51 protein-coding genes (2 of these 51 cut by a window edge) are annotated in these 56,642 nt (G+C 62.7%); 15 read left to right on the top strand and 36 right to left on the bottom strand.

The window, feature by feature from the left end; translation table 11 throughout:
* Positions 1-736 carry the 3' end of an ATP-binding protein gene (locus Q7C33_RS09405; RefSeq protein ID WP_407683273.1) on the top strand. Its footprint begins 1,577 nt before the window's first position, so only the last 736 of its 2,313 coding nucleotides appear in the window; its start codon lies off the left edge, out of view; its stop codon occupies positions 734-736.
* Positions 733-1,209 carry a response regulator gene (locus Q7C33_RS09400; protein ID WP_030140681.1) on the top strand — a complete coding sequence of 159 codons (477 nt, stop codon included), beginning with the start codon at positions 733-735 and terminating at the stop codon, positions 1,207-1,209. Before Q7C33_RS09405 ends, Q7C33_RS09400 begins: the two co-directional genes overlap by 4 nt.
* Here the strand turns inward: Q7C33_RS09400 and Q7C33_RS09395 are convergent.
* The 5 genes from Q7C33_RS09395 to Q7C33_RS09375 form a co-directional block, all read right to left on the bottom strand.
* Positions 1,202-2,026, bottom strand: a complete 825-nt coding sequence (locus Q7C33_RS09395) for an energy transducer TonB (protein WP_407683272.1) — start codon at positions 2,024-2,026, stop codon at positions 1,202-1,204. The genes Q7C33_RS09400 and Q7C33_RS09395 overlap by 8 nt on opposite strands.
* Entirely contained in the window at positions 2,023-2,469 is a 447-nt protein-coding gene (tolR, locus tag Q7C33_RS09390) for a protein TolR (RefSeq protein ID WP_030140679.1), read from the bottom strand. Before tolR ends, Q7C33_RS09395 begins: the two co-directional genes overlap by 4 nt.
* Before the next feature lie 13 nt (positions 2,470-2,482).
* Complete coding sequence (gene tolQ / locus Q7C33_RS09385) at positions 2,483-3,190, bottom strand: protein TolQ (RefSeq protein WP_030140678.1); 708 nt, start codon at positions 3,188-3,190, stop codon at positions 2,483-2,485.
* Positions 3,191-3,254: 64 nt separating this feature from the next.
* Entirely contained in the window at positions 3,255-5,183 is a 1,929-nt protein-coding gene (locus tag Q7C33_RS09380; protein WP_033864534.1) for a phytase, read from the bottom strand.
* 47 nt (positions 5,184-5,230) lie between these two features.
* Positions 5,231-7,753 (bottom strand): TonB-dependent receptor, encoded by a 2,523-nt coding sequence (locus Q7C33_RS09375; protein ID WP_407683271.1) that lies wholly within the window; start codon positions 7,751-7,753, stop codon positions 5,231-5,233.
* A gap of 500 nt (positions 7,754-8,253) precedes the next feature.
* Here Q7C33_RS09375 and Q7C33_RS09370 point away from each other — a divergent pair, with 500 nt between their 5' ends.
* Both Q7C33_RS09370 and Q7C33_RS09365 read left to right on the top strand, forming a co-directional pair.
* Positions 8,254-9,168: a GGDEF domain-containing protein gene (locus Q7C33_RS09370; protein ID WP_407683270.1), complete on the top strand. Its 915-nt coding sequence runs from the start codon at positions 8,254-8,256 to the stop codon at positions 9,166-9,168.
* Positions 9,169-9,177: 9 nt separating this feature from the next.
* On the top strand, positions 9,178-10,215 hold the full coding sequence (locus tag Q7C33_RS09365) for an AraC family transcriptional regulator ligand-binding domain-containing protein (RefSeq protein ID WP_407683269.1): 1,038 nt from the start codon (positions 9,178-9,180) through the stop codon (positions 10,213-10,215).
* A 12-nt stretch (positions 10,216-10,227) separates the two neighbouring features.
* On the opposite strand, the gene Q7C33_RS09360 is transcribed toward Q7C33_RS09365, so the two are convergent.
* The 3 genes from Q7C33_RS09360 to nirB form a co-directional block, all read right to left on the bottom strand.
* On the bottom strand, positions 10,228-10,668 hold the full coding sequence (locus Q7C33_RS09360) for a CBS domain-containing protein (protein WP_407683268.1): 441 nt from the start codon (positions 10,666-10,668) through the stop codon (positions 10,228-10,230).
* Between the two features lie 158 nt (positions 10,669-10,826).
* The gene (nirD, locus tag Q7C33_RS09355) at positions 10,827-11,198 is read right to left on the bottom strand and encodes a nitrite reductase small subunit NirD (RefSeq protein ID WP_030140672.1); all 372 of its coding nucleotides are present in this window, start codon (positions 11,196-11,198) and stop codon (positions 10,827-10,829) included.
* Complete coding sequence (nirB, locus tag Q7C33_RS09350) at positions 11,198-13,759, bottom strand: nitrite reductase large subunit NirB (RefSeq protein ID WP_407683267.1); 2,562 nt, start codon at positions 13,757-13,759, stop codon at positions 11,198-11,200. The genes nirD and nirB overlap by 1 nt, the downstream gene beginning before the upstream one ends.
* A 559-nt stretch (positions 13,760-14,318) precedes the next feature.
* Here nirB and Q7C33_RS09345 point away from each other — a divergent pair.
* Positions 14,319-14,732, top strand: a complete 414-nt coding sequence (locus Q7C33_RS09345; RefSeq protein WP_407683266.1) for a CBS domain-containing protein — start codon at positions 14,319-14,321, stop codon at positions 14,730-14,732.
* A 29-nt stretch (positions 14,733-14,761) separates the two neighbouring features.
* The gene (locus Q7C33_RS09340) at positions 14,762-15,745 is read left to right on the top strand and encodes an SDR family oxidoreductase (protein ID WP_334597706.1); all 984 of its coding nucleotides are present in this window, start codon (positions 14,762-14,764) and stop codon (positions 15,743-15,745) included.
* Here the strand turns inward: Q7C33_RS09340 and Q7C33_RS09335 are convergent.
* From Q7C33_RS09335 to Q7C33_RS09325, 3 genes are all read right to left on the bottom strand, one after another.
* Positions 15,734-17,341, bottom strand: a complete 1,608-nt coding sequence (locus Q7C33_RS09335; RefSeq protein WP_407683265.1) for an alpha-amylase family protein — start codon at positions 17,339-17,341, stop codon at positions 15,734-15,736. The genes Q7C33_RS09340 and Q7C33_RS09335 overlap by 12 nt on opposite strands.
* A 10-nt stretch (positions 17,342-17,351) precedes the next feature.
* Positions 17,352-18,878 carry an alpha-amylase family glycosyl hydrolase gene (locus Q7C33_RS09330; protein ID WP_407683264.1) on the bottom strand — a complete coding sequence of 509 codons (1,527 nt, stop codon included), beginning with the start codon at positions 18,876-18,878 and terminating at the stop codon, positions 17,352-17,354.
* A 256-nt stretch (positions 18,879-19,134) separates the two neighbouring features.
* Complete coding sequence (locus Q7C33_RS09325; RefSeq protein ID WP_407683263.1) at positions 19,135-19,764, bottom strand: TetR/AcrR family transcriptional regulator; 630 nt, start codon at positions 19,762-19,764, stop codon at positions 19,135-19,137.
* 86 nt (positions 19,765-19,850) lie between these two features.
* Here Q7C33_RS09325 and Q7C33_RS09320 point away from each other — a divergent pair, with 86 nt between their 5' ends.
* A complete protein-coding gene (locus tag Q7C33_RS09320; RefSeq protein WP_217859559.1) occupies positions 19,851-20,483 on the top strand; it encodes an NAD(P)H-dependent oxidoreductase in 633 nt (210 codons plus the stop codon).
* Here Q7C33_RS09320 and Q7C33_RS09315 read toward each other — a convergent pair whose 3' ends face one another.
* Positions 20,484-22,046: a L,D-transpeptidase family protein gene (locus Q7C33_RS09315; RefSeq protein WP_323155524.1), complete on the bottom strand. Its 1,563-nt coding sequence runs from the start codon at positions 22,044-22,046 to the stop codon at positions 20,484-20,486.
* A 162-nt stretch (positions 22,047-22,208) separates the two neighbouring features.
* Here Q7C33_RS09315 and Q7C33_RS09310 point away from each other — a divergent pair, with 162 nt between their 5' ends.
* The 3 genes from Q7C33_RS09310 (at position 22,209) to Q7C33_RS09300 (ending at position 25,540) form a co-directional block, all read left to right on the top strand.
* Positions 22,209-22,889, top strand: a complete 681-nt coding sequence (locus Q7C33_RS09310) for a murein L,D-transpeptidase catalytic domain family protein (RefSeq protein WP_030140664.1) — start codon at positions 22,209-22,211, stop codon at positions 22,887-22,889.
* Positions 22,890-22,992: 103 nt separating this feature from the next.
* Positions 22,993-23,946, top strand: coding sequence for a class I SAM-dependent methyltransferase (locus tag Q7C33_RS09305; RefSeq protein WP_407683262.1), 954 nt, complete (start codon positions 22,993-22,995; stop codon positions 23,944-23,946).
* Between the two features lie 142 nt (positions 23,947-24,088).
* Positions 24,089-25,540 (top strand): DHA2 family efflux MFS transporter permease subunit, encoded by a 1,452-nt coding sequence (locus Q7C33_RS09300; RefSeq protein ID WP_407683261.1) that lies wholly within the window; start codon positions 24,089-24,091, stop codon positions 25,538-25,540.
* Positions 25,541-25,604: 64 nt separating this feature from the next.
* Here the strand turns inward: Q7C33_RS09300 and Q7C33_RS09295 are convergent, their stop codons facing one another.
* The 9 genes from Q7C33_RS09295 to Q7C33_RS09255 all read right to left on the bottom strand — a co-directional run bounded on the left by Q7C33_RS09295 (position 25,605) and on the right by Q7C33_RS09255 (position 32,288).
* Positions 25,605-25,931 carry a four-helix bundle copper-binding protein gene (locus tag Q7C33_RS09295; protein WP_030140661.1) on the bottom strand — a complete coding sequence of 109 codons (327 nt, stop codon included), beginning with the start codon at positions 25,929-25,931 and terminating at the stop codon, positions 25,605-25,607.
* A 157-nt stretch (positions 25,932-26,088) separates the two neighbouring features.
* Positions 26,089-26,691 carry a LysE family translocator gene (locus Q7C33_RS09290; protein ID WP_198796401.1) on the bottom strand — a complete coding sequence of 201 codons (603 nt, stop codon included), beginning with the start codon at positions 26,689-26,691 and terminating at the stop codon, positions 26,089-26,091.
* Between the two features lie 54 nt (positions 26,692-26,745).
* On the bottom strand, positions 26,746-27,582 hold the full coding sequence (locus tag Q7C33_RS09285; protein ID WP_030140659.1) for an AraC family transcriptional regulator: 837 nt from the start codon (positions 27,580-27,582) through the stop codon (positions 26,746-26,748).
* Positions 27,583-27,714: 132 nt separating this feature from the next.
* A complete protein-coding gene (locus Q7C33_RS09280; protein ID WP_198796400.1) occupies positions 27,715-28,140 on the bottom strand; it encodes a GlcG/HbpS family heme-binding protein in 426 nt (141 codons plus the stop codon).
* 67 nt (positions 28,141-28,207) lie between these two features.
* Positions 28,208-28,984, bottom strand: a complete 777-nt coding sequence (locus Q7C33_RS09275) for an ABC transporter substrate-binding protein (RefSeq protein WP_407683300.1) — start codon at positions 28,982-28,984, stop codon at positions 28,208-28,210.
* 147 nt (positions 28,985-29,131) lie between these two features.
* The gene (locus tag Q7C33_RS09270; protein WP_407683260.1) at positions 29,132-29,482 is read right to left on the bottom strand and encodes a RidA family protein; all 351 of its coding nucleotides are present in this window, start codon (positions 29,480-29,482) and stop codon (positions 29,132-29,134) included.
* A complete protein-coding gene (locus Q7C33_RS09265) occupies positions 29,479-30,852 on the bottom strand; it encodes an FAD/NAD(P)-dependent oxidoreductase (protein WP_407683259.1) in 1,374 nt (457 codons plus the stop codon). Before Q7C33_RS09265 ends, Q7C33_RS09270 begins: the two co-directional genes overlap by 4 nt.
* Positions 30,845-31,174, bottom strand: coding sequence for a (2Fe-2S)-binding protein (locus Q7C33_RS09260; protein WP_198796396.1), 330 nt, complete (start codon positions 31,172-31,174; stop codon positions 30,845-30,847). Before Q7C33_RS09260 ends, Q7C33_RS09265 begins: the two co-directional genes overlap by 8 nt.
* Positions 31,164-32,288, bottom strand: a complete 1,125-nt coding sequence (locus Q7C33_RS09255) for an NAD(P)/FAD-dependent oxidoreductase (protein ID WP_407683258.1) — start codon at positions 32,286-32,288, stop codon at positions 31,164-31,166. The genes Q7C33_RS09260 and Q7C33_RS09255 overlap by 11 nt, the downstream gene beginning before the upstream one ends.
* Before the next feature lie 156 nt (positions 32,289-32,444).
* Here Q7C33_RS09255 and Q7C33_RS09250 point away from each other — a divergent pair, with 156 nt between their 5' ends.
* The 3 genes from Q7C33_RS09250 (at position 32,445) to Q7C33_RS09240 (ending at position 35,509) form a co-directional block, all read left to right on the top strand.
* Positions 32,445-33,350, top strand: a complete 906-nt coding sequence (locus tag Q7C33_RS09250; protein WP_198796394.1) for a LysR substrate-binding domain-containing protein — start codon at positions 32,445-32,447, stop codon at positions 33,348-33,350.
* 126 nt (positions 33,351-33,476) lie between these two features.
* Positions 33,477-34,562, top strand: a complete 1,086-nt coding sequence (locus Q7C33_RS09245; protein ID WP_258647269.1) for an aromatic ring-hydroxylating oxygenase subunit alpha — start codon at positions 33,477-33,479, stop codon at positions 34,560-34,562.
* Positions 34,559-35,509, top strand: coding sequence for a PDR/VanB family oxidoreductase (locus Q7C33_RS09240; RefSeq protein ID WP_334597720.1), 951 nt, complete (start codon positions 34,559-34,561; stop codon positions 35,507-35,509). The genes Q7C33_RS09245 and Q7C33_RS09240 overlap by 4 nt, the downstream gene beginning before the upstream one ends.
* A 125-nt stretch (positions 35,510-35,634) precedes the next feature.
* Here Q7C33_RS09240 and Q7C33_RS09235 read toward each other — a convergent pair whose 3' ends face one another.
* From Q7C33_RS09235 to Q7C33_RS09220, 4 genes are all read right to left on the bottom strand, one after another.
* The gene (locus Q7C33_RS09235; RefSeq protein WP_030140649.1) at positions 35,635-36,348 is read right to left on the bottom strand and encodes a GntR family transcriptional regulator; all 714 of its coding nucleotides are present in this window, start codon (positions 36,346-36,348) and stop codon (positions 35,635-35,637) included.
* Between the two features lie 186 nt (positions 36,349-36,534).
* Complete coding sequence (locus Q7C33_RS09230) at positions 36,535-38,412, bottom strand: feruloyl-CoA synthase (RefSeq protein WP_407683257.1); 1,878 nt, start codon at positions 38,410-38,412, stop codon at positions 36,535-36,537.
* 144 nt (positions 38,413-38,556) lie between these two features.
* Positions 38,557-40,005: an aldehyde dehydrogenase gene (locus tag Q7C33_RS09225; protein ID WP_407683256.1), complete on the bottom strand. Its 1,449-nt coding sequence runs from the start codon at positions 40,003-40,005 to the stop codon at positions 38,557-38,559.
* An 87-nt stretch (positions 40,006-40,092) separates the two neighbouring features.
* Positions 40,093-40,923: a p-hydroxycinnamoyl CoA hydratase/lyase gene (locus tag Q7C33_RS09220; RefSeq protein WP_030140645.1), complete on the bottom strand. Its 831-nt coding sequence runs from the start codon at positions 40,921-40,923 to the stop codon at positions 40,093-40,095.
* Positions 40,924-41,136: 213 nt separating this feature from the next.
* Here Q7C33_RS09220 and Q7C33_RS09215 point away from each other — a divergent pair, with 213 nt between their 5' ends.
* Positions 41,137-41,625, top strand: coding sequence for a MarR family winged helix-turn-helix transcriptional regulator (locus Q7C33_RS09215; RefSeq protein ID WP_198796389.1), 489 nt, complete (start codon positions 41,137-41,139; stop codon positions 41,623-41,625).
* Between the two features lie 177 nt (positions 41,626-41,802).
* Here the strand turns inward: Q7C33_RS09215 and Q7C33_RS09210 are convergent, their stop codons facing one another.
* Positions 41,803-43,107 (bottom strand): OprD family porin, encoded by a 1,305-nt coding sequence (locus Q7C33_RS09210; RefSeq protein ID WP_198796388.1) that lies wholly within the window; start codon positions 43,105-43,107, stop codon positions 41,803-41,805.
* A gap of 309 nt (positions 43,108-43,416) precedes the next feature.
* On the opposite strand from Q7C33_RS09210, the gene mhpT reads away from it, so the two are divergent.
* A complete protein-coding gene (mhpT, locus tag Q7C33_RS09205) occupies positions 43,417-44,640 on the top strand; it encodes a 3-(3-hydroxy-phenyl)propionate transporter MhpT (protein ID WP_407683255.1) in 1,224 nt (407 codons plus the stop codon).
* A gap of 255 nt (positions 44,641-44,895) precedes the next feature.
* Here the strand turns inward: mhpT and Q7C33_RS09200 are convergent, their stop codons facing one another.
* The 10 genes from Q7C33_RS09200 to Q7C33_RS09155 all read right to left on the bottom strand — a co-directional run.
* On the bottom strand, positions 44,896-45,975 hold the full coding sequence (locus Q7C33_RS09200) for a tartrate dehydrogenase (RefSeq protein WP_030140641.1): 1,080 nt from the start codon (positions 45,973-45,975) through the stop codon (positions 44,896-44,898).
* Positions 45,976-46,009: 34 nt separating this feature from the next.
* A complete protein-coding gene (locus tag Q7C33_RS09195) occupies positions 46,010-47,467 on the bottom strand; it encodes an NAD-dependent succinate-semialdehyde dehydrogenase (RefSeq protein WP_407683254.1) in 1,458 nt (485 codons plus the stop codon).
* A 127-nt stretch (positions 47,468-47,594) separates the two neighbouring features.
* Positions 47,595-48,755 (bottom strand): acetylornithine deacetylase, encoded by a 1,161-nt coding sequence (gene argE, locus Q7C33_RS09190; protein WP_198798389.1) that lies wholly within the window; start codon positions 48,753-48,755, stop codon positions 47,595-47,597.
* A complete protein-coding gene (locus tag Q7C33_RS09185) occupies positions 48,752-50,593 on the bottom strand; it encodes an ABC transporter ATP-binding protein (RefSeq protein WP_198798388.1) in 1,842 nt (613 codons plus the stop codon). Before Q7C33_RS09185 ends, argE begins: the two co-directional genes overlap by 4 nt.
* Before the next feature lies 1 nt (position 50,594).
* Positions 50,595-51,470 carry an ABC transporter permease gene (locus tag Q7C33_RS09180; protein WP_334597724.1) on the bottom strand — a complete coding sequence of 292 codons (876 nt, stop codon included), beginning with the start codon at positions 51,468-51,470 and terminating at the stop codon, positions 50,595-50,597.
* On the bottom strand, positions 51,467-52,423 hold the full coding sequence (locus tag Q7C33_RS09175) for an ABC transporter permease (protein ID WP_030140636.1): 957 nt from the start codon (positions 52,421-52,423) through the stop codon (positions 51,467-51,469). Before Q7C33_RS09175 ends, Q7C33_RS09180 begins: the two co-directional genes overlap by 4 nt.
* 40 nt (positions 52,424-52,463) lie before the next feature.
* The gene (locus tag Q7C33_RS09170) at positions 52,464-54,110 is read right to left on the bottom strand and encodes an ABC transporter substrate-binding protein (protein ID WP_030140635.1); all 1,647 of its coding nucleotides are present in this window, start codon (positions 54,108-54,110) and stop codon (positions 52,464-52,466) included.
* A gap of 83 nt (positions 54,111-54,193) precedes the next feature.
* Positions 54,194-55,468, bottom strand: a complete 1,275-nt coding sequence (locus Q7C33_RS09165) for an NAD(P)/FAD-dependent oxidoreductase (RefSeq protein ID WP_407683253.1) — start codon at positions 55,466-55,468, stop codon at positions 54,194-54,196.
* A 37-nt stretch (positions 55,469-55,505) separates the two neighbouring features.
* On the bottom strand, positions 55,506-56,174 hold the full coding sequence (locus Q7C33_RS09160; protein WP_030140633.1) for a haloacid dehalogenase type II: 669 nt from the start codon (positions 56,172-56,174) through the stop codon (positions 55,506-55,508).
* Positions 56,175-56,532: 358 nt separating this feature from the next.
* Positions 56,533-56,642 carry the final stretch of an NAD(P)/FAD-dependent oxidoreductase gene (locus Q7C33_RS09155; protein ID WP_407683252.1) on the bottom strand. It continues 1,216 nt past the right edge of the window, so 110 of the gene's 1,326 nt are visible here — the last part of the coding sequence; the start codon falls outside the window, past its right edge; its stop codon occupies positions 56,533-56,535.

Genomic DNA, 56,642 nt, shown 5'->3' with positions numbered 1-56,642 from the left:
CTTATTGTCCAACGCCATCAAGTACAACCAACCGGGCGGCGAGGTGCGCATCGAGGTCCTCATCGAAGCGCCCCAGGTCAGCATCGCCATCAGCGACACCGGGCAAGGCATCGCCCCCGAGCTGTTGGACCAGCTGTTCAAGCCATTCGAACGCCTCGGCGCCGATCCCCAGGTCGAAGGCACCGGCCTCGGCCTTTCCCTGAGCAAGAGCCTGCTGGAGATGATGCAAGGCAGCCTGCAAGTGCGCAGTGATCCGGGGCAAGGCTGCTGCTTCACCTTGCAACTGCCCTGCGCTCATGTGTCCGGCTCTCACCTGCCACCCATGGTTGCGCTGGAAGTGGCGCGACCGCGCACCGAATTCGATGGCAAGGTGTTGTGCATCGAAGACAACCTGTCGAGCCTGGCCCTGATCGAAACCTTGATGCAGCGCCGTCCGGGGATCCAGTTGTTGTCGAGCATGCAAGGCCAGATGGGCCTCGACCTGGCTCGCCAGCACACGCCGCAGTTGATCTTGCTGGACGTGACATTGCCTGACCTGGATGGCCTGGAAGTCCTGCGCCGCCTGCGCCAATCCCCGACCACCGCGTCGACGCCGGTGCTGATGATCACCGCCGACGCCAGCGACCTGACCCACCGCGCCTTGCACGATGCGGGGGCGACGGCGATCCTGACCAAACCCATTCATATCCAGGCCTTCCTCGGCCATCTCGAACGATATCTACCGGAGTCCGCATGAATCGCGATTTGCGCATCCTGATCATTGACGATCAGCGCCCCAACCTGGACCTGATGGAGCAGTTGCTGGCCCGTGAGGGGCTGCACAATGTGCTGAGCAGCACCGAGCCGTTGCGCACCCTCGACCTGTTCAACAGTTTCGAGCCGGACCTGGTCATCCTCGACCTGCACATGCCCGCATTCGACGGCTTCGCCGTGCTGGAGCAACTCAACCGGCGTATTCCGGCCAATGACTATTTGCCGATCCTGGTCCTGACCGCCGACGCTACCCGCGACACCCGCTTGCGCGCGTTGGCGCTGGGCGCGCGGGATTTCATCAGCAAACCCCTCGATGCGCTGGAAACCATGCTGCGCGTGTGGAACCTGCTGGAAACCCGGGCGCTGTATAAATCATTGCGCACCTTGGTCCCCGCCCAACAAATCGAATTGCTGCGCCAGCACCGGCCCACCACCGAGGCCCACCAGACTATTTGATTCGGTAGTGAAACGTATTCCTGACCGCCGGCACCGTGACCGCCCTGCCATCAACGATCCGCGGCTGGTAGCGGAATGTCTGGGCGGCCGCCAGGGACGGTCGGATGAACAATGGGTGGCAGCCGTCGAGCACCTTCGGGTTTTCGATCTTCCCTTCCGGCGTCACGCTGTATTCCACGGTGCAATCACCTTCCAACCCTTTGTCCAGTGCCCGTTGCGGATAGTCCGGGGCCTCTTTGCTCAGGGGCAGATAGCTGCGGCTGTCGGCGGCCAGGCGCGCCTGTTCGGCACGACGTTGCTGGGCGAGCGCTTCGGCCTGTTGGGCCTGGCGTTGTTGCTCGACAGCCTGTTGCCGGGCAGTCTGCTGCTCGGCTTCGTGCCGACGACGTTCGCTTTCCTGGCGCTGCCGTTGCTCATCGGCCTGTTGCTCGCGCTTGCGTTCCTCGACCCGCTTGCGAGCTACAGCTGCCTGCTCCAGCTTCTTTGCCTGGAGCTGCGGATCAGGCGTTGTCTCGACCGGCTTGGGACGTGGCGCTTCGACCGGTGGCGCAGGCGCTTCGATTGATGGCGGCGCGGCAACTGCCACGGGCGCGGGCGCCTCGGGAATCGGCGCCGGTGGCAGGATAACCAGTTGCGTACGCAACACCCGAGGCGCCTCCACTAGCGGTTTCTCCACTGTCCAACCCGCCGCCAGCATGACGACAACGGCGGCGTGCAACGCCACGGCACCGCCTGCCGCCAAGCCGTTTCTCCAAAAACCGTCACGCTCCAGCGCGGGCCAACCCGTGGACGAACCGTGCATGATCATCGCCGTCATCGTTCAGCCTCGGTCACCAGTCCCAGGTTGCTTACCCCGCCTTGCTGCAGGGCCGCCATGGCGGCGACGACCCGGGCATAATCGGCGTGGCCATCGGCCCGGATATAGACCTGGGTATCGCTGTGCTCGGCCACGACCTGCGCCACCTTCATGCGCAGTTGCTCCAGGTCCACCGCGCTGTCGGTCTGCTGGTGGGTGTCCAGCTCACCGCCGAGGTTCCAGTAGTAACCGCCCTCGGCTTTCACCGACAACGTCAGGATCCGCTGGCGGCTGTCGTTGGCCAAGGCTTCGCTGGCAACCTTGGGCAGCTCGATCTTCACACCTTGGGTCAGCATCGGCGCGGTGACCATGAAGATCACCAGCAACACCAGCATGACATCGATGTAAGGCACCACATTCATTTCGGCCTTGGGCCCGTGCTTGCGTTGCGGCTTGACTAACATCTGCCCTCTCCCTTCACGCGGCCGTCGCCAGGTTTACCGAGGCGCCGTGCAACTTGTGGTGCAAGCGCGCCTGCAATTCGTTGCCGAAGGCGTAATAACGGGTCAGCAGCGTCTGCCCGCGCGCAGCCAGTCGGTTATACGCAACCACCGCCGGAATCGCGGCAAACAGGCCGATGGCCGTGGCGATCAAGGCTTCGGCGATGCCCGGCGCCACGGTGGAAAGGCTGGCCTGTTGCACCTGGGACAATCCCAGGAAGGCATTCATGATTCCCCAGACGGTACCGAACAGGCCGATGTAAGGGCTGACCGAGCCGACGGTGGCGAGAAACTGCAGGCCCTTTTCCAGCTGGATCTCCTGTTCGCTGATCGCCACGTGCAGCGAGCGTTCGACGCCTTCGAGCACCACGGCAGGGCTGCCCGAAGGCAGGCTCAACTGGGTGAACGCTTGGTAACCAGCGTGGAAAACCGGCAACACGCCGCCGTCCTCCGCTCGGGCCTGGGCCGTTTCGCGGTACAGCGGCAGCAGATCGGCACTGCTGCGAAAGCGCTGGAGGAAACCGTTGAATTGGCGCTCGCTGCGCTGCAGCACGCTGCTGCGCTGGATGATCAGGTACCAGCTCAGCAACGAAGCCAATAACAATGTGAGCATGACCGCCTTGACCAGCAGGCTCGCGTCGCTGATCAAGCCCCAGATCGTCATGTGTTCCAGTGTGGCTTGCATGGGTTGAACTCCTGTCGGGCTGCTATTGCATGAAATGTTCGTGACCGGTTGATGACGGCGCCGCTCAAGGCAGGCCTAGCGCTTTCGCCACGTCGGCCCAAGGCACGAACTTGAAGTTCTGGGCTTGCTCAGGCATGCGCTTGCGCCCGTCCTGGACCACCAGCAGGCCTCGGCTCCAAGCCCCCCCGAGGTTGGCCGAAACCACCTCCAGGCCGTCGGTTTCCGAAGCACCGTCGATTCGCGCCGCGGCGTTCAACCCGACCCTGAAGGTTCCACGCACGGCATAGGGCGGCTGGGCATCGAGCACCACGTAGCTGTCGTTGCCCTGGCTGGAGATCACCAGGTAGTCGTGGCCGGCGCTTTGGTACAAGGCGATGCCTTCGACGTCAGCGTGCAGTTGCGCGCCGACCTTGATCACGCTGCCCAGGGTTGCCGGTTGGTCGGCACGGGCATCCATTGTCCAGACGCCGACGTCTTCCTCGCCGAGAAACAACCGTTGGCGCAGGTCGTCGGCCACGCAGCCTTCGGGTTGGCTGTCGACGCTGAACTGGCGCACCAACTCGCCCTTGATCGAGCCATCCGCAGCGTGCAAGCGGTATTGCAGGTATTGCCCATCCTTGCCATTGGCGAAGGCATACAGCTCGCCGCTTTCGGGCTGGAACAGGCAGATCCCGTAGATTTCCTTGAGCGGCGTCGGGACTTCGCCAGCTTCACGCAACTCACCGCTGGCGCGATCGATGCTGAACAGGCTCAGGCTGTTGCGGTCACGGTTGCTGGCGACGGCCAGGTCGACAGTCTGCGAGCCCAACTTGAAGCCGCTGCGCACATCGACATTGTTGAGGCGACCCACCGGCAGCTCTTGCAACAACTTGCCTTGCAGGTCGTAAGCCAGCAGACCTTGCTTCTTGTTGGTGCCCAGCACTCGACTCAGGGCGGGTGTGGTCGGGTGGACCCAGATCGCCGGGTCATCCGCCGCATCACCTTGGCGGGCGACCGGCTCGCTCTGGGCGATGGCGGCCACGTTGGGCAATTTCGGCGTCGACGGCACCGGTGCGGGCAGCCAATTGATCTCACCTTGGTAGAGACGACCGTTATCATCGTCACGCAGCAACAGTTGGGCGCCGGTTTTCGTCAGGCGCACGGCGAGGCTTTCCGGCTCCTTCAGGCCCGTTAGCGGCACCCTGGCCTGGGCGACCCACGCTTGGTCCTGCTGTTGATACAGGTGCAGTTGCGCCGCTTGCGGGTCCAACCCGAGCATGCCCCCGGGCAGCGCGGCCATGGCACCGGCCACTTGGCGGATATCACCGAACGGTGCCCGCATCGCCACGGGCGCCCGCACGGACTCGGCCTCGGAGGACGCCGGATAAGCCCACCATCCCACCCGCTCTTCATTGACGAACAATTGGTTGGCGTCGTCCTGTACCTGGCACGTCGTGGCATCCGGCGGCAACGGCAGGCCACGCACCCGTTGCGCGGGCTCGCTGAGCTGCTCGCCATGGCCCACCAGCCACTGCTCGCCCCGGCCTTCTTCACCCACCAGGAACACGAACAGATTGCTCGCCTCGTCGCGGTACAGGCACAGGCCGTTCACCGGAAAATCCCGCGCTGGCAGATAAAGCGGTGTGCCCCACTGGCGCTTCTGCGGATCAAGGCTGACCAGCAGCGCTTGCTGGCGGTCGCTGTCGAGGCTGGTCACCAGCACGTTTGCGCCAAGGGCGCGGGTATCCAGGCTATCGAACGCGCCGTTGAAGCGGCTCAGTTCACGCCCTTGGTCATCGAGCAGCAACAACCCATCGCGTCCGGCCAACAACCGCCCGGTGGCGGCCTCGCCAGGCAGGAACGCCACCGCGTTCGCCGACAGGTCCTGGGCCCAGGGTTGCAGCTTCAGGCTCGGAGCGGCCTGTGCGTGGCTGGTCATCAGGCAGGCGATCAACGCCAGCAGGTAATGCTTGGGTAAAGACAGCTTTGTATTCAACGGAAAAATCCTTGTCATGGAGCCAAACTTGAACGGCTCCCTCGCCACAGCGGATGGGGGTCTATTCAAAAATGGGTAAACGTCAGCCCCAGCTTGTAGGTCGGTCCGTATTCCTCGTACTGGCCGTTGTAGGAACGGTGGCCGGTGTAGACGAAATACGGCTCGTCAGTGAGGTTCTGGGCTTCCAGGCTGACTTGAAGATTCTTGGTCAGCGAATAGCGGGCACTGAAATCGACGAAGGTCTGGGCATCGACATACAGGTCATGGTCGCGGTCGCTGATGGAGGCCAGCTCATACAGGTAGGCCGATTTGTAGTTGGCAGAGAGGCGCAGGCTGAGTTTGTCGTTTTCCCAACCCAGCATCAGGTTGCCGACCGTGTCCGACTGGTTTGGCAGGTCGATGCTGCGCTTGCGCTGGGTGCCGCTGGCCTGGTCGAACCCTTCGATTTGCGCATCGGATCGACTGAACGTCGCGTTGCCGCCCAGCAGCAGGCCGTTCCATGGCGCTGGCAGCCAATCGAATTTTTGCGAGTAAGCCAGTTCCAGGCCATAGAGCTTGGCGCTGTCGCCGTTGGCGAAACTGTGGGCTTCGGCGAAATCGGTCCAGGCGCCAGTGCCGGCCAGGTCAGTGTTGTAGACGAAGTTCTGGATGTCCTTGTAGAACACGAACGCCGAGACGGTGCCGGCGCGGCCCATGAAGTGTTCGATGCCCAGGTCCAGGTTGCTCGATTCCAGCGGCTTGAGGTCCGGGTTGCCGAAGGTGGCCTCGTCATCGTCGATGACAAATCCCGGCGCCAATTGGCCGAAGGTTGGCCGTACCACGGACTTGGTCCAGGCCGCGCGCACCTGGGTGTTCTTGTCCAGCTGATACCGCGCGTGCAGGCCTGGCAGCCAATGGTGATATCGGCGGCGGGTATCGGTGTCGGTAAAGACCCCGTCGGTGACGCCGGTGCCCTTGGCCTCGAACTCGGTGCCCTCGTAGCGCATGCCGGCGATGAAGCGCCAATCGTCAACATCGACGGTGTTCATCAGGTAGGCGGCGTTGATGTCTTCGCTCATCTTGAAGTCGTTGACCCGCGACTCCTGCTCATCGAAGAAAGCATCGCGATCGAGACCTCCCAGCAGTTGCTTGATCGCGTCGGCGCTGATACCCGGACCGAACCGGCCGAGGCGGTAATCCACGGTGCCCTTTTGGAACTGGCCAAGATTGAGTTGCTCGTCGGTGAAGCCCAGGTCATCGAAATCCTCGTAGACCCAGGCGTCGAGATCGTTGTCCTTGTCGCGCCGGCTGACCTTGCCGCCGAACTTCATCTGGGAGGCGTAGCCTTTCAAGTCGTAATCGCGGGCCAGATCCAGGCGCATGTTCTTCTCGGTGTCGGTGGTTTTCTGTTGCTCCCACTCCACCTTGTCGAGGCTGAAGTTGTTGGGATCGTAGAAGCCTGGGCCAATGATCGGCCGCGGCTTGTCGCTGTCGTAGAAACCGCCGTCAAAACCATCGATGCCCTTGAACGTTGCGCCGGCAATATGGCCGGGGCTGTCCTCGCTGGACTCGCTGTAGCCGGCCTGGCCACTCAAGGTCCAGAGACCGAACAGGCGCTCGCCGCCGAGGACATAGGATTGGATTTCCTGGGTCTCTTCACGCTGCTTGAGCTTGCGTTCGCCCTCGGCAGGCCCGATTTCGCCTGGTGCCTGCGGGTTGTCGAAGGCAATGCTGGCGGCGTTGCGGGTTTCGGTGTCCTTGTAGCGGCTGTACAGCGTGCGCAGGTAATAGCTGCTGAAATCGTCAGGCTTGTAGTCGAAATTCAGCCCGCCGCCGGCGCGCTCGCGGCGGATGTCGTAGTCGCGCTGCTCGAATTCTTCGAGCCGTGAGCCTTGCTCGAAATCCCAGGCACCGCCGGTTTCGACGTTGTCCGAACCGAAGTCACGCTTCTGCCAGCTCAGCGCGGCAGCGACGCCGAAGTTGTCGATGCCGTCGCCCAGGCTGAAACGATCGCTGATGGCGCCGGAGAATTTCGGGCTGGTCTGGGCGGTGTTCTTGTCATAACTGGCTTCGCTGCTGCCGGTGTAGAACAGGCCTTCATGATCGAAAGCCGAGAGGCTCTTGACGTCCACCGTACCGCCCAGTGAGTTGGCGTCCATGTCCGGCGTCAGGGTCTTGATCACCGACAGCGACTGCACCAGCTCCGAGGGCAGCACGTCGAGGGCGACCGCGCGACGCTCGCTCTCCGGGGCCGGCACCAGCGTGCCATTGATGGTCACGCTGTTGAGGTCCGGCCCCAGCCCACGCACGCTGACGAAGCGACCTTCGCCCTGGTCGCGTTCGACGCTGATGCCCGGCAGGCGCTGCACCGCTTCGGCGACGTTCTCATCCGGCAACTGCGCCACGCCGTCGGCATGCACCACGCTCTTGATGCTGTCGGCGCTGCGTTGCTCCTTGAGGGCCTGGTCGATACTGGCGGCCTGGCCGACCACCTCGACGTGCTCGGTGGCCGATGGCTCGGCAGCGCTCAATCGCTCGCTGGCCACGGCCATGGCCAAGGCGGTAAACGTAAAACCGACGAGCCCGGCGGTGCTGGTGCGGTGCTGCATGGTGGTCCTCCCCAGGAATCCGAATATCCGCCAGGCAACGGCCCGGCAACTGGGAGGGCACGCTAGGGGTGGGGAATGACGGTTCTGTGACAGGGCTTGGCTGGAGGGGCTGCAATCAGCTGATTTAGGGGGCTGGCGAGCCTGAATGAGCTGAAATGACCTACTGGAACCGCGCTCGGAAACTCCGTGGCGAGGGAGCTTGCTCCCGCTGGGCCCTGTAGGAGCTGCCGAGCGAAGCGAGGCTGCGATCTTTCCAAAGCCCATTGAGTTGAGAGCGAAGGTTCTGGATCAAAAGATCGTCCGAACGCGGCCCGAGCCTTCGCCAGCTCCTACAGGCCCAGCGGGAGCAAGCTCCCTCGCCACGGGGCGGTGTTGCCGCAAAAAATCCGAATAACCGGTGAGCTGATTCGACCTCCCCCGCTCCGTTGCACGCCGTCACCGCCCTGTCACATTCATCTGCTGTGCTGGCCGCATTCCGCTTCTGGCAAAGGATTCCGGCCATGTTTTCCACGCTCCGCCCGCACCGTCTCAAACTCGCCCTGCTACTGCTGGCGGCGAACCTCGGGCTGATCCTGCATCTGGCCAACGGTTCGATCAAATCCGTGGAGCAATGGGTCTGGCTGGACATTCTCGGCGAGGGTGGCTCGGCGCTGCTGGCGCTGGTGTGGCTGGGCCTGGTCCTGAAAAGCCGCCCCGCCGGGCGGGTGACCAACTACCTGGTCCTGGGCCTGGGCTGCATTTTCTTTTCCTGGTGGATCGACAGCCTCGACGAGTTCATCCACCTACCCGACACCATCACCTGGGACCATTGGCTCGAATCCGGACCGATGCCGGTGGGCATGATCCTGCTGACGCTGGGCATTTACCATTGGCACCGCGAGCAACTGGCGATCAACGGGCAGATGGAGAAGCGCGAGCGGCTGTTTCGCGAGCACCGTCTGTTCGACAAACTCACGCCTTTGGGCGGCGCGGACTTTCTCAAGCATGAACTGACCGCCAGCCTGGAGGACAGCCGGCGCCGGCAGCAGCCCCTGTCGCTGTTGGCCCTGGACCTCGACAACTTCGCCGCGATCAACCAGCGTTTCGGCCACAGCGAAGGCGACGCCGTGTTGCAAGCCGTCAGCCAACTGCTGGTGATGAACCTGCGGCGCCAGGACCTGGTATGCCGCCTCGCCGGTGACCGCTTCGTCGTGCTGCTGCCCGACACGGGTGAAAGTCAGGGCCTGCGCCAGGCCAAGGAGCTGGAACAGGCGGTTCGCAGCCTCGCCCACAAGACCCGGCAACACGGCGAGCGCTTGCAACTGGCGGCCAGCACGGCGGTGGTGATGGCGTTCGACGAAACCCCTGAAGCCTTGCTCAAACGCCTGAACCTGACGCTGGCCCAAACCCGGCACACGCTGGCGAAAAGCGCCTGAGGCTGGCCGATGACACTCAAGACCCATTGGTACGAATCCGACAGCCGCTTCATTGCGGGGCACTATCAACCGGCGACGCTGATCGACCTGGCGCTGTCGCGGGACATCGACAGTCATCGCCTGCTGCGCGGCACCGGCCTGTTCCACGACGATATCCTCGCAGGCCGAAGCCGCATCAGCCCGCAACAGTTTCTCGGCCTGATCGATAACAGCCGACGGCTGCTGGATGCCAACGACAGCAGCTTCCTGTTCGGCCAACGACTCTTGCCCGGCCACTACGGACCGGCCAGCCATGCCCTGCGTCACGCCCAGAATCTGCATCAGGCGCTGGACACACTGCTCGACTATCAACTGCTGCTCAGCCCGTTGGCCGCACCTCGTTTGTTGCTGGACGAGCAGTACGCTTACATCCACTGGCTGGACAGCTGCGGCGCCGATGAGCAATGGCGCTTCGTGCTCGAAGCCAGCATGACGTCGATGGTGGCGATGAGTGCCTGGCTCAGCGGTGAACGCCTGCCCTGGCAATGCAATTTTCGCCATGACGAACCGCGTTACGTCGAACAATATTGGGTGCACCTGGGCGAGAACAGCCAGTTCAATCGACCGCTGGATATGATGCGCCTGCCCCGTCATTGCCTGGCCCAACCCTGGCCCAACACCTCGGCGACCGCTGGCCAAGTCGCGCGGATCGAAGCCCGGGAGCAGGTCGACCAATTGGGTTTCGCGTCGAGCTTCCTAGACTGCCTCTACGACTATCTGCATGCCCACGTACAGCAAACGCCAAGCCTGGAACAGACCGCACAGGCCTTCGCCATGAGCCCGGCAACGCTCAAGCGCAAGTTGCACAAGCACCACACCGGGTTCCAGCAACAGGTGGACCGGGTGCACACGCACGTGGCGCTGTACCTGTATCAGATCAAGGGGTTCAGCAACGAGGAAGTGGCGCAGTACCTGAGCTTCAACGATACGGCGAACTTTCGCCGCTCGTTCAAGCGCTGGACCGGCAGTACGCCGAAGTTGATCCGGCAGTTGCTGGCGCTGGGATAGGATTCGCGGGGCTCAATGCCCGCGAATGTAATGCTCCAACTGCCGGATCAGGTCCGCTTGCTCGACGAGTGATTCCTTCACCAGGTCGCCAATGGACAACAGGCCGATCAACTCACCGTTATCCAGCACCGGCAGGTGTCGCAAGTGGCTGTCGGTCATGACTTCCATGCAGCGGTCGATGCTTTGCTGACTGTCGGCGGTGATCACCGGTGTGCTCATGATGGTGCGCACCGTAGTGCCCACGGATGAGCGGCCCTTGAGCACCATTTTGCGCGCGTAATCCCGCTCGCTGAATACCCCCACCACTTGCCCGCCTTCGATGACCGGCAATGCGCCGACGTTTTTCTCGGCCATGATCTGCAACGCTTCGAGCACGGTCTGCTCCGGTGCGATGCTGTGGACCTGCTGGTTCTGCACGCTCTTGAGTCTTACCAGTTGGGCGGCGGTTTTCATTGTTAATCCCCAGGTTGCGAATAAAACAATAATTCAAGCGAAACCATTCCTATGGCGAGGGGATTGATCCCTGCTCGGTTGCGTAGCGACCGTAAGAATTTGGGGCCGCTGCGCAGCCCAGCGGGGATAAATCCCCTCGCCACAAATGGGTAAGCCAATCAGTCTTCGCCAATCTCCACCACATCACCGTTGAGCCGCACCGGCCACACCCGCAGGCGCTGCTCGGGGTATTCCAGGCAATGGCCGTCTTCCAGGCGGAAATGCTGTTTGTACATCGGCGAGGCAATCACCAGCTCGCCCTTGATGTTGCCCAGCAATCCACGACCGATGACGTTGGCGCCGGACTTCGGGTCGCGGTTGTCGACGGCGTACAACGGCTTGTCCGCATGTTCCGGCAGGTACAGCAGCGCCACTTGGTTGCCGTCATGCCAGGCGACCACGCCGGAGTTCGGTACCAGGTCCTCGCGGCTGCACAGGGCGCGCCATTGCTGGGGTTCTTGAGCGATACGAACGACGTTTGACTGGCTCATCAGAGCACCTCCTCGGTGACGGGAATCAGGTGAAGTTCGCCGGCATGCACCGGCCGGCGCTGGCCGCGCTCGCGGACGAAATGAACGTCCGGATCGCCGCGCTTGTCGTTGACGAAGGTCCGGAAGCGCTTGAGTTTTTCCGGGTCCTTCAAGGCGTTGGCCCACTCGCATTCGTAGCGGTCGACCACCAGCTGCATCTGCGCTTCGAGCTCGGCACCCAGGCCCAGGCTGTCGTGGATGATCACGTCCTTGAGGTAGTCCAGGCCACCTTCCAGGCTTTCACGCCAGACCGAGGTGCGTTGCAGCTTGTCGGCGGTGCGGATGTAGAACATCAGGAAGCGGTCGATGTAGCGGATCAGCGTCGCGTCGTCCAGGTCGGTGGCGAACAGCTCGGCGTGGCGCGGACGCATGCCGCCGTTGCCGGCCACATAGAGATTCCAGCCTTTTTCGGTGGCGATGACGCCGACGTCCTTGCTCTGGGCTTCGGCGCATTCACGGGTGCAACCGGACACGGCGAACTTGAGCTTGTGCGGCGAGCGCAGGCCTTTGTAGCGGTCCTCGATGGTCAGGGCCATTTGCACGCTGTCCTGCACGCCGTAGCGGCACCAGGTGCTGCCCACGCAGGACTTCACCGTGCGCGTCGACTTGCCGTAGGCGTGGCCGGTTTCGAAGCCGGCTTCGATCAGTTCGGCCCAGATGTCCGGCAACTGGTGCAACTGCGCGCCGAACAAGTCGATGCGCTGGCCGCCGGTGATCTTGGTGTAGAGGTCGTATTTCTTCGCGACGACGCCGATGGCGATCAGTTTGTCAGCGGTGATTTCCCCACCGGCAATGCGTGGTACCACCGAGTAGGTACCGTTCTTCTGCATGTTCGCCATGAAGGTGTCGTTGGTGTCCTGCAATGGCACCAGGTGCGGATCCATGATCGGCTGGTTCCAGCACGACGCCAGGATCGAACCCACCGCCGGCTTGCACAGGTCGCAACCGGTGTGGCCGCGACCGTGTTTGGCCAACAGCTCTTCGAAACTGATGATCCCTTCCACTCGCACCAGCGCATACAGCTCCTGGCGGGTGTAGGCGAAATGTTCACACAGGCTCTTATCGACGCTGACGCCACGGGCGATCAGTTCGTGCTCAAAGACTTGCTTGACGAGGGCCGCACAACCGCCGCAGCCGGTGCCGGCCTTGGTGTCGCACTTGAGCTGGCCGAGATCGGTGCAGCCGCCGTCGATGGCCGAGCAGATCGAGCCCTTGGTGACGTTGTGGCACGAGCAGATGGTCGCGGCTTCAGGCAACGCCGCCGGGCCGAGTGTCGGGGCGCCTTCGGAGGACGGCAGGATCAGGCTGGCGGCATCCTTGGGCAAGGCGATGCCGTTCTGCATGTACTGCAAGAGCGTGTCGTAGTAGCTGTTGTCGCCGACCAGTACGGCGCCAATCACGCGCTTGCCGTCAGCATCGACCACCAGGCGCCGGTAGCTGGCGCTGGTTCCGTCGATGAACTGGAAGCTGCGCGAACCCGGCGTATGGCCGTGCGCGTCGCCGATGGAGCCGACATCGACGCCCAGCAGCTTGAGCTTGGTGGACATGTCCGCGCCGGTGAAAGCCTCGCCGGCTTCGCCACAAAGGCGCGCGGCGACGTTGCGGGCCATCTGGTAGCCCGGCGCGACCAGCCCGAAGATGCTGCCATTCCACGCCGCGCATTCACCGATGGCGTAGATGTCCGGGTCGCTGCTCTGGCAATGATCGTCGATCACCACGCCACCGCGCGGGCCGATTTGCAGCTCGCATTGGCGGGCCAGGGCGTCCTGGGCGCGGATACCGGCGGAAAACACGATCAGGTCGGTTTCGAGGAAATCGTCGCTGCCGAAGTTCATCCGATAGCGGTATTGCTCACCCGTGCTGATGGATTCGGTGCCCTTGGACAAATGCACGCCGACGCCGAGTTTCTCGATGCGCGCCTTGAGGGCCAGCCCGCCCTGCTCGTCCAGTTGCACCGGCATCAACCGTGGGGCGAATTCGACGACGTGGGCTTCCAGGCCAAGGGTTTTCAAGGCGTTGGCCGCCTCCAGGCCCAGCAAGCCACCGCCGACGACTACGCCACGACGGGCATTGCTCGCGGCGGCACGAATGGCATCGAGGTCTTCGAGCGTACGGTAGACCAGGCAGGAATCGCCTTCGGCGCCCTGGATCGGTGGCACGAACGGGTAAGAACCGGTGGCGAGCACCAGCTTGTCGTAGCGGATGCGTTCCCCGGCGGTGACCACTTCGTGCGCCTGACGGTCGATTTCCAGTACCGGCACGCCCAGGTGCAGCGTGACGCCAGGGGTCTGGTACAACGAGGCTTCGCCCAAGGCCAGCGATTCGGCGTCCCGGCCGGAAAAATACTCGGACAGGTGCACGCGGTCGTAGGCACGCATCGGCTCTTCGCTGAAGACATGCACGCGGTAATGGTTGAGGGCGCCGCGCTCGATCAGTTGCTCGACGCAGTGGTGGCCGACCATGCCATTGCCGATCACGATCAGCGTTTGCAGCTTGTTCAGGGAAGCAACGTTGGAATTCATAAAAGCACCCGACAAAAGCCCATCACGGTTTTTTGAAAGCAAAAAAAAGACGCCTGAAACCTTGCGGTTCCAGGCGTCTTTGCCTGTTCTGTGCGGTATCGATCCGGCGACTGCGCCCTGATCTACCGTTATCCCCCGGCCTGCTGGCACTCGATCTTCGTTGACCGACGGGGCTGCCCACTCGATTGTGTTCACGGTGGACCTGGACAACGTCTTGCAGCGAGCGTGCCAAACCTTGCTTGACCAGCCGCGACAACCTCATGGGCATCCCACAATCCCCTGTGGGAGCGGGCTTGCCCGCGAAGAGGCCCGCCCTGCCACCTCAAGCTGACCGGCGCCAGCTACCGTTTCACTAGCACCACCCTCTGCCTTGCGATGGTGCGGCAACCCACCTGCGGCTTCATAAAAGTGCACCCCTTCAAACCCGCCGGCAAAAATCCTGAACCATCGCCAACCCCGATTTTCACAATAAGTGAGGAGCCCGTCCGGTCGCCGCACAAGCAACTCGCGACGCCTGACAGTGGCTTGTTGTCCACCCCGAAACGAAGGAGATTCAACGATGAAAATCAATGAAATCATGAGTCGGGAAGTCCGCACGATCTCGCCTGATACCCCATTGCGCGAAGTCGCGCTGATCATGCGCCAGGCCGATATCGGCGCGCTGGTGATCAATCAGGACGACCGCATGGCCGGGATGGTGACCGACCGCGACTTGGTGGTTCGAGCCATGGCCGAAGGCATGAACATGGACACCCCGGTCAGTCGGATCATGAGCGATGAGGTGCGCTATTGCTTCGATGACGAAGAGATCGACCACGTCGCCAAGAACAGGGCCCAGATCGAAAAACGCCGCCTGCCGGTGGTGAACCGTGACAAGCGCCTGGTGGGCATGGTCTCGCTGGCCAACGTCGCCAGTTGCAACGCCGATAAAGTCAGCGCCAACCTGCTGCGCGGCGTCGCGCGCCCCCACTGACCCTTGGAAGGAGCTGCGGAGCAAGCACAATGGATGAGCGAAACCCACCTGTGGTGGTGATCTGTGGTTCCACCGCCGGCGTCGGGCGCGCCACCGCACACCGATTCGCTGTCGCGGGCTACCGGGTCGGCTTGTTGGCCCGGGGCGAACAAGCATTGGCGGCCACGGCGGAAGAACTGGATCAATTGGGTGCGACGTGCCTGGGGATCAGCGTCGATGTCGCCGACGCCGAAGCGCTATTCGATGCGGCTCAACGAATGGAGCGGGAACTGGGACCGGTCGGTGTGTGGGTCAACTGCGCGATGGTCACGGTGTTTTCGCCCATCCGCCAGTTGAATGCCGAGGAAATCCGCAGGGTGACCGAGGTGACTTACTTGGGTACCGTCCACGGCACCCTCACGGCGCTGGACCTGATGGGACCGCGCAATCGTGGGGTGATTATCCAGGTCGGTTCGGCGCTGGCCTACCGCGCCATTCCGCTGCAGGCGGCCTATTGCGGGGCCAAGTTCGCGGTGCGAGGCTTCACTGATTCCTTGCGCTGCGAACTGCTTCACGAGCACAGCGATATCAAGGTCTGCATGGTGCAACTGCCTGCGATCAACACACCGCAGTTCGATTGGGCGCGCAACAAGTTGGGCAAGCGTGTGCAACCGGTGCCGCCGATTCATGACCCGGACGTGGCCGCCCGGGCAATATTCAGCGTGGTCAAGCGTACGCCCAGGGAATTGTGGCTGGGTGCGGCCTCGCTCAAGGCCATCGTCGGGACTTGCCTGATGCCGGGACTGCTTGATCGCTTGCTGGCCCGTAACGCCTATTCAGGACAGATGACCAACGAGGATGACGACCCTCAGCGCCCGGATAACCTGTTCGAACCGCAGGAGCCTTTGCATCGTACCCGTGGGCGGTTCAGCGGCCGCTCACGGGATTCCGCGTTGGCCCTGAGTTCGACCCAGGTATCGGCGCTGCTGCTCGCCACCGGCGGTTTGCTGTCAGTCGTGCTGCTATTGTTTTGAGCCGACGCGGCGGAACCACCGATAACCGTATCCGTGCAAGGTCAGGCCCGATTGTTTCCTGGTCGGGTACGGACTGTCGGACAACACTTCCTCGAAACCCTCCAGGTCCATTTCCCGCAACCGCACCGTGACCGCGTCCTTGCCGAGGTTCGCCAGCATGATCGAGGTGGCCTCGCAGACATGGGCGATGGCGAACACTGCTGGATGGTCGACCGTCAGCAGTTGTGCCTTGCCGTCGCCAACTTCCTTCAGGTCCGCGCGGGCCCGCAACAATTGACGTGCCCGGCTCAACAACGATTCGGGGTCTTTCAGTTGGCCTGCAACGTTCAAATGCGTGTAGGCAAACCGCCCTTCATCGATCACCGGGACGGTCGGGCGTCGGGCCGAGGAAAATCCGCCGTTGGCCTGGTCATTCCATTGCATGGGCGTGCGCACCGACAGACGCTCCGGGCGGGACAGGTCGTCGCCCATTCCAATTTCTTCGCCGTAGCGCACGATCGGCGTGCCGGGCAGCGACAGCAACAACGCCTGGGCCAATGCCTGGCGACGCACGTCACCGTCGAGCATTGGCGCCAGGCGTCGGCGAATACCTCGGCCATACAAGCGCATGTCCGGCTCCGGAGCGAAGGCCTGCATCACCTCTTCGCGCTCCTGCTCGCTCAGGCGCTCCAGGTCGAGCTCGTCACGGTTGCGCAGCCACACCGCGTAATTCGCGCCGTCCGGTGGTGCGGGCCGCCGGGTGATCGCCCGTTGCAGGGGTTCGGCTTCGCCGCGGGCCAGGGCCAGGAACAGGTGATTGTTGACCCAGAAATCCAGCACCAGGCCCAGGCGCTCCCCGGTGCCGAAATAATGGCTGTAGCGCTCCGGCTCGACGTCCACTTCGCCCATTAGCACCCCTTCGGGATTGATCTCGGTCATGCACTTGAACAACCGATCCAGCACCCAGACACCCTGCTCTTCATCGCCACCTCCGGCCTGTTCCACCAGATGGGAAGCGGCATCGAGGCGAAAGCCGGCGATACCGAGTTCGAGCCAGTGGACCATGACCCGCTCGATCTCCTCGACGACCCGCGGGTTCGCCAGGTTCAGGTCCGGTTCGTGGCGATAGAACAGATGCCGATAGTACTGCCCTGCCTGCTCGTCCCACTGCCAGATGCTGTCTTCCACCGAGGGAAAGATTGGCTGGTTGCCGTCGTCCACCGGCGTGTCGGACCACAGGTAGTAATCCCGGTAGACGCTGCCCTTGTCCCGTCGTGCCCGGAGGAACCAGGGATGCTGGTCGCTGGTGTGCTGCACGACCAGTTCAAGGATCACGCGGATGCCACGTTCACCGGCCTGCACGATCAACTGGCGCAAATCCTCTTCGCTGCCAAAGCGCGGGTCCAGCGCCATGAAATCGCTGACGTCATAGCCGGCGTCCTTGAACGGTGACCGATACAACGGCATCAGCCAGAGCGCACCGACGCCCAACGCTTGCAGGTAATCGAGTTGCCGGATGATGCCCTTCAAGTCGCCACGGCCGTCGCCGTTGCTGTCGTAGAACAAGGAAGGATCGATTTGATAGATCAAGGTATTGCGGTGCCAGTTGGCTTTCATCGGTCACTCCTTATCGACACAGGATCAATGCCTGCTCGGCGGCCAGTCGACCGCTGAACGGCTGGCCTTCATCCGCCCCGTCGCTGGCGACTTCCACGCGCCAGGGGTCGGCCAGGGGAAACGTCTGCTCATGGTCGGCAAAGTTGATGCAGACCAGGCGCTCGTCGCCCTCGCAACGGCGACGATAAGCCAGCACTTGCGGATGCGACGGCAGTTCTTCCCAGCCGCCCAGGCGCAGCGCCAGGCTGTTGCGTCGGCAGGCCAGCAAGCGGCGGTAGAGCGCCAGCACCGAATCGTCGGCACGTTCTTGCGCCTCAACGGACAGTGCGCCTGCATCGGGTGCAAAAGGCAGCCAAGGCGCCTGTCCCGACCAGCCGTGAGGCGCTCGCTGGGTCCAAGGCAGCGGTGCTCGGCTGCCATCGCGTCCACCGGGATCGACGCGGGTCTGGGCGGTCACTTGGGTATCTTCCAATCCCAGTTCTTCGCCCTGATAGATGAATGGCGTGCCGCGCAGCGTCAGCAACATCACCGCCGCCGCCCGGGCCCGGCGCAATGAGCCGCCGTAGCGACTGCGATGACGACTGTTGTCATGATTGGACAGCACCCAGGTGGGCCAGGCCTGCAAGGGGCCGAGGTCGTTTTCCACTTCGCGGATGCACATGCGAAACACCACCGGATCCCAGGGCGCGTCCAGCGGCGGGAAGTTGAAGGACATGTGCAGCTCGTCACTGGCGCCGTAGTAGGCCGCCACCTGCGCCGTGGAGCGGATGTTCACTTCGCCGATCAGCACCCGCTCGCCGGGGTAGCTGTCCACCAGGCGCCGCAGCCCGCGCAGCACTTCATGGCTGTAGGGCTGGTCATTGATCTTGACCATGGTTTCGCCGGCCATGCAGCGCGGGTCGTCGGCGAAGCTCTGGTCCTTGCCGACGCAATGCACCACGTCGACGCGAAACCCATCGACGCCGCGCTCGAGCCAGAAGCGCAACACCTGATGCATGGCGGCGACGACTTCGGGGTTGTGCCAGTTGAGATCCGGTTGTTGCGGCAGGAAGAAATGCAGGTAGTACTGCTGGCTGGTCTCGTCCCAGGTCCAGGCGCTGCCGCCGTCGATCGAGGCCCGCCAATTGTTGGGTTCGTCCCGCCAGATGTACCAGTCGCGCTTGGGGTTGTCGCGGCGGGAACGCGATTCGATGAACCATGGATGTTGGTCGGAGGTGTGGTTGGGCACGAAGTCGAGCAGCACTTTCAAGCCGCGTTCGTGGGCCTGGGCAATCAATGCATCCAGGTCCGCGAGGTTGCCGAACAGCGGATCGACGTCGATGTAGTCGCAGATATCGTAGCCCGCGTCACACATCGGCGAGCGGTACACAGGCGACAACCACAACGCGTCGATGCCCAGCCGTTGCAGATGGTCCAGGCGTGCAGTCAATCCGGGGAGATCGCCAATGCCATCGCCGTTGGCATCGGCAAAAGAGCGAGGATAAACCTGGTAGATCACAGCGTTCTTCCACCAGGGCGAATGGAAGGAGTTGGGCATGTCGCCTCCTCTGATCGCAGTGTTTGGTGGGCAAGACCGCGGCCCCGCCTGATGCCCCTGTTATCAGGGGACATCAGTTAAGAACCGGAAAAGGCGCCTGGGGTTCGTTTTTTCTTGATGGGTGGTGGGTCAGCGGGAGATTGGTTGAATGTGCCGCCGTCTTCGTCGGATCGCCGCCCGGAGCAAGCTCGCTCCCACAGGTCGTGCAAACGACACGAACCCTTGTGGGAGCGAGCTTGCTCGCGAAGACGGTGGGTCAGCTTGAGGAAGTTCCAGCAGCCCGCTCGACCATCGCAACGATGGTCACGAACAACTCCTGCTTGGCCTCGTCCGCGCTGATGTCCCCATTGGCCGCCGCATCGGACAACGCCTCCGCCGCCCCCAGCATCGCCCGCAGGCTCGCTTGGGAAAGACGCCCGTTCCCGGCGAACGGCTCCAGTACCGACCGGCATTTATCCAGGAAGATCCTTTCGTATTCCCGCTTGATGAGCTCCAGCTCAGGTGAACTGCTCAGGGCTGCGCTGACGCCAGGAATTTCCCTGCCCTGAAGCAGCACGCACTCGACGAAGGCATCGGCAATCACCTGCGAACGACTTTCCAGGATGGGCTCGCTGGCCTCGAGCGCTGCGTCCATCAGGGCCGTTTGGCGCGCATCGAAATCCTGGTACAGCGCGACCAAAAGCCCTGATCGAGTGACGAAATGATCGTAGACGATCGGCTTGGTCACGCCAGCCTGTTCCGCGAGCCGGGCGAGCGTCAGTGCTTCGCTGCCCTCCTCGCGCACCAGCCGCCAGGCGACATCCAACAATTGCCGTTGGCGATCCGCGCGGGCCAGGCGTCGACGGGGCGCCGGGGAAGACGATGAATTTTCTTCGGTGCTTGACATGCTAACTTTACCAACCGTAACTTACTGTTCGTAACTTAACCAAGCATACTCGCTTGACGTTGTGTGATGCCAGAAGGAGATTCGCTATGCACGCGCTAATCGTTGTTGCCCACCATGACCCCCGCTCCCTGACCCATGCGCTGGCCCAGGCCATCGGCGACGGGATCACCCAAGCCAACCGCGCCAATACCTTCGAGATTGCCGACCTGGCCGCCGAAGGTTTCGATCCACGCTTTGGCCTCGCCGACCATGCCGTCCACCGCCGCGAGGCCATGCCACCCGCGGATGTGCTGGCTGAACAAGCGAGAATCGACCGGGCCGACGCGCTCGTGCTGGTTTACCCGATCTACTGGTGGTCGATGCCAGCGCTGCTCAAGGGTTGGATTGATCGAGTGTTTTCCAATGGTTGGGCATTTGATTACAAGCTCGCCGAGTCGTTTACCCAGAAGCTCCAGCGATTGCGGGTCCATCTCGTAGCGCTCGGAGGGGCCGATGCCGACAGTTTCCAACGTCATGGCTACGACCAGGCGATGATCACGCAGATCGACCACGGGATTTTCGATTACTGCGGTGCGCGGGTGGTGAGTTCCGTACGCTTGCTGGAATCGGAATCCCTCGATCCGAAAGCCCATTTGCAAGCCGCGCTTGCCCTCGGCCAGCGGCTGTTTCCGAGGGTCGAAGAAACCTCGCACGCGCAGGTCGACGCTGAGTGCGCCTGATCAGAGTGCACGCTGGCCAGCCGTGGACAACGCGACATCCCGTTGATAGATATCCGGGATGTACACGGCCTGACCCTGGCTGTCCGCCTGCACCGTCCAATAACCCAGCAGGATCGGCAGGGGCTTGGCCAGCCTGAATTCATGAGTCAGCTCGCTGGCCAGCAACGTATCGGTCCGGGTGCGCTCGGCAGGGGTCACCAACAGGTCCCGCAGGTGCATGACTTGTTCGATGCGCACGCAGCCCGAACTGAAAGCCCGTGGGCCCTTGCTGAACAGTGCCTGGCTGGGTGTGTCATGCAGGTACACCGAGAACGGATTGGGAAAGCGGACCACCAATTTTCCGAGCGGGTTTTTCGCACCGGCATCCTGGCGCAGCATCAGGTCGCCAGGATGTTCCCAATCGATATTTTCCACCGCCAGCGGCAAGCCATCCCGATCGAGCACCTTGAGGTTATGCCGGGCGAGAAACTCCGGGTCGCGGCGAATCTCGGGCAGTTTGTCTTCACGCATGATCGTCGGCGGGATGGTCCACGTGGGGTTGAGCGTCAGGCGAGTGATGCGCGATTTGATCAAGGGTGTCTGGCGTTCGGCACGCCCCACCTGGGTGCGGGTTTGCCACACGGGCGCGCCGCCCTGGTAGACCGTCAGTTGCGCCGCCGCCACGTTGACCAGCACGCTATCGGGCTCCAGGTCCTGGGCCAGCCAACGCATGCGCTCCAGGTTGATGCGCAACTGCTCGCGGCGCATGGCTGGGCTGATATTCAGTTCGGTGACGGTCCAGGGCCCGACGACCCCATCGGCTTGCAGTGAATGATGAAGCTGGAAGCTTTTCATCGCCTCCACGAGGCTCGCGCTGTAATGCTCATCGGCGTCGAGTGGCGGCACGCTGAGGTAGCCTTCGTTGAACAGGCGCCGGGCCAGGGCCGGTACGCGGGCGTCGCGCTTGTCCGGTTGCAACAAGGGGCCGCTGGGCACCGATTGCCAGTTCGCCAGGGGCTGCTGTCGTTGTCTCGCGTAGAGTTCGCGCAGGTCGCGATAAAGCGCCAGGCTCGGCCGCGCCAACTCGAAAGCCTCTGCCGGGTCTTGCAGGCCCGCCACGGCGAAATGCAACACCATGGCCTGCCGGTCCGGCAACTGGGGATTGGCTTTCCAGATCGGCTCCAGGCGATTCTGTGGCAGATGGCCGAAACGCAATTCATGCAGGGCTTGCAGGTAGCGTTGGCTGATGGCGATGTCGGTACAGGCCGCGTTGGCGTAACGGCCCTCGTCCGGCAGGTCGTAACGGGCCGGATCGAGTCCGTCATCGGCCAGTTGCTGTAGCTGGGTTTGCAACGCCTGCAACCGCCCGTCGTCCGTCCAGATCGCCTGGCCTGCGTTTTGCTGGTAAAGCGCCTGCAGGCTCATCACCGTCGGAAAGTCGACGCCACCGGCCAATTCGGGGCAATTGACCGACAGTTGCGCCAGTGTGGTTTGCGCCTGGGCCGGATCGCCGTCCTCGGCCGTAGCGACCAATGGCGCAACGAGCAATAAAAGGCTCAGGTAACATGCGGACTTTTTGAACAACTGCTTTACTCCAATCCATGGCCGTCTCGTTGACGGTGAATTTTGCGACAGGTACGACCCGCCATCATGCAGACAAACAAAACCGGACGGGATGCCGCAAACGAACGCCACCGCAAGCTGCCTTCACCTGTATCGGCCTTCTTGCGCCGATTCTGCCTGGTCGTGACCGGCCTTGGCATCCTGTGCAGCCCGGCGCTGGCCGAAAAACTCAACGCCCAGCCGCTTTACAACAGCCTCGCCCACGCCGCGCCGGAACTCAATCCCCAAGCGCTGAAAAGTGCCCTGAGTGCGATGCAGTGCGCAGTTGCCAACGGTGCTCGACAGGCTCGCCATCTGGCGGTGATCGACTATTCGCAACCTTCGACGGCCCGGCGCTTGTGGATCTTCGACCTGCGCCAGAAAAAGCTGGTCCTGCGTGATCTCGTGGCCCACGGGCAGAAATCCGGGGAAAACTTCGCCACCCAGTTTTCCAACCGACTGGGCAGCTATCAATCGAGCCTGGGGCTGTTCCGCACCCAGGAAAGCTACCAGGGCACCCACGGCTACTCGCTGCGCATGGATGGCCTGGAACCCGGATTCAATGACCAGGCGCGCGACCGGGCGATCGTCATCCACGCCGCTGATTACGTGAACCCGCTCTGGAGCGTGCGCCAGGGGCGTATCGGCCGCAGCCAGGGCTGTCCCGCCGTGCGTCCGCAAGTGGCGCGGCAAGTGATAGACAAGCTCAAGGGCGGGCAATTCATGTTTTCCTGGTACCCGGACCCGGCGTGGCTCAAGCGCTCGCCCTATCTCAATTGCCAGCCGCAGCAGGTGGCGAGCATCCTCGCGACTAGCGGGGGCTAGCAGCCCTTTGTGGCGAGTGAGCAAGCTCCCTCGCCACAGGGATTGCAGTGCATGGGTTCGTGGTTAAAATGCCGGCCTTTCGAGTCGCTGGCGTTTTTATCTGATGAACCCTCAAGCCCTTCAAACATTGCAGAGCCATTTGCTGACGGCGCTGGAATCGGCACCCGACGAAACCCGTCGCCTGTTCCATGGCCGCGGGCGCTGCTGGCCGGGGCTGGAACAGATTACCGTCGACTGGCTGCAAGGCGTGGTGTTGGTCTCGCTGTTCAAGGAACCCGATCCAACGCAACTCGATGACCTGTTCGCCATGCTGCGCACCCTCGCCGCCTCGCCCGCCTGGCAACACAGCGGTGCCCACACCCTCGCGGTGCAACATCGGTACCTGCCCGACAGCCTGACCCAATGGTTGGTGGGCGAACCGATCGATGAATGGACCCTGGCCGAAGGCGGCCTGCGTTATCGGATCGACCTGGGCAAGAAGCAGAACAACGGCCTCTTTCTCGATATGCGCTATGGCCGCGACTGGGTGCGCGCCCACGCCCAAGGCAAGCGCGTGCTCAACCTGTTCGCCTATACCTGCGGTTTCTCGGTGGCGGCCATCGCCGGCGGCGCCCGCCATGTGGTCAACCTGGACATGTCCCGCGCAGCCCTGAGCCGTGGTCGCGACAATCATCGCCTGAACGGCCATGACCTGGGCCAAGTGAGCTTTCTGGGGCACGACCTGTTCAAATCCTGGGGCAAGGTGATCAACAGTGGGCCCTATGACCTGGTCATCATCGACCCGCCCACGTTCCAGAAAGGCAGCTTCCTGATGACCAAGGATTATCAGCGGGTGCTGCGCCGCCTGCCGGAGCTGCTGACCGCTGCAGGTACGGTCCTGGCCTGTAGCAACGACCCGGCGACCGGTCCTGACTTCCTCATCGACGGCGTCATGCGTGAAGCGCCCGGCCTGATATTCGAAGAGCGACTGCCAAATCCTCCGGAATTTCCAGATACAGACCCCGCCTGTGGCTTGAAGGCCATGGTGTTCAAGCGTAAGGACCCGGCCATCGACTGAAAACTGCGTGTCGGGATTACACATTTCCACTATTTGATGGATCTTGCCCGCGACTAGACTGTTTCACGTTGTCTGCAGCGTGAACCGGTCCGGTTGCACCTGCGGCAACCTCGAACCCGGACTGTTCAAGGATTGAAGAACCATGTCGCAATCACATCCCTCTGACCCGCGCCAGCGCTGGCGCGCACTGATCGTCTTGTGCCTGGGCGTGCTGATGATCGTGCTCGACGGTACGGTGGTGAACGTCGCCCTGCCCTCGATCAAGGACAACCTGCAATTCAACGACACCAACCTGGCCTGGGTCGTCAATGCCTACTTACTGACCTTTGGCGGCTTCCTGCTGCTCGGCGGTCGCCTCGGTGACCTCTATGGCCACCGCCGGCTGTTTACCCTGGGATTGGCGGCGTTCACCCTCGCGTCGCTGGCCTGCGGACTGGCGCCATCACAGTCATGGTTGATCACTGCCCGTGCGGTTCAAGGCCTCGGCGGTGCGGTGGTCACGGCGGTGGCCTTGTCGTTGATCATGGACTTGTTCACGGAGCCCGGTGAACGCGCGCGGGCGATGGGCGTGTACAGTTTCGTCTGTGCTGCGGGCGGCAGTATTGGTGTGCTGTTGGGTGGTTTGCTGACCGATCTGCTGAGTTGGCATTGGATCTTCCTGGTCAACCTGCCTGTCGGCCTGATCGTCCTGGCCCTGTCTCTCAAGTTGTTGCCCGCCGTGCGTACCGAAGGCAGCGGACAACTGGATGTTGCCGGCGCGGTGACCGCCACCCTGTCGTTGATGATCGCCGTGTACGCCGTGGTCAACGGCAATGAGCGGGGCTGGACCTCCCTCCACACGTTGGGCCTGTTGGCAGCCTCGGCCTTGTTGATGCTGGGCTTCATCCTGCTCGAACGCCGGATTGCGCATCCCTTGATCCCGATGAGCCTGTTTCGCCTGCATAACCTGCGCACCGCCAATCTGCTCGCCGTGCTCTGGGCCGCGTCGATGTTCGCCTGGTTTTTCCTGTCGGCGCTCTACCTGCAATTGGTGCTGGGCTATACGCCGATGCAAGTGGGATTGGCGTTCCTGCCAGCCAACGTGATCATGGCGATTTTTTCCCTGGGTCTGTCCGCGCGGCTGGTGATGCGCTACGGCACACGAACGCCGTTGGCGGCAGGCCTGCTGCTCGCCGCCATCGGCCTGGCACTGTTCGCACGGGCACCGCTGGACGGCCAGTTCGTCGGCGACGTTCTGCCGGGCATGTTGCTGCTGGGGTTGGGCGCGGGGATGGCGTTCAATCCGATGTTGCTCGCGGCGATGAGCGACGTGGAACCCAAGGATTCCGGCCTGGCATCAGGCGTCGTCAATACATCGTTCATGATGGGCGGCTCCGTGGGCCTGGCGGTGCTGGCAAGCATTGCCGCGTACCGGACCAAGACGGCCGCGTCCGATCTCGCGCCGCTGGTTGCGCTCAACGACGGGTACCAGATGGCGTTTTTGATCGGCGCAGCGTTCGCGCTGACCGCAGCCGTACTGGCGGGCCTGCTGCTGCGAAGCACCACGACGGGACAGCAGGCGAAGGTCGACTCCGCAGCCCACCCTGCCCCTTGACGGCAGCGGGCGGCAACGGCGGGCATCAAGTGATGCCTGTCGTTGCTGCCGGTCCAGTCGAGTCTCAGGCGGCCATCCGCTCACACGCTTCGGCGCAGGACTGGCAGGCCTTGGCGCAATCCTGACAGTGGCCCGCCTCATGTTTCGCGCATTCTTCACCACAAGCCCGACAGATGCTCGCGCAGACGATACAAAGATCCGTCGCCACCCGACTGTCACGCTGCATCAGCGTTGCGGCGAGGCGGCACAGGTCGGCGCAGTCACGGTCCAGCTCGATGCAACGGGCCATCATCTGAACGTTTTCTTCTTGCAGGCAAGCGCTGGCGCACGCCTCGCAGGTCATGGCGCAGGCGAGGCATTCGTCGATGCAGGTTTGATAACGGCTGTTCATGGCACTCTCCTCTTTTGAAGGTCGATTCAAAAAATGCATACCGCCTGTTCAAGGCAGGTATAAGCGTGCGACTCGGCCCGTGAACCGGGGGTTTCAAAAGAAAAATTACATTTTCGTCAGCTGGACCGGCGCCTGCCGTTCATCCTGCGTCCGGCAATCAGATCACCAGCGTCAACCACGCCGACACCAGCAGCAACACCGCCATGACGCGGTTGAACCGCCCCATCGCCACGGCGGAACGGCAGAACCTCGCGGCGCCGCGCCCCAGGTAGGCCCAGGCCGTCATGCAAGGAATGGATATCGCGAAGAACGCCAGGGACAGCCAGAGCACGCGTACGGTACGGTCCGCCTCGGCGCCGGCGAATACGCTGACCACCGCCAACGCCATCATCCAGGTCTTCGGGTTCACCAGTTGCAACCCGGCGGCACCCGCCAGGCCCAGCCGGGGGCCTTCCACCGGTTTGTCGGGGTCAATGGCCTCGGCGGGCGCGCTGAAAATCTGCCAGGCCATCCAGCTCAGCCAGGCGATGCCGGCCCAGGACAACACTGTCTGGATCGTCGCGTGCCGGGCCAGCACGTCCCCCAAGCCGGTGCCGACCACCAATACCAGCAACGCGGCGGCAGCACAGGCACCGAGGATGATCGGCCAGGTGGTCGTCAGGCCAAAGCGAGAACTGTGGCTCAACACCAGGATATTGGTCGGGCCCGGGGTGATGGAGGCGACAAAGGCAAACAAGGCAAACGGCAGCAACTGGTCCATGGAGCAATTTCTCGGTGGATGATCGTAGGGCTGATCATCCCGATGCCGGCGTGGTCAGTCTGGAACAATTGAGCAGCGCTTGCGGTAGTCCGCCGGGCTCATGCGATAGGCGCGCTGGAACCAGCGGCCCAAGTGACTCTGGTCGGCGAAGCCGAGCATGGCCGCCACCGCCACGGCGCTTTCACCACGGGCCAGCAACCGCCGCGCCCGCGCCAGGCGCAGTTGGATAAGGTAAGCATGGGGCGCCAGGCCGAAAGCGGCCTTGAATGCGCGGCTCAGGCGAAAACGATCGACACCGGTGGCCCGCGCCAGGTCGTCGAGGCCGATGTCTTCGCTCAGGTGGCTATGCAGATAGTCGCGGGCCTGCTGCGCAACCAACGGCAGGCGCGGGTCGGGATTGATCCGTGCGCGCCAGTGCAAGTGTTGGGTAAGGTTCGCCAGCAGCGTGTCGAGGGCGGTCTGGCGGACGATCAGGATGTCTTGCTCGTGCAGGCTCTGGAAGGCCGTGGCGGTGGCGCTCGCCAGACGCGCGTCATCATTCAGGGTGGCGGCAAAGCCCAGCTGGGCATTGTCCGGCGCTTCATCGAACAAGGAGCGCAGCTCGCGCTCGAGCCAGTGCGGTTCGAGGTACAACGTGCGGTAGGTGAAACCGTGTTCGTGGGGTGCGTTTCCGTCATGCAGTTCGCCGGGTTCGAGCAGGAACACTTTGCCCGGTGTGCTGTTGTGTTGCTGCCTTCGGCAATGGAACTGTTGCACGCCCTGCTCCGTCACGCCCACCAGGTAGGCATCGTGCCAATGCGGATCGTAGGCATGCCCCTCGAAATGCGCGCGCACGGTCTCGATGCCGGACGTGGCGTCCTGCTTGAGATCGATCCAGTTGCGCGCGGTCATGGGCTGTCTCGTTTATGTATCGGCTGGCTGAGATTAAACGACTTGGATGGGCTGGTCTGGAAGATTTGTGCAGTTTCACTCCGGCATTGTGTTCGCTCCCACAATGGATTGAGGTGCAGCCCCTCCTAGCCTTCAAGCATCCGGCGTAATTACCGGCAACACGGTCTCCACGGCCAACCGTGCCAGTTCCGCATCCTCTTCGGCCTTCACCCCGGAAACCCCGATGGCACCAATGCACTCGCCATCGTGGCGGATGGTCACGCCACCTTCGAGCATGCCTTGCAAGTGCGGGGCGCTCAGGAAAGCCAGGCGGCCGCCGTTGATCATGTCTTCGAAGGCCTTGCTGTCACGCCGGCCCATGGCGGCGGTGCGGGCTTTTTCGGTGGCGATGTAGGCCGATAAGGGCGAGGCACCGTCCAGGCGCAGCAGCCCCAAGGGATGCCCGCCATCGTCTACCACGCAGACCGATACGGCCCATTGGCGCTGGTGAGCCAGCTCCTTCGCCGCCACCAGCAACTGAGCAACATCCTGCTCGGTGAGTACCGCTTTGGTTTTCATGAATCACTCCGTGCTGTGCGATGAGTCCCGCCGACTAACGCCCGCGGGATCCAGGTCATTGCGATGATTATTCGCCGTAGATATCGAAATCGAAATATTTCTGGCGAATCCGGTCATAGGTGCCATTGGCGCGGATGGTTGCCAGGGCCTGGTTGAAACGGCTCGCCAGCGGATCGTTCTTGCGCACCGCAATGCCAATGCCCGTGCCGAAGTATTGTTCTTCGACGAAATTCGGGCCAACAAATTCAAAATCCTTGCCTTCCGGGCGCTTGAGCAAGCTTTCGTCGATCACCACCGAGCTGGCCATCGTCGCGTCCAGGCGGCCGCCCAGCAGGTCGAGGAAGATTTCGTTCTGCGAACCATAGCGGATTACTTCGGCGCCCGCCGGGGCAAATTTTTCGGTGACGTAGCGATCGAAGTTGGTCGCCCGCTGCACGCCGATCCGCTTGCCCTTGAGCTGCGAGGGAATCTCGCTGATGCCGCTGCCCTTGCGAAACACCAGGCGGGCCGGGATGCGGTAGTAACGGTTGGTGAAGTCGACCGATTTCATGCGCTCCGGCGTGATCGACATGGAAGAAATCACCGCGTCGACCTTCTTCACCTTGAGTGCCGGGATCAAGCCGTCGAACTCCTGTTCTATCCAGTCGCAGCGTACCTTCATTTCGGCGCACAGGGCCTGGCCGATGTCGTAGTCAAAACCGACGATGGCGTTGTCCGGGGTTTTCGAGGCGAACGGTGGATAGGCCGCTTCGATGCCGATGCGCAACGAGTTTTCCGCGGCGTTCAGGTTGGCGCCGAACGCCAGCAACGAGACGAGGCCCAGCTTGAGTGCAATGCGTTTGATGTTCATTCATTAGCTCCGGATGCGGTGTTATTGAGTTCGGACGCTCGGCGAAAAGTCGTCCGTTATGGCAGCAGCAACGTGAACAAGCGCGGGCGACGGCTCTGGTGGTCGTCTTGCCCGGTAACGGCAGAACAGCGGTCCGGCGTGCTACACCGCTGCGGTGACGATGAGTTCCAGCAGGATCTGCGGGTCATCGAAGGCCACTTGCGCGGTGGCCCGCGCGGGGGTGTTCGCAGCGTCGACCCATTCGCTCCACAGCGCGTTCATCGCGGCGAAATCGCCGCCCATGTCCTTCATCCAGATCTGCACGCTGAGCAGGCGACGTTTGTCCGTGCCCGACGCGGCGAGCAATTCATCGACCCGTTGCAGCACTTGGCGGGTCTGGCCCTGAATGTCCTGGCTGCAGTCAGCGGCGACGATGCCGCTGAGCCAGGCCACGCCGTTGTGCACGACGCTGCGGCTCAGGCGCGGGTTGCTTTCGATACGTTGGATGGTCATGACAGTTCCTCCAGTGAGTGGCTTTCGCCGGCCAGTTGAGCCAGCGTGATCGGTTTGAGGGGCGGACGAATGCGGTAGTAGCCCACCTCGGCGGGCGGCACGTGGCGATGGGCGGCGATGATCTGGGTGACACTCAAGCCGCACTGGCGGCCCTGGCACGGACCCATGCCGCAACGGCCGAAGGCCTTGGTCTGGTTGGGTCCCAAACAGCCGAGGTCGACATAACGGCGGATATCGCCGGCGCTGACTTCTTCACAGCGACACACCATCACGTCATCGGCCGGCACGCAGCTCCGTGCCAGGGGACGATAAAGTGCGTCGATCAAAGGGCGCGCGGCGCGGGCGCGACCCAAGGCTTTTTGAATCAGGAGCGTTCGGTTGCGCTGCCCGGCAATGGCAGAGGCGACGAGACGCCCTTCGAGCTGCGCAACCTGCGCACCACCGATGGCGCCGCCGTCACCGGCGATATAAATGCCCGCGGCGCTGGTTTCGCCGACGCCATTACGGCGCGGGGCCCAGCACAGCTGCGACTCGCTCCAGTCATGCTCCAGGCGCAGTGACCGGCTGATCTGCGTATGAGGGACCACGCCCTGGTGCAATAAAATCAGTTCGGCGGACACTTGGTGATGCTGCCCGCCACTGACGAAGCTCAAGGCGTTGGCGCGATCATTACCCTCGATGCGCAGGTTACCGGCACCGCGAAAATGGCGGATGCCGGCACGCTTCAGTTCAACCAGCAGCCCCGCGCCCTTGAGCAAGTCGCGCCAACCTCGCATCGCACCTGGAATGGTGCGCCAGGCCTTGAGCAGATCACGTCCCTGGCTGGTATCGACGAGCGCCTCGACAGCAATTCCCGCCCGCAAGTACTGCACCGCCAGCAAATACAACAACGGACCGCAGCCCGCCAGGACCACAGGTCCCGCCGGGACCATGGCCGCGCTCTTGAGCAAAATTTGCCCCGCGCCAGCGGTCATGACGCCGGGCAAGGTCCAGCCGGGGATCGGCATGGGACGTTCGAAGGCGCCCGTGGCGATCAGCAGATGGCGCCCTTGCAGGATTCGCGCACGGCCTTCGACCAAGTAGTGAACCTCACGCTGCGGCGTGACTTGCCAGATCGCCGCGTTGGGCACGTAGCGGGCTCCGCATTGGCTGAACTCGGCCGCCAACTTCGCTCCGGCGCTGTAATCGGCGCCCAGCACCGCACGGCTGCCGGCATCGGCTTGAAGTACCTGGCGATAGATCTGCCCGCCGGGGCTGGCCTGCTCATCCAGCACCGCCACCGACAATCCATGGGCCCGCGCCTCGAGCGCCGCGCTCATGCCGGCCGGTCCGGCACCGATGATGATCAGGTCGATCGCGACATTACTCATCGCTCACCTCCCCAGCCGGCACCAAGGCTGCGGCGCCGCATTGCCGACGCACGCGCATGCCCGCACGCACGGGCACCAGGCAGGATTGGACGTTGGCCTGGCCGTCCACCTGCACCAGGCATTCGAAGCACACGCCCATCATGCAATACGGTGCGGCGGGCCTGCCGCTGATAGCGCTTTCGCGGGTGTGACGGATACCGCTGGCGAGCAAGGCCGCCGCCAGGGACACCTTGTCCGGCACGCTCAACGGCTGGCCTTCGAATTCGATCGATACGTTCTGCTGCGCGACGGCCAAAGACCGGAAAAGGCTGTCAGCCGACATGGTGCATCTCCATGGATGAATTGAAGCGGTGCAGGCCGAACGGCTTCACGGCGGGGTCATCGAATTCACCGGCCATCCAAGGGGCCAGGCGCAGGGCATGAACGGCGGCCAACGTCACGCCGCTGTGGCAACTGACCACCGACAGCCCCGGGCAGCCCTGGGACATTTCGTAGATCGGAAACCCGTCGGCGCTCATCACCCGCAATGCGCCCCAGGCCCGCACCAAATGCACGTCACCCAGCAGCGGAAAACACTGCACGGCGCGCCTGGCGATAGCGGCCATGACCTGGCTACCGGTGCCATCGTCGAAACCGGCCGATTCATGGGAATCGCCCAACTGCACCGTGCCTTCGTCGGTCTGGCGAACATAGGTGGTGGGGTAATGCAGGAAGGGCTTGAGGCGTTCGGTCACCAGGATCTGTCCGCGATTAGGCTGCACAGGCACATCCAATCCAACCTGCTCACCCAACGCGCGATTGCCAAGGCCGGCGGCCAGGACCACCTGGCAGGCCGACCAACGCTGATCGCCTGTCCTTAATTGAAAACCCGTGTCATTCGGTTCGATGGCGTCGACGTGGTAGCCGTTGATCAATCTGACACCACGCGACTTGCACGCCGCGTAGAGCGAACGCAACAGTTTCAGCGGGTTCACATGACCGTCCATGGGCGAGAAGCAACCGCCCACCACATCGGGCCCGATGCCCGGCAGGCGGCCGCGCAGTTGCGCCGAGTCCAGCAGCTCGTAGGGGTAGTCACCGTCAAGGGCCTCGCGCAGCCAGCCCAGGCGCGCGGCTTCCTCGGCCATTTCCGCATCGCTCAGGCACAGCTGGAAACCGCCCTGCTGGCGCAGATGGATATCGATCCCGGTATCGGCTTGCAACGCTGCCGCGAAGCGTGGCCACAACGCCACCGATTCGCGGGTCCATTGCGCATAAGGGCTCATGCCGTAGCCCTTGCCCTGAACCCAAAGCAGGCCGAAGTTGCCCCGGGCGGCGCGGATGGCGTCGTCGCCCTCGTCGAGCACGCTTACCTGGCGTCCGAGCAAGGCCAGGCCATAAGCGATGGACATACCCACCAGGCCACCGCCTACGATGATCACATCAGTTTTTTGCATGGCTGCCCTGCACCGTATTTAGCCGCTCCGTTTCATTAGAAACGCTGATTTTTCGGCCTTGTGAATCGTCGAGGGAAATCCTAGGACGCTGCCAAGCTCATGAAAAATGCTTTATTTTGGATAGCTCATGTCTTTTTGTTATGGATAGGTAAGCCTATGAACCTTCGCCAGCTGGAAGCCTTTCGTGCAGTGATCCTGGGGCAGACGGTGACCCGCGCCGCCGAAATGCTGCACATCTCCCAGCCCGCCGCGACCCGGCTGATCGCCAGCCTGGAGGAAGACATCGGTTTCAGCCTGTTCGACCGCATCAAGGGGCGCCTGCAACCCACCGCCGAAGCCATGACGCTGTATCAGGAAGTGCAGCGTTCGCTGCTGGGCGTCGAGCGGATCGCGCGCACCGCCCAGGACATCCGCAATTTGAAGCGTGGTTCGTTGCACATCGCTTGCGCACCGGCCATGGGCTTGTCGTTCCTGCCCCGGGCCATCGCCGCGTTCATGGCCGAGCATGACCAGGTGCAGATCACCCTGATGGTGCAGTCATCGCGAGAAGTGGTGGACCTGGTGGTGGGCCAACGCTGTGACCTGGGCTTGATCGTCCTGCCCAACACCTACCCGAGCCCCCGCGCCGAAAGACTGCTGGCGACGCGGATGCTCTGCGCCCTGCCCGCCGGCCATCGCCTGGCGGAGCGCGCGACGATCGTCCCGGAAGACCTGCAAGGCGAGCCATTCATTTCCTACCCGCAATCCATTGGCTCTCGCCAGCACATCGACGCAATCTTTGCCGCCCATGGCGTGGAACGTGAGCTGCGGCTGGAAACGCAGCTCTCCCAGCCCATGTGCACCTTCGTCGAACAAGGCCTCGGCGTTGCTTTGGTGGACGCGATCAGCGCGGTTGAATACCGGGGCAATGGCATCGTCTTCCGCGCCTTCGAACCGGCGATTGAAATGGACTTCAGCATGCTGTTGCCGATCCAGGGACCGCTGTCGAAATTGCAGGCGAGCTTCTTGGCGCATATGCAGCGATTCATCGATGTGCAGGTGCCGGCGGCCTATCGCTTTTAGGTGAACCAATGGATCCATTGATCGCAGCCAATCATCAGACGATCCGCCAAAACCGTTGACAAGTAAATTAGTTAAGAGAGTTAATGGATCCACAGATAAAAACAAAACCAGCCTGGAGATCCGCTCATGTACCCCAAGAACACCTGGTACGTCGCCTGCATGCCTGATGAAATTGCCGAGAAGCCGCTGGGGCGGCAGATCTGTGGCGAGAAAATGGTTTTCTACCGAGGGCACGAAGGCAAGGTCGCGGCGGTCGAGGACTTCTGCCCGCACCGTGGCGCCCCGCTCTCGCTGGGCTATGTCGAAAACGGCAATTTGGTGTGTGGCTATCATGGCCTGGTGATGGGGGGTGACGGCAGGACTGTCGAGATGCCCGGCCAGCGGGTACGCGGTTTTCCCTGCAACAAGACCTTTGCGGTGCAGGAGCGCCATGGGTTTATCTGGGTCTGGCCGGGTGAGCAGGCACTGGCCGACCCGGCGCTGATCCCGCATCTGGAATGGGCGGAAAGTGACGAATGGGCGTACGGCGGCGGCCTGTTCCACATTCACTGCGACTATCGCCTGATGATCGACAACCTGATGGACCTGACCCACGAAACCTACGTGCACGCGTCAAGCATCGGGCAAAAGGAAATCGATGAGGCGCCGCCAGTGACCACCGTCGAAGGCGACGAAGTGGTCACTGCCCGGCACATGGAAAACATCATGGCCCCGCCGTTCTGGCGCATGGCGCTGCGCGGCAACAACCTCGCCGATGATGTGCCGGTGGACCGCTGGCAAATCTGCCGCTTCACCCCGCCCAGCCATGTGCTGATCGAAGTCGGTGTGGCCCATGCCGGCAAAGGCGGTTATCACGCGGCGCCGCAGTTCAAGGCGTCGAGCATCGTGGTGGATTTCATCACCCCGGAAACCGAGACGTCCATCTGGTACTTCTGGGGCATGGCCCGGCATTTCCAGCCCCAGGACGAAGCGCTGACCGCCAGCATTCGCGAAGGCCAGGGCAAGATCTTCAGCGAAGACCTGGAAATGCTCGAACGCCAGCAGCGCAACTTGCTGGACCATCCGCAACGCAACCTGCTCAAGCTCAACATTGACGCCGGTGGCGTGCAATCGCGCCGGGTGCTGGAACGCTGGATCGCCCGGGAGCGGGAGCAAGAAGCGGCCCTGATCGCCAGCACGCGCCAGCCGCAACACGCGGAGCAACGGCCATGATCGAAGTCCAAGTCGCGGCGCGGCACGACGAAGCCCTGGACATCTGCAGCTACGAGCTGACACCTGTCGACGGCCAGGCACTCCCGGCCTTTACCGCCGGCGCCCATATCGATGTGCATTTGCCCGATGGGCTGATCCGTCAATATTCATTGTGCAATCACCCCGAGGAGCGACATCGCTACCTCATCGGCGTGCTCAAGGATCCCGCGTCACGGGGCGGCTCGCGCAGCCTGCATGAGCAGATCCGGCCGGGCATGCGCCTGCTCATCAGCGAACCGCGCAACCTGTTCACCCTCGCCGCCGAGGCGCGGCGCAGCCTGTTGTTCGCCGGCGGGATCGGCATCACGCCGATCCTGTGCATGGCCGAGCACCTGGCCCAGAGCGGTGCCGCATTTGCCCTGCATTATTGCGCCCGGTCCAGGGATCGCGCCGCTTTCGTCGAACGCTTGCAGCAATCGCCTTATGCCGACCGGGTTTTCCTGCACTTCGATGAAGACCCCGCCACGGCGCTGGATGCCGCTCGGGTCCTGGCGTCGCCCAGTGACGACCTGCACCTCTACGTGTGTGGCCCCGGCGGCTTCATGCAGCACATTCTCGACACCGCCAAGACCCAAGGCTGGCGGGAACCCAACCTGCATCGGGAATACTTCGCCGCCGCCCCGACCGACACCCGCGCCGATGGCCGATTTTCGGTGAAACTTGCACGCAGCGGCCAGGTTTTCGAGATACCGCCGGACAGGAGCGTGGTCCAGGTGTTGGAAAGTCATGGCGTCGAAATCCCGATCTCGTGCGAGCAAGGCGTCTGCGGCACCTGCCTGACCCGAGTGCTGGAAGGCGTGCCGGAGCATCGGGACATGTTCCTCACTGAAGCCGAGCAAGCCTGCAACGACCAGTTCACGCCGTGCTGTTCAAGGTCCAGGACGCCGTTGTTGGTGTTGGATCTCTGAGTCCGCAGCCCTCTACAAAACCCTGTGGGAGCGAGCTTGCTCGCGATAGCGGTGTGTCAGCAACGTCTTTATTGCTGAACCTCCGGCCATCGCGAGCAAGCTCGCTCCCACAGATATTTGCGCCTCTAGTCAGGCCGCAGGATCACCTTCATCCGCTCATCCGCCAGCGTCGAGCCAAACACCTCGGCATAACGCAGGGTGGCGTTGGCATGCTCGCGCATGATCGCCTCGGCACGGGCGCCCTGGCGATTGACCAGCGCGTCGAACACCGAGTGATGCTGCATGTGGGCGTAGTTGAAACGACGGTACTCGCCGGCCATGTTCTGGCGATCGACCGCCAGGGCGGTGACGGAGGCGAATGGCAGGTGGTCGTTGCGCGCCAGGGCGTCGGCGATGGCCGGGTTGTGGCTGCCTTCGACGATCACTTGGTGAAAGCGCATATTGAGGTCGTGATAGACCTCCAGGTCCTCTTCGGTCACATGGCCTTTGGCGAACAGTTCGTCGCCTTGCACAAGGCACAGTTCGAGCGCGCGCCGAGCCTCGTCGGATAAACCGCGTTCGGCCGTCTGGCGGGCGGCTAACCCTTCAAGCACCCCACGCACCTCCACCGCTCCGGCAATCTCCTCGGCGCTGACAGAGCGCACCTGGAAACCACGCCCGCCAAAACGCACCAACAGCCCTTCCTGCTCCAAGGTACGAAACGCCATGCGCACCGGCATGCGCGAGACGCCGAACAATTGCGCCGTGGGGATTTCCATCAAGCGCTCGCCCGCCGCCAGTTCGCCTGAAGCGATCATTCGACGCAATGCAACCAGCACCGTTTGGCCGGGCTTACTCATTCAGGTGATATCCAGAGAAGAGAGAGCCGCCATAGTAAAAGGCCTGGAACGGGGTGTCACGGCGCTATATGAATCAGCAGAGGCACCTGTGGGAGCGGGCTTGCTCGCGAAAACGGTGTGTCAGTGAACATGGAAACGACTGAACCACCGCATTCGCGAGCAAGCCCGCTCCCACAAAAAGCGCTTTCAGCCGGTGGTGCCGGCGCGCAAGACGGTGGGGTCTTCTCCCCGATACAGCGCCTCGACCTTGGCCGCGCGCCATTGCAACACGGCGCGCTGGTTGATCGAGCCTTTGTCGGTGATTTCACCACGGTCGATGGAGGCCGGCTCGTCGAGCAGTGCGATCCATTCCACACGACTGGCGTTGCCATTGGCATCACGGTTCAGCCGCTGCAACCAATCGGCAAACCATTGGCGCACCGGCGGGCTCGCCAGGACCTCGGCGTCGCTGGCGTCCGCGGCCAGGCCCGAGAGCCTGCGGCAGTCGTGCAGGCGCGGGAACACCAGCGCACCGAGGTGCGGACGATCCGGCGCCGTCACCACCAGGTCCTGGACGTAAGGCGTTCCCTCAAGCACCGCGCGATTGCGCAACGGCCCGACGCTGACGAATACGCCGGAAGAGAGCTTGAAATCCTCGGCGATGCGCCCGTCGAACATCAGCCCCAGTTGGGGATTGGCGGAATCGGCGAGCTTGATGGCATCGCCCGAGCAATAGAAGCCGGCGTCGTCGAACACTTCGGCAGTCTGCTGCGGCGAACGCCAGTAGCCGGGCATGATGTGCGGCCCGCGAAAGCGTCCTTCGAACTTGCCATCCACCGGCACCAGCCGCACTTCGCAACCGGGCGCCGGCAGACCGATGTAGCCAGCCATGGACAGCGGCCCGGTGGTGAAGGTGCAGGACGGCGATGCTTCAGTCATGCCCAGGCCGGCCATCATGCGGATCCGTTCGCCGCAATGTTGCTCGGCGACTTTGTCGAGTCGATCCCAGGTGCTTTGGGAAAGGCCCGCCGCGGCGAAGAAGAACAGGCTGATACGCTTGAAAAAGCGTTCGCGCAACTCGGCGTCCTGTTCCAAGGCGCTCACCAGCTCTTCCCAGCCCTTGGGCACGGTCAGGTAGGCCGTCGGGGAAATCTCCTTGAGGTTGCGCAAGGTTTCAGCGAACCCTTGGACGGTGGGCTTGCCATCGTCCAGGTAAAACGTGCCGCCGTTGTACAGCACGATGCCGACGTTGTGGCTGCCGCCAAAGGTATGGTTCCACGGCAACCAGTCCACCAGCACCGGCGGTTCTTCGCCGAACACCGGGAAGGTTTGCAGCAACATCTGTTGATTGGCGCAGAGCATGCGCTGGGTGGTGATCACCGCTTTGGGCAGCTTGGTGGAACCGGAGGTAAAGAGGAATTTGGCGATGCTGTCCGGCCCCGTGGCGGCAAAGGCCCGCTCAGCCTCGACACCACCCGGTTGCGCGAGCAGGCTGGCGAAGCTTGTCCTGGTCCGGCCGGGTACATCTCCACGCACCGTGACCAGGGGAACATCCGCCGGTAACACGGCGTTGATTGCGCGCTCGAACGGCGCGGCGTCGCTGACGAACACCAGCCCCGGCTGCAACAGCTCGCAGACATGCCGCAGCTTGGCGAAATCCTGGGACAGCAGCGAATAAGCCGGCGACACCGGGCAATAGGGAATCCCTGCGTACATCGCGCCCAAGGCCATCTGCAAATGCTCGATATCGTTGCCCGACAGCAGCGCCAAGGGTTTTTCCGCCGATAAACCATAGGCCAACAAGCCTTGGGCGATGGCCCGCACGCTGCCGAGCATCTCGGCATAACTGACGTGACGCCAGTCGCCCTTGTTTTCCCGCGCAGCGATAAAGGTCTGGTTCGGCCGTACCTCGGCCCAGTGCACCAGGCGATCGAGCAAACGCTGCGGCAACGGCGCCAAGGGTTCAAGGGAACGCATGTGCAGGACGCCCTGCTCTTCCTTCACTTCTACGGCGGGGTGACCAATCGACACCTGGCGATAGCGCACAGGCTCGGGCCGGGAGGATGATCTGAACTCGGAACTCACGGTGCATCTCCTCCATCAAGGCACGCTCGGGTCGCGCGAAGCGAGCGGAACGTGGCAGCACCTGGCTGCGGCCTTGTCATTGTTATGTCTGGCCTGCATCGGGCGATGGCTTTCGCGGCACACCGCCGGCAATGCGACGGATTTTCAGATCGGGTAATGCCGCGGGCCGTTCTGCATCGTCACCCAGCGCAACTGGGTGAAATGCTCGATGGACGCCTTGCCGCCGAAGCTGCCGTAACCGCTGGACTTGACGCCGCCGAAGGGCATTTGCGCTTCGTCGTGTACGGTCGGGCCGTTGATGTGGCAGATGCCGGACTCGATTCGTTGGGCCAGGGCCAGCGCGCGGGTGGTGTCGCGACTGAAGATCGCCGCCGACAAACCGAACTCCGAATCATTGGCCAGGCGCAGCAGCTCTTCGTCACCCTCGCCGCGCAGCAGCACCGCCACCGGTCCGAAGGATTCTTCGCGATACAGGCGCATGTCCGGCGTGACACCGTCGAGCAAGGTCGGCTGCAAGATGCTGCCGTCCAACTGGCCGCCCGCGACCAACTTCGCGCCTTTGGCCAGGGCATCGTCGATCAGGCCCTTGATGCGCTGGCCGGCACTGGCGTCCACCAGCGAACCCAGCACCGAATCACTGGCACCTGGATCCCCTGCGCGCAAGGTGGCGATCTTCGTCGTGAGGCGTTCGATAAAAGCGTCGGCAATGCTCGCATCGACGATCAAGCGCTCGGTGGACATGCAGATCTGGCCCTGGTTGAAATACGCCCCGAAAGCCGCGGCTTGCACCGCCGCATCCAGATCGGCATCGTCCAGCACCAGCAGCGGCGCCTTGCCGCCCAGCTCCAGCAATGCCGGCTTGAGGTGACGGGCCGACAATTCGCCGACGATGCGACCGACGTGGGTCGAGCCGGTGAAATTGACCCGTCGCACCGCCGGGTTGGCAATCAGGCGTTCGACGATGGCGGGTGCATCCGCCGGCGCGTTGCAGATGACATTGACGACGCCATCACCGAGGCCGGCGTCCTGCAATACCTGACCGATCAAACGGTGCACCGCCGGGCTGATTTCCGAGGCCTTGAGCACCACCGTGTTGCCGCACGCCAGCGGCATGGCGATGGCGCGGGTGGCGAGGATCACCGGGGCGTTCCATGGCGCGATTCCCAGCACCACGCCGCACGGCTGACGCAAGGCCATGGCGAAACTGCCGGGCACATCCGAGGGAATGACTTCGCCATTGATTTGAGTGGTCATGGAGGCGGCTTCGCGCAGCATGTTCGCGGCCAGGTGCACATTGAAGCCATACCAGTTGGCCATGGCACCGGTCTCGCCGGCGGCGGCGATGAACTCGCCGCTGCGGGCCTGCAATTGCTCGGCCGCGCGCAGCAAGCGCGTGCGACGTTCGTTGGGCGCCAACGCGGCCCAGGCAGGGAAAGCAGCTTGTGCGGCAGCCACGGCGGCGTCGGCGTCTTCCAATGTGGCGGCAGCGACGCGAGACACCACATCACCGGTCACCGGATTGCGGCGCTCGAAGGTCCGACCGTCACGGGCCGGGCACGATTGGCCGCCGATCAACAGGGGCACGTCCAGCATGGTGATTCCTCTTTATTGTCTTTATCGGAATGCATTCACAGTAGCGCCGGGAGCCGTGGGCGAACAGCTCCGAGGCGCCTTGTTGTCTCAACGCTTATAGGTTTGCAGGCCCGGCTTGATGCTCTTGTCGTCGAGGAATTGCTTCATCCCCTGCTCGCGTCCGCCTTCGGTGTCGAGCAGGCGCGACTGATCCAGCTTGGCGTAGAGGTAATCCTCGTTCTGCTCCCACGTCAGTTCGCGGCAACGCTTGAAGCCATGCTTGGCCGCACGCAGGACCACCGGGTTTTTCTCCAGCAGGTTGCGCGCCAGCTCGACGGTGACTTCACGCAGTTGCGCCAGGGGCACGCTTTCGTTGACCAGGCCCATCTCGGCGGCTTTTTGCCCGCCGAAGGTCTTGCCGGTCATGATGTAGTACAGCGATTGGCGATGGCCCACAGTGTCGGCCATGGCTTTGCTGACCAGGTTGCCGGGTGGGATGCCCCAGTTGATTTCCGAGAGGCCGAAGGTGGCTTCGTCGGCGCAGATTGCCAGGTCGCACGCCACCAGCGGGCTGAATCCGCCACCGAAACACCAGCCGTTGACCATGGCGATGGTCGGCTTGGTGTACATGCGCAGCAGTTTCCACTGCCATTGCGAGGCTTCGCGGCGAATTTTTTCCTGGAGGATTTCCGGCCCGGCGTCGACTTCGCGGAAGTATTCCTTGAGATCCATGCCAGCGGTCCAGGCTTCACCGGCGCCAGTGAGCACCAGCACGCCAGCGGCGGGATCCTGTTCCAGGGTTTCCAGCACATCGACCATCTCGCGGTTGAGGGTCGGGCTCATGGCGTTGCGTTTTTCCGGGCGATTGAGGATGACCCAGGCGATGCCGTCGTCGATCTCGACCTTGACCGTTGTCCAGCGACCTTCGTAGTTGCTCATGGCGCGTGCTCTCTTGTTCTTGGCTGAAGATGATCAAAAACTAACCCTGAATATTAGTTATGTCAATTAACTATTAACCGATTTACCTTTGTTTTTTCTGTAGCTGGATTGGCGCACTGAACGACAAATATGTGAACGACCGTAGCCATCGCCCGACAACCTCGGCAAACTGGATAGCGTTGTTAACCACTGAATTTGAGGATGCACTTTTCGATGGCCAAGTCTTCCAAGCTCGCCGACCCCGCCGCCGAGGCTCCGCTCGACGCCAGCGACACGCAGGCGTCGATGGATTCCGCCCTGGACGAGCTGATCGGCTACGCCTTGCGTCGCGCCCAGTTGAAGCTGTTCCAGAACCTGATCGGCCGTCTCGCCGTCCACGATCTGCGGCCCGCGCAATTTTCAGCCCTGGCGATCATCGACCAGAACCCGGGCCTGATGCAGGCCGACCTGGCCAAGGCGCTCGCCATCGAGCCGCCGCAGGTGGTGCCGTTGTTGAACAAACTGGAAAGCCGGGCCTTGGCCGTGCGGGTGCGTTGCAAGCCGGACAAGCGCTCCTACGGAATTTTCCTGAGCAAGACCGGCGAGACACTGCTCAAGGAACTCAAGCAGATCGCCACGGAGAGTGATCTCGATTCCACTGCCGCGCTTTCCGCAGCAGAGCGCGAGGAGCTGCTGCGGTTGTTGAAGAAGGTTTATCAATAGAAGACACCGCTCCCCCGTGGCGAGGGAGCTTGCTCCCGCTGGGTTGCGCAGCGACCCCAGGACAGTCCGACTCGTTTTACCCGAAGCTCCGCAGTCAATAGCCTGGGGCTGCTACGCAGCCAGCGGGAGCAAGCTCCCTCGCCACAACAGCCCTTCACACATCCCGATGTCCTTTCATCACCAAATCGGCACGCTGTACGTCACCAGAAACCGCGTCTGGTTTTCATCGCGAAACGCCGCCGTGCCGGGGAAATCGTTGCGATAGATCGATTTGCGCGCCAGCAGGCCGACGTTTTTCAGCGGACCGCTCTGGATCACGTAGCCAAGCTCCATCTGGAACTCTCGCTCCTTGCGATCCTCGGCGTTGAGGGCCGCGAGCTCGATGTGATCGCCACGCACGTAGCGCAACCGGGTCCGCAGGCCTGGCACGCCGACGGCGGCGAAGTCGTAGTCGTGGATCGCTTGCCAGGTGCGTTCCTTGGCATTGAGGAAGTCCGAGCTCATGGTCATTTCGCTCAAGCCCATCAGCTCGGTGCCAGACACGTACGGCGTCGCGGTGTCGCCGCTGGCATGCATGTAGCCCAGGCTCACGCGATGGCCGCCCAGGCGATACCCCACCAGCGCCGATACGTTGCGATTGTCCACCTTGCCAGCCTTGGCGGCGCCATCGTCGTCGCTGAAAAAGCTGCGCAGGTCGGTGGTCAGCACGCCGTCGCCCAGCGGCAGGTTGTGCAGCAATGCGAAGGTGTCCTGTTGGTACAGGTCAGCCACCTCGGCGTGGTAGACGCGCAGGCTGAGGTCCTTGTTGACCTGGTAATCGCCCCCCACATACGCCATATGGGACGTGGTCGCCGCGCCGTTGAAACGACGATTGGGCGACGCGATGGTCATGGGCTGGTAATCGGTGGAGTCGCGCCGTGCGATGCGGTCGATATAGCCGGTGTTCAGTGTCAGGCCATCGAAGTCCTTGGAGCTGAGCGTCGTCCCGCGAAACGTCTGCGGCAGCAACCGTGAGGGGCTGGCGAAAGCGAACGGCAAAAAGATCGACACGTCGCCGGTCTTTACGGTCGTCTGGGCGAAGCGCAGTTTTCCAGTCAGGCCCAGGCGCGAATACTCGTCTGCCGCGCGCTTATCGCTGGCGGACACCGGCAGCAGCTCAGTGCCGCTGCGATCCGGCGATGAGTCGAGCTTGATGCCGAGCAATCCCCGCGCATCGAGACCAAATCCGACCGCGCCCGGGGTGAACCCCGACTCCATGTTCATGAAGATGCCCTGGGCCCATTCCCGGGCCGCCGTCTTGGCGCCGTCGTCCTTGTAGTCGCGGTCCAGGTAGTAATTGCGCAAGGTCAACGTGCCATGGCTGTCGTCGACGAAGCCTTCGGCCCACGACGCGGCGGAACACAGGCTCAGACCGGCCAGGGCGAGCAGGTGAATGATCGGTGAAACGGCGGGCACGTGGGCGTACCGGATAACGTTCGGCATGTTCGATGTCCATTTTTTGTTGTTGTTTTTCTATCGAGGCGGGCGCCGGATGGCAGCCCCGCGGACAAAGAATGGAAATGATCGAGGCGCCTCGTCAATTGAGAATGTCCGATAATCGAACGTTAATATCTTTAACCAGTTTTACAAAGGACATGCTCTTTCCAAGCAAGCCTTTGATTTGCCGGGTGATCTGCGTCTGTTTTCCAGTCAGCACAGGACGATTCATTTTTTAGTTAGCTTTGTTATCTTAATCGCACCTGCTGGTTGCTTTGCGCCACAGTCCTGACAAAAACAATAAGAGGATTCGCCATGAACCATTCGCCGCGCCGGGCGACGTTGACCATCGCCTTGTGTTTCATCGTCGCGTTGATCGAGGGGTTCGACCTCCAGTCAGCCGGCACCGCTGCCGCCGGCTTGCGGCAGACGTTCAGCCTCGACCCGAAAATGATGGGATGGGTGTTCAGCGCGGGCATCATCGGGTTGCTGCCGGGTGCATTCTTCGGCGGCTGGATCGCCGACCGAATCGGTCGCAAGAAAATCCTGATCGCCGCCGTCCTGCTGTTCGGCGTGTTTTCCCTCAGCACTGCTTATGTCGAACAATTTTCCAGCCTGCTCGTGGTGCGCTTCATGACCGGACTTGGGCTGGGCGCCGCCCTGCCCAACCTCATCGCGTTATGCGCCGAGGCGGTAGGCGAGCAGCGGCGCGGCACGGCCATCAGCGTGATGTACGCCGGTGTTCCCCTGGGCGGCGCACTGGCGGCGGTGGTCGCGATGATGTTTGGCGAGCATTGGCAGATGACCTTTTTCATCGGTGGCCTGGCGCCCTTGCTGGTGGTGCCGCTGATGCTGTTGTGGCTGCCGGAGTCGAGCGCGTTCAAGCAGGTCCGGCACGTCAGTGGCGAAGCCCGCAGCTCCGTCGGCCAAGCGTTGTTTGGCGAAGGTCGAGGCATGACCACGCTGGGTCTCTGGTTGAGCTATTTCTTCACCCTGACGGTGATGTACATGTTGCTCAACTGGCTGCCCTCGTTGCTCTTGGAACAAGGCTTCAGCAAACCACAGGCCGGCCTGGTGCAGATGTTGTTCAACATCGGCGGAACCCTCGGCTCGCTGCTCGGCGGCCTGCTGCTGGACCGTTGCAACGCCATCAAGGTCGTGCTCTTCGTTTACGCCGGGCTGTTGAGCGCCCTGGCCGGGGTCGGGGTGTCAGTCGGCATCGTGCCGATGGGCATTGCCGGGTTCGCCGCCGGGTTGTTCGTCATGGCCGCACAGCTGGTCCTCTACGCGTTGGCGCCACCCTCCTACCCCACGGCCGTCCGTGCCACAGGTGTCGGAGCCGCAGTGGCCATCGGACGCCTGGGCTCGGTGGCCGGGCCGCTGGCCGCCGGCCAGATCCTCGCGGCCGGGGCCGGTACCAGCACCGTATTGCTGGCGACCTCACCGGGACTGATAATTGCGACGCTGGCCATCCTCGGCGTGATCCGCAACGCGGGCGGAACACGGGTCAGCACGGTGAACTCGGCGGAGCATTCCTGAAAATAGAAACAGCGGGATAAAACCGTGCTACCGCCTTCGCGAGCAAGCTCGCTCCCACATTGGATTTGTGGCGGTCACAAGATGCGCATACGCCGCAAAATCCTGTGGGAGCGAGCTTGCTCGCGAAGAGGCCGGCACTTCCAGCATGTCCATCGACCGTGACACCGCTTTCGCGAGCAGGCTCGCTCCCACTTAGATTTGCGGCGGTCACAAGATGCGCATACGCCGCAAACTTACAGGGGCAATGCGCCCCGCTCAAAGCGCCAAAGCAATAGCCTCCCCAACCTCCTGGGTCGAACCCCGGCCGCCGAGATCAGGCGTAATCGGCCCCTCGGCAATCACCCGTTCAATGGCCCTGAGAATCCCGTCATGCGCCGCACGATAGCGCTCATCACCATTGCCCAGGAAATCCAGCATCAAGGCCCCGGACCAGATCATCGCGATCGGGTTGGCAATGTTACGTCCATAGATATCCGGCGCCGAACCATGCACCGGTTCGAACAGCGAGGGATAGCGGCGCTCCGGGTCAAGGTTGGCCGAAGGCGCGATACCGATGGTGCCCGCGCAGGCCGGCCCGAGGTCGGACAGGATGTCGCCAAACAGGTTCGACGCCACGACCACGTCGAAACGATCCGGTTGGAGCACAAACCGCGCACAGAGAATATCGATGTGCTGCTTGTCCCAGGTGACGTCCGGGTACTGCTGCGCCATGAGCGCCGTGCGTTCGTCCCAGTACGGCATGCTGATGGAAATGCCGTTGGACTTGGTCGCCGCCGTCAGGCGTTTGCGTGGTCGGGCCTGGGCAAGATCGAAGGCGAACTTGAGGATCCGGTCCACGCCGCGTCGCGTGAACACCGACTCCTGCAGCACGAATTCATGGGCGGTGCCCTCGAACATCTTGCCGCCGACCGAGGAGTATTCGCCCTCGGTGTTCTCACGAATCACCACGAAATCGATGTCCCCGGGTTCGCGTCCGGCCAACGGGCACGGCACGCCGGGAAACAACCGTACGGGGCGGATGTTGACGTATTGGTCGAAGTCCCGACGAAACTTCAGCAGCGAGCCCCACAGCGAAATGTGGTCCGGGACCTTGTCCGGCCAACCCACGGCACCGAAGTAGATCGCGTCGAAGTCCTTGAGCTGCTCGAACCAGTCGGAGGGCATCATCTGCCCATGTTCCAGGTAGTAGTCGCAGTGGGCCCAGTCGAGCACTTCGATGCTCAAATCCAATTGCCATTTTTTCGCCGCCTGCTCCAGCACCCGCAGGCCCTCCGGCAAGACTTCCTTGCCAATGCCATCGCCGGCAATCGCGGCGATCCTGAATGACTTGTTCATCAACCCAATCTCCTCTGTCCAAACGGTGAAGGGATCACAGCCCACCGATGTGGAAGGCTTTGACTTCAAGGTATTCGTCCAGGCCGTACTTGCTGCCCTCGCGGCCCACGCCTGACTGCTTGATACCGCCAAAGGGGGCAACGTCCATGGAGATTAGCCCGGTATTGAGGCCGATCATGCCGAACTCCAGTGCCTCGCCGAACCGCCATGAGCGGCGCAAGTCCTGGGTAAAGAAATAGGCACCCAGGCCATAAGGCGTTGCGTTGGCCAGGGCCAGCGCCTCTTCTTCCGTGCTGAAACGCATCAATGGCGCGACCGGACCGAAGGTTTCTTCATTGGCAAGCAACATCCCCGCGTGCGCCTCGCCGAGCACCGTTGGCTGGACGAACTGGCTTTCGCCATCGGGGATGCCGCCGCAGAGCAGGCGCGCGCCCTGGCTCAACGCCTCATCGATATGCCGGGCAACCTTGCTGACCGCCGCCGCGTTGATCAGCGGGCCCACGTTCACCTCGGCATCCAGGCCATCGCCGACCTTCAGCTTGCCGACCTCCTCCACCAGGCGCCGGGCGAAGCGATCGTAGATGCCGTCCTGCACGAGGATCCGGTTGGCACAGACGCACGTCTGCCCCGCGTTGCGGAATTTGCTCAGCATGACGCCGGCCACGGCCTGCTCCAGGTCAGCGTCGTCGAACACGATGAACGGAGCGTTCCCCCCCAGTTCCAGGCTCAGGCGCTTGATGTGTTCGGCACTTTGGCGCATCAGCAGCCGACCGACCGCAGTGGAGCCGGTGAACGAGATCTTGCGCACCGTCGGGTTGCCGGTCAGCTCTTCGCCGATGCCGGCGGGCAGGCCGGTCACGACATTGAAGACCCCGGCCGGAATGCCGACCCGTTCAGCCAATACCGCCAGCGCCAAGGCCGACAGTGGTGTCAGATCCGAAGGCTTGACCACGATTGTGCAACCGGCGGCCAGGGCCGGCGCGCACTTGCGGGTGATCATCGCGTTGGGGAAATTCCATGGGGTGATCGCGGCACAGACACCGACCGGTTGCTTGAGCGTCAATAACCGACGATCACCGCTCGGGGCTTGCATGGTTTCGCCGTAGACCCGTCGCGCTTCTTCGGCGAACCATTTGACGAAGCTGGCGCCGTAGCGGATCTCGCCCATGGCCTCGGTCAGCGGCTTGCCCTGCTCACAGGTCAGGATCAGCGCCAGGTCGTCGAGGTTATCGAGCATCGCCTGATACCACCGGTCGAGCAACGCCGCTCGCTCCACCGCCGGGCGCGCCCGCCAGGCCGGCCAGGCACGGTCGGCGGCCTCGACGGCGCGCCGGGTTTCGCTGGCGTGTATCGCCGGTACCCGAGCGAGTACCTCGCCGGTGGCCGGGTTGATGACGTCCAAGGTAGCGGCGCTGTCGGCACCGACCCACTGGCCGTCGATGTAAGCGAGTTCCACCAGCAGGCTGGGGTCTTTCAGGCGATTCTTGAGCATGGCGTGGAGTCCTGTTTTGAGACAGTCTCCAGTCTATTGAGTCGTCCTGGACGAGGATGCTGAAAACGCCGGCCCTACAGCCGTGAATGCTGAATTTCAGCCTTCGACGGCACGCTTTACCGTGGCACTACCGAGCGCGCATCGAACCCAACAACCCTTGCAGAAAACGTTCGCCCGCGTCCATCTGGCTGACCTCGACGAACTCGTCAGGCTTGTGCGCCTGTTCTATCGAACCGGGGCCACAGACCACCACCGGTACGTCCAGGCGTTGCTTGAACAACCCGCCCTCGGTGCCGAACGAGACTTTGGCGGTGCCGGTGTCCGGGGCGGCAAAGTTTTTCAGGAAACGCACGGCTTCGACGCTCGGGTGGGTGTCGAGACCCGGATAGACGTTCAAGGTCTCGATGTCGATGGCAGCCACGCTGGACAGCTTCTTGGCTTCGCGCACGATCAAATCCGCCCGCTCGGTCATTTGCTCCAGGAACCGGTCGAGGTTGTCCGCCGGCAAGTTACGCACTTCGAAATCCAGGGTGCAGAGGTTTGGCACGATGTTCAGCGCCTTGCCGCCGACAATCTGCCCGACATGCACGGTGCTGTAGGGCACGTCGTAGCCGGTATCCTGGGCGCCCTGCTCCTGCAACTGTTGCTGGCTCAGGCGCAGCGCCGCGATGAAATCGCAGGCCACGTGGATCGCATTGACCGAGCGTGGCGCCAGGGAGGAATGCGCTTCGAGGCCGCGACAGTAGGTGCGGTAAGAGCCCTTGCCCTTGTGCCCGAGCACGAATTGCATTTGGGTCGGCTCGCCGATCACGCACAGGAACGGCCGGACCGGTGCCAGGTGCAGCACATCCAGCAGGCGCCGCACCCCGACGCAACCGATCTCTTCGTCATGGGACAGCGCCAATTGCAATGGCCGGCTCAAGGGCTCCTCCGTGGCGTCGAGCATGGCGTCGATGGCCAGCGCAATGAAACCCTTCATGTCGCAACTGCCACGCCCATAAATCCGCCCGTCCCGCACCGTCGCCTCAAACGCCGGGACAGTCCAGGCCTGCCCCGCCGCCGGCACCACATCGGTATGACCGGACAGCAGGATGCCCGGCACATCCCGTGGTCCGGCGCTGGCAAACAGATTGGCTTTCTTGCCCGTCTCATCCTTGACGATGAGCGACTCGATGCCCTTGGTCAGCAGCAAGTCCCGTACATACTCGATCAAGGCCATGTTCGACTCCGAGGAGACGGTGTCGAAGGCCATCAGCCGTTTGAGAATTTCCAGTGCCCTGGGTTTCATGCGTACGCCGCCACGGTCAGAGGGTTCGATTGCTGGGTTTTTATCAGTTCGGCGCTGTCATGGTGGCAGAGAATTTCACTGCCGCCGGCGATGGTCCGCCGCTCTGGCGCGACACAATTGCAGAGGCCATCCACCCGCACCGGGCAGCGGCTGAGGAAGGTGCACAAGCCAGGCACATTGGCTCGGGGCCCTAGGGTCGGCAATGTCTGGCACGTCGTTGCCCCGCAGCTTTCCAGCCAGCCCTGACGCAGTTCCGGCACGGAATGGATCAACAGGTCGGTGTAGGGATGGAACGGTGCTTGTGCGTAGGCGTCGCGGGTCCCGGCCTGGATCTTGTGGCCGCTGTACATCACCACGATGTCGTCACACAGGGCCCGGACGGTGGAAATGTCGTGACTGATGAACAGATAGGACACCCCGAGTTGCTGGCGCAGGTCGCGCAGCAGTTCCAGGATCGCCGCTCCGACCACCGTGTCCAGCGCCGAAGTCACCTCGTCGCAGAGAATCAGGTCCGGCTTGGCCGCCAAGGCCCGGGCCAGGTTGACCCGTTGTTTCTGCCCGCCGGACAGCTCGTTCGGCCGCCGGTCGGCCATCGTGCGCGGCAAACGTACCAGGTCCAGCAGCTCACCGATACGCTCGCGCAACGCCGTGCCCTTGAGGCCGAAATACATCTTCAACGGACGACTCAGGAGGGTGCTGACGCTGTGCATCGGGTTGAGCGCGGTGTCGGCATTCTGGAAAACCATTTGAATGCGTCGGAACTGCTCGTGAGTGCGTGACGACAGGCTGCCACCCAAGGGTTGACCATCGAAGGTCAAGCCGCCAAGGGCCGGTGTCAACAGCCCCGCCACCACTCGGGCCAAGGTCGATTTGCCAGAGCCCGACTCGCCAATCACGCCGATGGCCTGGCCTCGGCGGATCGTCAGGTCGATGTCTTCCAGCACGCGAATGGCGGGCATGCCCTGGGCATTTTTGTTGCCGTAGCCGGCGGTCAGTCCCTGGATGGTCAGCAACGGTGTTTCTTGCGCGATGTCGGCCGGTGGACGAATCGTCGTGTCCGGGCGCGCCGCCGCCAGCAAGCTGCGGGTGTATTCGTGGGACGGCCCTTGCAGCAAAGGTGCCGTAGCGCTGTGTTCGAAGATTTCACCGCCGTTGAGTACGACAATCTGGTCAGCCATCTGTGCCACGACCGCCAGGTCGTGGGACACATAGACCGCCGTCGCCCCGCGCTCATGGACCACTCGCTTGAAGGCCCGCAGCACATCGATCTGCGTTGTTACGTCCAGCGCCGTGGTCGGTTCATCGAGCACCACCAGCAACGGATCGCTGATCAATGCCATGGCCGCCATCACCCGCTGCAGTTGCCCGCCGGACACCTGGTGCGGATAGCGTTGGCCGATGCGATCCGGGTCCGGCAGGGCCAGGTCGCGGAACAGTTCGACTGCCTTGGTTTCAAGCTCGGCCCGGCTGCCCAGGCCGTGGATCAATGCGCCCTCCACCACTTGATCAATGAGTTTTTTCGCCGGATTGAACGCCGCTGCGGCGCTCTGGGCGATGTACGACACCCGGTTGCCCCGCAGCTTCTGCAATTGGCTGTCGTTCAGCGCCAGCATGTCATGCTCACCGACGTGCACGCTGCCGCCGGCCAACCGGCAACCGCGTCGGGCATACCCGAGCAGCGCCAGAGCAATGGTGGTCTTGCCGGAGCCGGATTCACCGATCAACGCCAGCACTTCACCCTTTTCCAGGGAAAAGCTGACGCCCTTGACGATATCGACTTCTCCACGCTCGCCACAGGCCACGACTCGCAAGCCCTCGACTCGAATCAATTCGCTCATCTCAATGGCCTCCCGTACGTCGATTGCGCCGCGACGACACCCGGTCGATGAACAGATTCACGCCGATGGTCAGGGTGCCAATCGCCAGGGCCGGAATCACGATGGCCGGCGCGCCCTGATTGAGGCCACCGATGTTTTCGCGCACCAGGGAGCCAAGGTCGGCGTCCGGCGGTTGCACGCCCAGCCCGAGGAAACTCATGCCGCTGAGCAGCAGCACGATGAAACCGAAGCGCAGACCCAGGTCCGCCAGCACCGGGTTGAGGATGTTCGGCAGGATTTCCACGCAGGCGATGTACAGTCGGCGCTCGCCCCGGGTGCGGGCGACTTGCACGTATTCCAGGGCTTCGATATTCACCGCCATGCTACGGGCGATGCGAAAGGCGCCGGGGGTATAGCTCAGCACCGCCGTACAGATCAGCAATGTGACCGAGGAACCGAAAGCCGAAACCATGATCAACGCGAGCATCTTGCTCGGGATCGAAATGAACGCGTCCATCAGCCGGCTGATCAGCTCATCCAACCACTTTGGCGACACCACCGACAGCAAGGCCAGGCTCGTGCCCAACGTGCTGGACAGCACCGCGGCTACCAGCGCGAGGCCGACGGTAAAGCGTGCGCCGACGAGAATCCGGCTGAGCATGTCACGGCCCAGGTAATCGGTGCCGAACGGGTACGCGGCGCTGAAGCTGTCGAAGACATTGTCAGAGACCACCTCACCCACCGGGTGCGGCGCCAGCCACGGGCCGAATATCGCCACCAACAGCCAGATCGCACACATCGCGGCGCCGGCCAGGCCCAGCCAGGACGCGCCATGGGGGTCTTTGCCCAACCCCAGCGCTGCGGCCGCAGGCGGGGATTTCACAATGAGATTGTTCATTGGTTTCTCAGCCTCGGATTGGAAAGAATCGCGCACAGGTCGGCAATCAGCACCAACGCCAGGTAAGCGGTACAGAACAACATCGTGCAGCCCTGGACCAGGGCCATGTCGCGGTTGGTCACGGCGTCGACCATCAGGCTGGCGATACCGGGGTAGTTGAAGATCGTTTCGACGATCACCACCCCGCCCAGCAGGTAGGACAGGCTCAGGGCGATGGCATTGGCGATGGGCCCGATGGCATTGGGCAAGGCATGGCGAAGCACGATGCGGACATTGCTCACGCCTTTGAGCCGGGCCATCTCCACATAGGGGCTGTCGAGCTGATCGATGACCGCCGCCCGGGTCATGCGCGACATCTGCGCGACAATCACGCAGCACAGCGTCATCACCGGCAAGGCGTAGGTGCGCATGAATTGCCAGGGTGAGGTGATGTCACTGGCGTAGGACAACGCCGACAGCCAACCCAGGTTTACCGCGAATATCAGCACCGCCAGGGTGGCCACCAGAAATTCCGGCACCGCTACCATGGTCAGGGTGAAAAAACTCAGGAAACTGTCGATGCGCCCGCCCCGGCCCATGGCCGAGCCGATACCCAGGGTCAACGCCACCGGCACCGAAACCAATGCCGTGGCCGCCGCGAGCATCAAGGTGTTGGGGACCCGGCCGGCCATCAGATCGACGACCGGCATGGCATTGGAAATCGACATCCCCAGGTCACCGCTGAGCAGGCTCGTCAGCCAGTGCAGGTAACGCAACACACCGGGCTGGTCGAGACCCATTTTCGCCCGCAGCGCGGCGACTTGTTCCGGTGTCGCGAACTGGCCCAGGGACTGTTGCGCCGCGTCGCCCGGCAGCACCGCCGTGATGGCGAACACCACCATGGACACAATCAGCAAGGTCAGGACCGCCGCCCCCAGGCGTCGGCCAATCAACCACAGTGTGTTGCTATTCATCAGCCGCCCCTCATGCAATGCAGCGTGAACCCGACGGTCATCAGGCGTCCAGCCAGACTTGCTCGGCGAACATGTAGCCCATGAAACCGCCCAACGGGTTGGCGCCATAGCCTTTGACACGCTGGTCGGCGCCGTCGATGTTGCTGATGAACACCGGCACGCCAATCCCGCTGTGTTCATGCACCAGGGCTTGCATGTCGCCATACATCTTGCCGCGCTTGGCCTCGTCGGTTTCCCCTCGCGCCTGTACCAGTAGCTGGTCGAACTGCTCGTTTTTCCAGCCCGACTCGTTCCACGGGGCCGTCGACTGGAAGAATTGCGAGAAGATCATGTCGGCATTCGGACGCGGGTTGATGTTGCCGAAGCTCAGCGGGTGCTTGGCCCAATGGTTGGACCAGTAGCCATCGCTGGGCAGCCGGTTGACGTCGAGCTTGAGCCCGGCCTCTTTGGCCGATTGCTGCAGCAACACCGCGACATCCACCGAACCGGTCGCGGCGGGTGAGCACATCAACGGCATGCTGATGCTTTCCATGCCGGCCTTCTTGAGCAAGAACTTGGCCTTTTCCGGATCGTAGGCCCGTTGTGGCAACTCCGCGTTATAGAAACGCGCACCGGGTGCGATGGGATGGTCGTTGCCGACCCGGGCGTAGCCACGGAAGATCGCCGACTTGATCTGCTCACGGTCCAGCAACAGCTTCATGGCCTGGGTGAATTCCGGGCTTTGGCCCGGCATCTGGTCCTGGCGGATGATCAGGTCAGTGTAGTTGCCCGACGGCGAATCGATGACCCGGTGCTTGGCGCTGGCCTTGATACGTGTGGTCGAGCGTGGGTTGACCTCGTTGACGATGTGCACGTCGCCCGACAACAGCGCGTTGATCCGCGACGATTCGTCGGCGATGCCAATGAATTCGATCTCGTCCAGGTACGGCAAGCCGGGTTTCCAGTAATTGGCATTGCGCGCCCCCACGGAACGCACGCCGGGCTTGAATTCCTTGACCTTGAACGGACCGGTGCCAATGCCCTGGCTGAAATCGCTGGTGCCTTCGGGCACGATCAGCATGTGCGAGACGGCCAGCACCGACGGCAGTTCAGCGTTGGGGCCGCTCAACTGTATCTGCACTTCGTGGGTGCCAACGGCTTTCACATCGGCGAACTGCGACGCCAGCGGCAGGACCTTGGAACCGGTGATCGGGTCCTTGTGGCGCAACAACGAGAACACCACGTCGGCGGCGGTCAGGGCCTTGCCATTATGGAACGTCACTTCCTTGCGCAGGCTGATCACCCAGAGGGTAGCGTCGGTGGTTTCGATGCGCTCGGCCAGCTCCAGCTGCGGGACCATATGGCTGTCGAAACGCGTCAGCCCGTTATAGAACATGTAATGGCGCACGTAGTCGGTGGAGGACGAACCTTTGGCCGGGTCCAGGGTGTCGGCGGTGGAACTGGTCGAACCGGCGACGCGGATCCGCCCGCCCGGCTTGCCTTTGCCAGGGCTTGCGGCCTCGTCATCGGCGAACAGCTTGCCGGCGGTGCCGAACAGGCTGCCGGCACCGGCCACCGCTACCCCGGCCAAACCGAGCATCTGCAATGCATTGCGGCGTGACATGCCGCGATTGAGCCCTTCGAAAATGCGCAGACTTTCCGTACCTGTTACCAGCTGGGTGTCGATACTGTTTTTCTTGTCAGTCATGTCAGTTCTACCTTTCGGAAGTGATAAGGCTCGATGGCTCGCGATTAACGCAACGTGGTGAAACGTGAAGCGTCCCCACTAACTCAATGCAAATAGTCCTGAAGCCGGTAATACGCCCCCACGAGCGGCAGGAACCAGGGCTTGCCGAAATGCCCGGGGATGGCCGGCCAATCGAGCTCGCGCCAAGGGTTAGCCTCCAGGTTGCCAGCCATGACGTCGGCCATGACCTGGCCCATGTGCACCGACATCTGTACGCCATGGCCGCTGTAGCCCATGGAGTGATAAACCCCGCCATGCTGGCCGGCCCGGGGCAACCGATCGGAAGTCATGTCCACCAACCCGCCCCAGCAATAATCGACCTTCACGTGGGCCAGTTGCGGGAACATCTGCACCATCGCCGCGTGCAAGACCTTGCCGCTCTTGGCGTCGGACACGCTATCCGACATGGCAAACCGCGCACGCCCACCAAACAGCAGGCGGTTGTCCGGCGTCAGGCGAAAGTAATTTCCGATCATGCGGCTGGTGACATACGAGCGATGGGCCGGCAGCAGGCGGTCGACCAAGGCCTGGGGCAACACCTCGGTGGCGATCACGAAACTGCCCACCGGCACGATCCTGCGCCGATACCAGCCCAACCCGCCCTGCTGGCAGGTTCCGGTGGCCAGCAGGATTTGCGTGGCCTGCAGCGAACCCTTGGTGGTGTTGACCCGATAACCGCTCGCACTGGCTTTCCAGTCCGTCACGGACACGCCCTGGAAAATCAACGCGCCGTGACGCGCAGCGGCCTCGGCCAACCCGACCCCGAAGCGTCCGACATGCATCTGCACGCCGTTACGCTGCAGCAAGCCGCCATGGAATTGGGCCGAGTCGACTTCAGCACGGGTCTTCTGGGCGGATAACAACTCGACCTCGGCATCGACCTCGCGGCGAATCAAGTCGCATGTGCGCGCCAGGCCTTCGTAATGCATCGGCTTGGCGGCCAGCTTGAGCTTGCCATTGCGCTTGAGATCACAGGCGATCCGCTCCTGCTCAACCAGCGAGACAACGCTCTGTACCGCGCTTTCATAAGCCTGGTAATAAGCGCGCGCCTTATCGGCGCCGAGGCTGGCACTGAGGGCCGCGTAGTCTTGGGCAACGCCGGTGTTGCACTGGCCGCCATTGCGCCCCGACGCCTCGCCAATCACCCGCCCGCCTTCCAGCACCGCCACGCTGGCACCCTTCAAGGCCAGGGCCCGGGCCGCCGCCAGGCCGGTGAAACCACCACCGACGATGGCCACGTCGACCTGCCCGGGCAACGCGCCGAGCTGGGCACCGGTGAACGCCGGTGCGGTATCGAGCCAATAGGACTCACTGCCCATGTCAAAACCCCTTTAGCCTTGAAGAGAGCTCAGAAACTCAGAGACCGACCAGCCCGGCCAATCCGCCGATGTCCGGGATCTGGTGGTAACCAAAGGCCGCGTTCGCCGGGTGTTCATGACCACGGGCCACGAAGGCTTTGTGCTTGATTTTCATGTCGTGGGCCGACATCAGGTCGTAGCGGAAGCTCGAAGACACGTGCAGGACGTCCTCCGGCCCGCAGCCGAGGTTATCGAGCATGTACTCGAAGGCGGCCAGGCGTGGCTTGTAGGCTTGGGCTTGCTGGGCGGTGAAGACTTTATGGAAAGGCGCACCGAGCTTGTCGACGTTGGACATGATCTGCTCGTCCATCGCGTTGGAGAAAATCACCAGGGGAATCTTGTCGGCGATTTTCGACAGGCCGGCCGGCACGTCGGCATGCGGGCCCCAGGTCGGTACGGCATCGTAGTAGAGCTGACCTTCGCCTTTGTATTCGACGCCCCAGCGTTTGCAGACTCGCGCCAGGGCTGTCTTGAGAATCTCATCATAGGGCCGCCAGTCACCCATCACCTGGTCCAGGCGATACGCCGAGAAATCCTTGACGAACTGCTCCATTTGCTCGGCAGGGACCCGGTCGGCGAACAGCTCGCGCGTCATGGTGCCCATCTGGAAATTGGTCAACGTGCCGTAACAGTCAAAGGTAATGAACTTGGGGCGAAGGAAGCTCATGAGTGCAGTCCTGAGTGATGGTGGAGGTCATGAGGGGCAAGCGATTGCACCGTTCTGGAGGTGGAGGTGCGACGCTGCATCACGGATTTATTACAGCATCATGAGACCGCGCATATACCGTTAAAAGTATAGGTCGCTTGGCACAAACCACCGTTTTTCGGGGCCCGCTCAGCAGACTGTGCGGGATGCGCCATGCCTGGGCATCCGGGCCTTTTTCAAGGCGTCCGGGGCCATTTATGGTGCGCGCAAAGCCTCTTGAACCGCGGCGTGCGGCAGAATCTGCGCCGGCACAACGAGAACGGGCGCAGCCCCTGCGGGTGCGCCCGTTTGATGTCTTGCCAGTGAGATTTCCGCGTCTCTAGAACTCCGCGACCTTGCCCCAGGACGAAGACTGGAAACGGTCCGGATGATAGGGTCGTGGGTCAACCAGGGGGGCCATGCCCGTGACGATATCGGCGATCAGATGAC

Source organism: Pseudomonas sp. BP11-1-1 (assembly GCF_052112105.1).
In the GTDB taxonomy this organism is placed as follows: Bacteria; Pseudomonadota; Gammaproteobacteria; order Pseudomonadales; family Pseudomonadaceae; genus Aquipseudomonas; species Aquipseudomonas alvandae.
Note: the sequence above shows the minus strand (reverse complement) of the source record. Positions and strands in the feature narration are given on the sequence as shown.

Coding starts and splice junctions, on each gene's coding strand:
- nirD (WP_030140672.1), bottom strand. CDS start 11,198: ATGAGCCAGTCAAACGTCGTTCGTATCGCTCAAGAACCCCAGCAATGG.
- Q7C33_RS09325 (WP_407683263.1), bottom strand. CDS start 19,764: ATGTCAAGCACCGAAGAAAATTCATCGTCTTCCCCGGCGCCCCGTCGA.
- Q7C33_RS09165 (WP_407683253.1), bottom strand. CDS start 55,468: ATGGGCAGTGAGTCCTATTGGCTCGATACCGCACCGGCGTTCACCGGT.
- tolR (WP_030140679.1), bottom strand. CDS start 2,469: ATGTTAGTCAAGCCGCAACGCAAGCACGGGCCCAAGGCCGAAATGAAT.
- Q7C33_RS09290 (WP_198796401.1), bottom strand. CDS start 26,691: ATGGACCAGTTGCTGCCGTTTGCCTTGTTTGCCTTTGTCGCCTCCATC.
- Q7C33_RS09235 (WP_030140649.1), bottom strand. CDS start 36,348: ATGAGTAAGCCCGGCCAAACGGTGCTGGTTGCATTGCGTCGAATGATC.
- Q7C33_RS09395 (WP_407683272.1), bottom strand. CDS start 2,026: ATGACGGCGATGATCATGCACGGTTCGTCCACGGGTTGGCCCGCGCTG.
- Q7C33_RS09245 (WP_258647269.1), top strand. CDS start 33,477: ATGTACCCCAAGAACACCTGGTACGTCGCCTGCATGCCTGATGAAATT.
- Q7C33_RS09285 (WP_030140659.1), bottom strand. CDS start 27,582: ATGACCGCGCGCAACTGGATCGATCTCAAGCAGGACGCCACGTCCGGC.
- Q7C33_RS09375 (WP_407683271.1), bottom strand. CDS start 7,753: ATGCAGCACCGCACCAGCACCGCCGGGCTCGTCGGTTTTACGTTTACC.
- Q7C33_RS09400 (WP_030140681.1), top strand. CDS start 733: ATGAATCGCGATTTGCGCATCCTGATCATTGACGATCAGCGCCCCAAC.
- Q7C33_RS09210 (WP_198796388.1), bottom strand. CDS start 43,107: ATGCCGAACGTTATCCGGTACGCCCACGTGCCCGCCGTTTCACCGATC.
- Q7C33_RS09300 (WP_407683261.1), top strand. CDS start 24,089: ATGTCGCAATCACATCCCTCTGACCCGCGCCAGCGCTGGCGCGCACTG.
- Q7C33_RS09295 (WP_030140661.1), bottom strand. CDS start 25,931: ATGAACAGCCGTTATCAAACCTGCATCGACGAATGCCTCGCCTGCGCC.
- Q7C33_RS09265 (WP_407683259.1), bottom strand. CDS start 30,852: ATGAGTAATGTCGCGATCGACCTGATCATCATCGGTGCCGGACCGGCC.
- Q7C33_RS09280 (WP_198796400.1), bottom strand. CDS start 28,140: ATGAAAACCAAAGCGGTACTCACCGAGCAGGATGTTGCTCAGTTGCTG.
- Q7C33_RS09255 (WP_407683258.1), bottom strand. CDS start 32,288: ATGCAAAAAACTGATGTGATCATCGTAGGCGGTGGCCTGGTGGGTATG.
- Q7C33_RS09225 (WP_407683256.1), bottom strand. CDS start 40,005: ATGCTGGACGTGCCCCTGTTGATCGGCGGCCAATCGTGCCCGGCCCGT.
- Q7C33_RS09270 (WP_407683260.1), bottom strand. CDS start 29,482: ATGACCATCCAACGTATCGAAAGCAACCCGCGCCTGAGCCGCAGCGTC.
- Q7C33_RS09175 (WP_030140636.1), bottom strand. CDS start 52,423: ATGAATAGCAACACACTGTGGTTGATTGGCCGACGCCTGGGGGCGGCG.
- Q7C33_RS09195 (WP_407683254.1), bottom strand. CDS start 47,467: ATGCTCAAGAATCGCCTGAAAGACCCCAGCCTGCTGGTGGAACTCGCT.
- Q7C33_RS09360 (WP_407683268.1), bottom strand. CDS start 10,668: ATGAAAACCGCCGCCCAACTGGTAAGACTCAAGAGCGTGCAGAACCAG.
- Q7C33_RS09260 (WP_198796396.1), bottom strand. CDS start 31,174: ATGTCGGCTGACAGCCTTTTCCGGTCTTTGGCCGTCGCGCAGCAGAAC.
- Q7C33_RS09220 (WP_030140645.1), bottom strand. CDS start 40,923: ATGAGCAACTACGAAGGTCGCTGGACAACGGTCAAGGTCGAGATCGAC.
- Q7C33_RS09240 (WP_334597720.1), top strand. CDS start 34,559: ATGATCGAAGTCCAAGTCGCGGCGCGGCACGACGAAGCCCTGGACATC.
- Q7C33_RS09170 (WP_030140635.1), bottom strand. CDS start 54,110: ATGACTGACAAGAAAAACAGTATCGACACCCAGCTGGTAACAGGTACG.
- Q7C33_RS09160 (WP_030140633.1), bottom strand. CDS start 56,174: ATGAGCTTCCTTCGCCCCAAGTTCATTACCTTTGACTGTTACGGCACG.
- Q7C33_RS09305 (WP_407683262.1), top strand. CDS start 22,993: ATGAACCCTCAAGCCCTTCAAACATTGCAGAGCCATTTGCTGACGGCG.
- Q7C33_RS09215 (WP_198796389.1), top strand. CDS start 41,137: ATGGCCAAGTCTTCCAAGCTCGCCGACCCCGCCGCCGAGGCTCCGCTC.
- Q7C33_RS09380 (WP_033864534.1), bottom strand. CDS start 5,183: ATGACAAGGATTTTTCCGTTGAATACAAAGCTGTCTTTACCCAAGCAT.
- Q7C33_RS09370 (WP_407683270.1), top strand. CDS start 8,254: ATGTTTTCCACGCTCCGCCCGCACCGTCTCAAACTCGCCCTGCTACTG.
- mhpT (WP_407683255.1), top strand. CDS start 43,417: ATGAACCATTCGCCGCGCCGGGCGACGTTGACCATCGCCTTGTGTTTC.
- Q7C33_RS09250 (WP_198796394.1), top strand. CDS start 32,445: ATGAACCTTCGCCAGCTGGAAGCCTTTCGTGCAGTGATCCTGGGGCAG.
- Q7C33_RS09330 (WP_407683264.1), bottom strand. CDS start 18,878: ATGCCCAACTCCTTCCATTCGCCCTGGTGGAAGAACGCTGTGATCTAC.
- Q7C33_RS09335 (WP_407683265.1), bottom strand. CDS start 17,341: ATGAAAGCCAACTGGCACCGCAATACCTTGATCTATCAAATCGATCCT.
- nirB (WP_407683267.1), bottom strand. CDS start 13,759: ATGAATTCCAACGTTGCTTCCCTGAACAAGCTGCAAACGCTGATCGTG.
- Q7C33_RS09180 (WP_334597724.1), bottom strand. CDS start 51,470: ATGAACAATCTCATTGTGAAATCCCCGCCTGCGGCCGCAGCGCTGGGG.
- Q7C33_RS09340 (WP_334597706.1), top strand. CDS start 14,762: ATGGATGAGCGAAACCCACCTGTGGTGGTGATCTGTGGTTCCACCGCC.
- Q7C33_RS09200 (WP_030140641.1), bottom strand. CDS start 45,975: ATGAACAAGTCATTCAGGATCGCCGCGATTGCCGGCGATGGCATTGGC.
- Q7C33_RS09320 (WP_217859559.1), top strand. CDS start 19,851: ATGCACGCGCTAATCGTTGTTGCCCACCATGACCCCCGCTCCCTGACC.
- Q7C33_RS09365 (WP_407683269.1), top strand. CDS start 9,178: ATGACACTCAAGACCCATTGGTACGAATCCGACAGCCGCTTCATTGCG.
- argE (WP_198798389.1), bottom strand. CDS start 48,755: ATGAAACCCAGGGCACTGGAAATTCTCAAACGGCTGATGGCCTTCGAC.
- tolQ (WP_030140678.1), bottom strand. CDS start 3,190: ATGCAAGCCACACTGGAACACATGACGATCTGGGGCTTGATCAGCGAC.
- Q7C33_RS09185 (WP_198798388.1), bottom strand. CDS start 50,593: ATGAGCGAATTGATTCGAGTCGAGGGCTTGCGAGTCGTGGCCTGTGGC.
- Q7C33_RS09345 (WP_407683266.1), top strand. CDS start 14,319: ATGAAAATCAATGAAATCATGAGTCGGGAAGTCCGCACGATCTCGCCT.